Consider the following 43,706-nt stretch of genomic DNA (forward strand, 5'->3'; position numbering starts at 1 on the left):
TGCCGCTTGCGCGTCATCCGTGTTTACCCCGGTCCCGATGAAACTCCGTCAGAAAATCCTGTTATTGGCCGTCGCGCCGCTCGCCGTGGCCATGTTCGGCATCGCGCTGGCCGTGCGTTACCAGGCCACCCAGCTGGCAAGCCACGAGCGCGCCCTGGTCGAGGCGGCCTACCTGCAGAGCAAGGAAGTCGAGCTGCGTCACTACGTAGAACTGGCACAAAGCGCGATCGCGCCGATGGTGCGCTCGGGCCACAACGATGCGGCCACCCGTGACGCCGCCATGCAGGCCTTGGCGCGCCTGGACTACGGCCCCGACGGCTACTTCTTCCTCTATGACCTGCAAGGCCGCAATCTGATGCACCCGCGCCAGCCCGAGCTGGTCGGACAGGATTTGTGGAGCCTGCGGGACCCGCAGGGCGCGCTCACCATCCAGAAGCTGATCGCCGCGGCCCGTTCCGGCGGCGGGTCGGTGCGCTATATGTGGAAAAAGCCCTCCTCGCGGCAACTGGCCCCCAAGCTGGGTTACGTGGTCGCCGTGCCGGAGTGGAACTGGATGCTGGGCACCGGCATCTATCTCGACGACGTGGAGCGCACCCTGCGCCAGCTCGATGCGCGGGCGGAGACCGATATCCGCGAAACCATGGCGTGGATCGGCGTGATTGCCGCGATCAGCATCCTGCTGGTGGCCGCCAGCGGACTGGCGCTCAATGTGAGCGAGCACCGCGAGGCCGACGCCAAGCTGCGGCAGCTGGCCCAGCGCGTGGTGCAGTCGCAGGAAGAGGAGCGCGCGCGGCTGTCGCGCGAGCTGCACGATGGCATCAGCCAGCTGCTGGTGTCGGTCAAGCTGCTGCTGGAGACGGCCGCCAACCGCCTGCGCATGGCCCCGGACCAGGGCCAGTCGGTTGCGCCCGTGCTCGGCACGGCGCTGGTCCGCCTGGATACGGTCTTCAACGAGGTGCGCCGGGTGGCGCGCAACCTGCGCCCCGCTCTGCTTGACGACCTTGGCCTGTTCGCCGCGCTGGAGCACCTGGCACGCGAGATGCAGGAAGGCAGCGGGCTGCAGATTTCCGTGTCGCACACGGGCAAGCCGCGCGAACTTGCCGACGAGCAGGCCACAGCCCTCTATCGCATCGCCCAGGAGGCCCTGACCAATGTGGAGCGGCATGCGCATGCGCGCCATGTCACGCTGATGCTGGCGTTCGATGCCAACGCTACCCGGCTGACCGTGCAGGATGACGGCGCCGGCTTCGACGTAGCGCGCATGCAGCTCGATCCGAAGCGCGGCATCGGCCTGCGCAACCTGCGCGAGCGCATTGCCGCGCTGGGCGGCGAGTTCGATATCGTCTCCGGGCCGGGCTCGACCCGGCTGAGCGCAGCGGTGCCGGTGGTGCCGGCACCGTCGGCCGCACGCCACCACCCGGATTCGCCAGATTCGCCAGATTTACGAGGAAACCCCCACTCATGACCCCCGCCCCCGCCCGCGTCCTGTTGATCGACGACCATGCGCTGGTGCGCGACGGCATGCGCATGCGCCTTGCCCTGCAGCCCGAGCTTGCGGTGGTGGGCGAAGCCGACGACGGCGAGGCCGCGCTGGCTTGGCTGGCGCGGGCCAGCGCCGAGCACATGCCTGAGCTGGTCATCACCGATATCGGCATGCGAGGCATGGGCGGCATCGCGCTGGCCGCCGCGCTGCATGAGGACTATCCGGAGCTGGCCGTGCTGATCGTGTCGATGCACGACAACCTCGAATACGTGCGCCAGGCGATCCGCGCCGGCGCGCGCGGCTATGTGCTCAAGGATGCGCCCGCCGACGAGCTGATGGCTGCCATTGCCGCGGTGCTGGCCGGCCGCGTCTTCTACAGCGCCCGCATCGCCCGCAGCATGGCCGAGCAAACCCCGGCCGCCGGGCCGCTCGATGCGCTCACCCCGCGCGAGCGCGACATCTTCAACTGCATCGGCCGCGGCCAGGCCAACAAGGACATTGCCGCCGCGCTGGGCGTTTCGGTGCGCACCATCGAGACCCACCGGCTCAACCTGCGGCGCAAGCTGGGCATCGAAGGCCGCGCGGAGCTGGTGAAGTTCGCCGTGGAGCAAGGCAGCACGGAGGGCGGCCCGAGCGGGTCCCAATGAAAAAAGCCCACCCCTGTTAACGGAGTGGGCGTGTGGCTTTGGCCTGTTCGACGGCTTCGGCTGGTGTGCCTGTTATTTAGGCAGCAAGACGCTTGGCCAGCGCGGCCTTGGCATCCACCAGGGCTTGCGGCAGGTTGTGCTTGAGTTGCGTGAACAGCTCCTCATGCAGCGCCAGTTCCTGTTGCCAGGCGGCGTGGTCGATCGAGGTGACCTGCTCGAACTGCTGCTTGGTGAAGTCCAGGCCTTCCCAGTTCAGGTCCTCGAAGCTGGGCGAGGTGCCGAACACGTGGTCGGTGCCCTTGCCACGGCCTTCGACGCGGTCGATCATCCACGACAGCACGCGCATGTTCTCGCCAAAGCCCGGCCACACGAAGTTGCCGGCTTCATCCTTGCGGAACCAGTTGACACAGTAGATGCCCGGCAGCTTGGCGCCGGACGCTTCCAGCTTCTTGCCCAGCGCCAGCCAGTGGCCGAAGTAGTCGCTCATGTTGTAGCCGCAGAACGGCAGCATGGCGAACGGGTCGCGGCGCACCACGCCTTGCTGGCCAGCAGCGGCGGCGGTGGTTTCCGAGCCCATGGTGGCGGCCATGTAGACGCCTTCGGTCCAGTTGCGCGCCTCGGTCACCAGCGGCACGGTGGTGGAGCGGCGGCCGCCGAAGATGAACGCGTCGATGGCGACGCCAGCGGGGTTGTCCCAGTTATCGTCGATCGACGGGCACTGCACGGCCGGGGCGGTGAAGCGGGCGTTGGGGTGGGCAGCCTTGGCGCCGGTTTCCTTGGCGATGGCCGGGGTCCAGTCCTTGCCCTGCCAGTCGATCAGGTGCGCCGGGGCTTCCTTGCTCATGCCTTCCCACCACACGTCGCCGTCATCGGTCAGCGCCACGTTGGTGAAGATGACGTTTTCCTTCAGGGTAGCCATCGCGTTGAAGTTGGTCTTCTCGCTGGTGCCCGGGGCCACGCCGAAGTAGCCGGCTTCCGGGTTGATGGCGTACAGGCGGCCGTCCTGGCCCGGCTTGATCCAGGCGATGTCGTCGCCGATGGTGGTGACCTTCCAGCCTTCGAAGCCCTTGGGCGGGATCAGCATGGCGAAGTTGGTCTTGCCGCAGGCCGACGGGAACGCGGCGGCCACGTGGTACTTCTTGCCTTCCGGCGAGGTCACGCCCAGGATCAGCATGTGCTCGGCCAGCCAGCCCTCGTCGCGGCCCATGGTCGAGGCGATGCGCAGCGCGAAGCACTTCTTGCCCAGCAGGGCGTTGCCGCCGTAGCCCGAGCCGTACGACCAGATTTCGCGTGTTTCCGGGAAATGGACGATGTACTTGGTCGGGTTGCACGGCCAGGCCACGTCTTTCTCGCCGGCAGCCAGCGGCTTGCCCACGGTGTGCACGCACGGCACGAACTCGCCATCGGTGCCCAGCACGTCGAACACGGCGCGGCCCATGCGGGTCATGATGCGCATATTGACGGCAACGTACGGCGAATCCGACAGTTCCACGCCAATGTGGGCGATCGGCGAGCCCAGCGGGCCCATCGAGAACGGCACCACGTACAGCGTGCGGCCGCGCATGCAGCCGTCGAACAGGCCGGACAGCGTCTGGCGCATTTCAGCCGGGGCGGTCCAGTTGTTGGTGGCGCCGGCGTCTTCCTTCTTCTGCGAGCAGATGAAGGTGCGGTCTTCCACGCGCGCCACGTCGGATGGGTCGGACAGTGCCAGGAACGAGTTCTTGCGCTTGGCCGGGTTCAGGCGCTTCATGGTGCCGGCGGCGACCATCTGCTCGCACAGGCGGTCGTACTCTTCCTGCGAGCCGTCGCACCAGTAGATACTGTCGGGTTTGGCGAGGGCCGCGAACTCGGCCACCCAGGCGACCAGCTTCTGGTGCTTGACCCAGGCCGGTACGTTGAGTGCGGGCGTGCCCTGCATGGTGGGGTGGTTCATACTGCTACTCCAAAGCGTAAAGGAAATCTTGCAAAGCCAGGCCGGTTGCCGCGGCCGGGAGACGGCTGGCAGCGGCCCCACGACCTGGGCAGACCGCGGCAATTCGCCACTGGTTCCGCACCGGGCCGCGTAGGGCGGCTCTGACCAGGATCGTCACATCCCGTTACAACTGCACAGCGACCGGAACTGCGCAAAAGGTCGCGACAGGCCCCGCGGCTGCGCTACAGTTGCGCTTCGCCTTTGGCAGGGCCGGGCAGGCTTTGTCCGGCGCGGCTCGGGTGACGGGAGCACGGCTCGACCGACAATCTGGGGCGGCACCGGAACCGGCAAGGATACCACCGCCGCACGCCGCTGTTTTTTGCTCCGCAGCAATGTTTGTGCGCGATTCCGGGCCATGCCGTATTGTCTCGTCTGCCTGTCCGTCGGCTCACTTTCGTGTCGAGTGGGATTGTTCCCGCCGCGTGCGGCATTCGGTGCGGTGTCGGGCGGCAGATGCTAAAACTATAACGTTGATGGGTGCGCCTCAATGTGGGTGTGCGCACCTTGCGATAGCCAAAATAGAGTTTCCGATGAAGATTGCCGTACTCGACGACTATCAGGATGCCGTTCGCAAGCTGTCGTGCTTCAGCCTGCTCGATAGCCATGACGTCAAGGTGTTCAACAACACCGTCAAGGGCGTTGGCCAGCTGGCGGCACGCCTGTCCGACGTGGAAGCCGTGGTGCTTATCCGCGAACGGTCGCGCATCACCCGGCAACTGCTGGAAAAACTCCCCAAGCTCAAGATCATCAGCCAGACCGGGCGCGTTGGCGGCCATGTGGATGTCGAGGCCTGTACGGAGCGCGGCGTGGCGGTGCTGGAAGGCGCCGGCTCGCCCGTGGCCCCGGCCGAGCTCACCTGGGCCTTGATCATGGCGGCCCAGCGCCGCATTCCCCAGTACGTGGCCAGCCTCAAGCACGGCGCCTGGCAGCAGTCCGGGCTCAAGTCCACCACCATGCCGCCCAACTTCGGCCTGGGCCAGGTGCTGCGCGGGCAGACGCTCGGGATCTGGGGCTACGGCAAGATCGGCAAGCTGCTGGCGGGCTACGGCCGGGCCTTCGGCATGAATGTGCTGGTATGGGGACGCGAGAACTCGCAGAATGCCGCGCGCGAGGACGGCCTGGCCGTGGCCGAGTCGCAGGAGCAATTGTTTACCGACAGCGACGTGCTGTCGCTGCACCTGCGCCTGAATGACGAGACCCGCGGGCTGGTCAAGCTGGCCGACTTCTCCCGCATGAAGCCCACCGCGCTGTTCGTCAACACCAGCCGCGCCGAGCTGGTCGAGGAAAACGCCCTGCTGGCCGCGCTCAACCGCGGACGTCCCGGCATGGCGGCGGTCGATGTGTTCGAGTCCGAGCCCATCCTGCAGGGCCACGCCCTGCTGCGCATGGAAAACTGCATCTGCACGCCGCACTTGGGCTATGTCGAACGCGAAAGCTATGAGATGTACTTCCGCATCGCCTTCCAGAACATCCTCGATGTGCTGAGCGGCAAGCATGACAGCATCGCCAATCCCAAGGCGCTGACCCCGGCGCTGTCGCGCTAAGCGCTGGCCCGCAGGCGCCCACCCGCCGGCCCCCTCGCCGGCGAGTGCGCTACGCGCAACGCGAACCGGGCAAAACCGCTACACTCGGACTTCCCGCGCGGCCTCTGGCCGCGTTTTTCGTCCCCCCCTTCTCCGCCCCCGTCGCCATGGATCCCAGGCTCGTGATGCTGTGCCTTGGCAATTTTGTCATCGGTACCGGCGCGATGATCGTCACCGGCATGCTCAACGACATTGCCGGCGATTTCCAGCTCGGGGCCGGCACCGCAGGCCAGTTGATCTCCGTGTTCGCGCTGGCGACCTGCGTCGGCGCGCCCTTGTTCGCCACGCTCGGCTCGCGCATCGACCGCCGGCTGCTGCTGGCGGGCTCATTGCTGGTCTATGCCGCGATGCACCTGGCCGCGGCTTTTGCGCCGAGCTTTGCCAGCCTGATGGCGATCCGCTTCCTGAGCGCGATCGGCGCGGCCATCTTCACCCCGCAAGCCGCCGCCACCCTGCCGTTGCTGGTCAACGCGCAGACGCGCGGGCGCGCCATCAGCTTTGTCTTCCTGGGCTGGAGCGTGGCCAGCGTGGTGGGCGTGCCAATGGGGACGTGGATTGCCAGCACGCTGGGCTGGCGCTTCAGCATGGGGCTGGTGGGTTTGCTGGCGCTGGGCGCGTCGGTGGGCGTGTGGCGGGCCTTGCCGGCGCGGCTGTATGTGGAACCGGTGGGCCGCGCGGCCTGGGGCGCGGTGCTGCGGCACACGCCGATGGTGCTGGTGGTGGCCACCACCATGATCCAGTCGGCCGGAATGTTCACGCTGTTTACTTATATTGCCCCGCTACTGCGCGACGTGCATGGCATCAGCGGCGGCACGCTCAGCCTGATGTTCCTGGCTTACGGCGCCTGCGGCGTCAGCGGCAATGTGCTGGCGGCGTCGCGCATGGACCGTGCCACGCCCGCGCGCATCGTTCAGGCCGCCATGCTGACCTCGCTGGCGGCCATGCTGCTGTGGCCGCTGGCGACACTGGGGCCGGTGGCGCTGGTGCTGATCTTCATGCTGTGGGGTGTCGGCGGCTTTGCCACCAACAGTGCGCAGCAGGCGCGGCTGGTCGCGCTGGCGCCGGAGCGCGCGGCGGTATCGATCTCGCTCAACTCGTCTTCCATCTACCTCGGCCAGGCCCTGGGCGCGATGGGCGGTGCGGCGATCTACGCGACCGCTGGCGCCGACTCCCTGCACTGGGGGGCGGCGGCGCTGATGCTGCTGGCGCTGGTGGTGTCGCAGCGGGCGCGGGTGCTGGGGCAGCGCTGGTGCCTGCGCGAGACGGCGCGGCAGCAGGCCTGAGCCAACCGACTCATCGCCCCACTGGACCGAGCAGACAAAGCAGACAAAGCAGACAAAGCGGACAAAGCGGACAAAGCGGACAAAGCGGACAAAGCGGACAAAGCCGCCAGCCGTGCGGCGCCGCACACGCGGCAGCCGCTTGATACCTCTGTTTGGAAAATCCCGGCGCTAAGATAAAGGACACAGGATCAAGGAGACGGCATGAGCACATCCATCGGCATGCGCCTCATCGCCATCAGCGTCGGCAAGGCGGTCCCGCTCGTCGTGGCGGCGGTGGGCACCGAGGCGGTGGTGATGTCCGGCATCCGCAAGCATCCGCTCAGCACCTTGCTGCACCCGCTGTCGGTGGCGGTGAGCCCGCTGGGGCTGGCGGGCGACGAACAGGCCGACCTGAGCGTGCATGGCGGCCTGGACAAGGCGGTCTACGCCTACCCGGCCGAACACTACGCCTGGTGGAACGCGCGCCGCCGGGAAGCACGGCTGCCCGAGGCCGAGAAGCCGCTCGTGCCCGGCGCCATGGGCGAAAACCTGACCCTGGAGGGCGTGCTCGAGACCGATCTGTGGGTGGGGGATCTGCTGCGCATTGGCGACGTCGTGCTCCGGGTGGAGTCGCCGCGCCAGCCCTGCTACAAGTTCAACGCCGTGATGGGCTACCGCCATGCGATCAAGCATATGGTGCAAAGCGGCTATTCCGGCATTTACCTGAGCGTGGTCACCCCCGGCGAGCTCCAGGCCGGCGCCGCGGTGATCATCGCGCCGGGACCGCGCGATGTGTCGATAGAAAGCATCAACACCCGGCAACGCAATGGCCGCCTGAAGCCGCTTTTCTGATAATGTTTGACTCTCGATACAAGCAGGCATCTTTTCGCGCTGTAATAGTTTGTAATGGCGTGGATTGCGCGGGCACTGGCCTTCAACGCCCCTGATCCTGTACTACTAGCGGTTTTCCGCAGCGCGGCACCGGTTTCCCAGAAGGCCGGGCCACCGGGGAGCGGGCGCATTTTGCGCGCACTGTCAGAGAGTCCTCACATGAAAACGAACGGGATCGACCAGGCCAAGGGCTTCGTCGACGCTAAGTGGAGTCCTTCCACGGGTACCGGCGAGGGTGTGTCGCCCTGGTTGCTCGGTGTGGTCTTGATCGCGCTGGCTGCTGGCGGATGGTTCGGCTGGCGTGCCTGGACGGCGCCCAAGCCGGCGGCCAAGGCGCCGCCCGTGGTGGTAGTGACCACTGCGGTGGTGCAGCAGGGCGACGTGCCGCTGCGGGTGACGGCCAACGGCACGGTGAGCGCGCTCGCCACGGTGGAGATCCGCCCGCAAGTGTCCAGCACCGTGCGCACCGTCCATATCAAGGAAGGCCAGACCGTCAAGCCGGGCGACCTGCTCTTCACGCTCGACACCCGCATGGACGAGGCCAACCTCGCCAAGGCCCAGGCCCAGCTGATGCGCGACCAGGCCGACCTCTCCGATGCCCGCCGCACGCTGGTGCGCAGCAATGAGTTGCTGCAGCGCAACTTCATCTCCAAGAGCGCGGTGGATACGGCCCAGGCCAAGGTCGACGGCTTCGAGGCCACCCTGCGCGCCGACCAGGCCGCCATCGAAGCCAGCCGCGTGGCGGTCAGCTACGGCGCCATCCGCGCCACCATCGGCGGGCGCACCGGCGTGATCAATATGTTCCCCGGCTCGCTGGTGATGCCCAACAGCGCCCTGCCGATGGTCACCATCGCCCAGGTGCAGCCGATTGCCGTCACCTTCACCCTGCCCGAGCGCCAGCTCGCCGCGCTGCGCGAGGCACTGCACGCCGGCCCTGTTGCCGTGACCGCGCTGCCCAACGACGGCAGCAAGACCCCCGTGACCGGCAAGATCAGCTTTGTGGACAACACGGTGGACCCGCAGTACGGCAGCATCCGCATCAAGGCGCAGTTCGACAACGACGAGCAGCGCTTGTGGCCGGGGACGTATGCCAACGTGGACGCCGTGGTGCAGACCCTGAAGAACGCGCTGTCGGTGCCGCCGCAGGCGGTGGTGACGGGGCCGGAGGGCCGCTTTGTCTACGCTGTGCAGGCGGACAACCGCGTCAAGCCGATGCCGGTGAAGGTGCAGGTCTCTACCGCCAGCGCCGCCGTGATCGATGGCGTGCCGCCCGGCACGCGCGTCGTGGTGGAAGGCGCGCAGAACCTGCGCGCCGGCAGCATGGTGCGGGAAGCGACGCCCGCGGCCAAGGCCGGCGCGGCAAGCGCTGCCGCCGCCGATGCCAACGCCAATGCCAAGCATTGAGCCCAGGGCACTGACACCATGACCCTGTCCGAGCTTTGTATCCGCCGCCCGGTGATGACGATCCTGCTGTGCCTGGCAGTCATCGTCACCGGCATTGCGCTCTACCCCACCATCCCGATCGCGGCGCTGCCGTCGTTCAACTCGCCGGTGATCCAGGTCACGGCCACCTTGCCCGGGGCCAGCCCCGAGACCATGGCGGCCTCGGTGGCGACCCAGCTGGAAAAGCAGTTCGCCACCATTCCCGGCGTGTCGGTGATCAGCTCGTCGAACACGCTCGGCAACTCCAGCATCACCATCGAGTTCAACAACGACCGCGACATCGATGCCGCGGCCGTGGACGTGCAGGCGGCGTTGTTCCGCGCGCAACGCGCGCTGCCAATCGAAATGACGGTGCCGCCGTCGTACCGCAAGGTCAACCCGGCCGATGCGCCGGTGCTGCTGCTGGCGATCAACTCGCCGGCCATGAGCCTGGCCGAGCTCAACGCCTTCGGCGACAACCTGATCTCGCCCAGCCTGGCCACCTTGCCGGGCGTGGCGCAGGTGCAGGTGTTCGGGCAAAAGCGCTTTGCCGTGCGCGTGCGCGCCCACCCGGACGCGCTTGCCGCGCGCGGCCTCACGCTGGATGAGCTGGCCACGGCGCTCAACCGCGCCAACGCCAACACGCCGGTGGGCACGCTGGACGGCGCGCGCCAGACGCTCACCATCCAGGCCAACCGCCAGCTTGCCAGCGCCGACGCGTTCCGCAACATCATCGTGGCCAGCCAGCCCAGCGGCGCGCTGGTGCGGCTGTCTGACGTGGCCGATGTGGAAGACAGCGTCGAGACCATCAAGACCGGCAGCTGGCTTAACAACGAGCGCTCGATCGTGCTGGCCGTGCTGCGCCAGCCCGATGCCAATACGGTGGCGGTGGTGGACGCCATCAAGAACGCGCTGCCGCGCCTGATCCAGCAGATGCCGGATTCGGTCAACGTGGCCGTGGTCAACGACCGCTCGCAGTCGATCCGCGAATCCATCCACGACGTGCAGTTCACGCTGGCCCTGACCGTCGGGCTGGTGGTGATGGTGATTTTCCTGTTCCTGCGCCGCGCCGCCGCCACGCTGATTCCCACCGTGTCGCTGCCGATCTCGCTGATCGGCACGGTGGCGCTGATGAAGGCCTTCGGCTACAGCCTGGACAATGTGTCGCTGCTGGCCATCACGCTCGCCGTGGGTCTGGTGGTGGACGATGCCATCGTGATGCTGGAAAACATCGTGCGCCATATCGAGGAGGGTGTGCCGCCGCTCAAAGCCGCGCTGGTCGGCTCGCGCGAGATGGGTTTCACCATCCTCTCGATCTCGATCTCGCTGGTGGCGGTGTTCATCCCCATCTTCTTCATGCCGGGCGTGATCGGCTTGCTGTTCCACGAGTTCGCGGCGGTGGTATCGCTGGCCATCCTGGTGTCGGCGCTGGTGTCGCTCACGCTGATCCCGATGTTGTGCGCGCGTTTCCTGTCGGCCGAGAACGTACCGATCGACGAGTCGCAACATGCCTATGGCGACCACGCGGATGCCGGCCATGCACCGGCCATCGTGCAGAAGCAGACCATCGGGCTGCGCTCCACCCAGTGGTTCGAGAACCTGTTCGAATTCACGCTCCACCGCTATGCGCGCGGGCTTGACTGGTGCCTGGCGCACCGCAAGTCGGTGCTGGCGGTGGCCGGCCTGACCTTCGTGCTGACCGCGGTGCTGTTCGTGATGATCCCCAAGGGCTTCTTCCCGGAAGAAGACATCGGGCAGATCCAGGTCAATGCCGAAGGCCCGCAAGACATTTCCTTCGACGCCATGGCCGAGCGCCTGCGCGATGCGGCCGAGCGCATGCGCAAGAACCCGGCGGTGCGCAGCATCGTGATCTCGATCGGTGGCGGGCCGTCCCCCGCTATCAACACGGGCCGCATGTTCGTCGAGCTCAAGCCGCTGGGCGAGCGCCCCAAGATGGCCAAGGTGGTGGAGTCCCTGCGCAAGGACGTGTCGGGCATCGCCGGCCTGGCGGTCTACTTCTCGCCGGTGCAGAACCTGCGCCTGGGCGGGCGCCAGAGCAAGAGCCGCTACCAGTACACGCTGCAAAGCGTGAAGGCCGGCCAGCTGCAGGAGTACTCCGACAAGCTGATGGGCAAGATGCGCGCCGATCCGCTGTTCCGCGATGTCACCAGCGATTCGCAGCAGTCGGGCCTGGAAGCGCAGTTGTCGATTGACCGCGACAAGGCCAACGCGCTGGGCGTGCAGATCCAGGACGTGCGCCAGGCGCTGTACTCCGCCTTTGGCGAGCGCCAGGTCTCCACCATCTACACGCCGATCGACAACTACTACGTGATCCTGCAGGCGGCCGACATCGACCGCGCCGACGAGACCGCGTTCTCCAAGATCTACGTGCGCAGCAAGACCGGGCAGATGGTGCCGATCTCCGCTTTCGCCACCACCGAGCGCCGGGTCGGGCCGATCGCCGTGAACCACCAGGGCCAGCTGCCCTCGGTGACGGTGTCGTTCAACCTTGCGCCCGGCGCGGCGTTGGGCGCGGCCTCGGCCAAGATCGATGCCTACAAGCAAGAGATCGCCATGCCCACCTCGATCTTCACGAGCTGGGGCGGCGACGCGGCGGTGTTCCAGTCGTCCCAGGCGACGCAGGTGCTGCTGCTGGTGGCGGCGCTCGCGGTGATCTACACGCTGCTGGGCGTGCTGTACGAGAGCTACATCCATCCGCTGACCATCCTGGCCGGGCTGCCGTCGGCGGCCGTCGGCGCGCTGCTGACGCTCTTCCTCTTCAACGTGGAGCTGTCGCTGATCGCCACCATCGGCGTGCTGATGCTGATCGGGATCGTCAAGAAGAACGCCATCATGATGATCGACTTCGCGCTGGCCGCGCAGCGCGAGCAGGGCATGGCCCCGGCGCGCGCGATCCGGCAGGCCTGCCTGCTGCGCTTCCGCCCGATCATGATGACGACCTTCGCCGCCGTGATGGGCGCGCTGCCGCTGGCGCTCGGCCTGGGCGCGGGCGCCGAGCTGCGCCAGCCGCTGGGCCTGGCGGTGGTGGGCGGCCTGCTGTTCTCGCAGGTGATCACGCTGTTCATCACCCCGGTGATCTACCTGGCGCTCGATCGGTTCTCGGGCACCGGCCCGCTGCAGATCGACGAAGAAGGCAATCGTCTGCCGGCCCTGGTGGGCGGGGAGGCTGCGCACTGAGCGTGCTGCCGTAGCAAATTGCGACGCCTCGGGGCGGTGCCGGATCGGTCGGCACCGCCCTTTTTGTTTCGGCATCGTTTCGGCATTGTTGCGGCTTCGTTGCGGCGTTGCCACTAATTGCAGCGCTTCGTGCGCAGGGGCATGAATTGTGATGACTCATGCTTTACAAATAGTTATTTATTGATAATACTTCGCATTCTCAATAACGCGTGACCGGGTTCACCGAGCCACGCCTGACCACGCGAGCGAGCCACAGTTTTCGCACTAGCCAGCCAGCGTTTCGCTTTCTTTGGGGAAATTCCATGAAACGCCGCTGTCTGGCGCGCTTGCGCGCCTCCGTCCGAGTCACGCCTGTCGCTGCCGTGTGCGCCGCCCTTGGTGGTCCCGTCCTGGCTGCCGATCCAGCCGCCGATCTGGCCGCCGATCCGGCCCGCCACTTAAGCGAGGTGGTGGTCACCGCCACTCGCACCGAGGAGCGCGCCGACGCCGTTGCCTCCACCATCACCGCCATCGATGCCAGCCGGATCGAACGTGCCCAGCCCGTTGACGAGGCCGCCCTGTTCGCCGATGAGCCCGATATCGACGTGCCCCGCGACCGTCGCCGCTTTGGCGCCGGCAGCATCAATATCCGCGGCATCGAAGACAACCGGGTGCTGCTGATGGTCGACGGCGTGCGCCTGCCCGACTACTACAACGGCGGCGGGCCCTCCAACCTGTCCAGCGCCACGCGCGACGCGCCCGAGTTCTCCTTCCTCAAGCGGATCGAGGTGCTGCGCGGGCCGGCTTCCAGCCTGTACGGCTCGGACGCCATCGGCGGCGTGGTGTCGTACGTCACCAAGGATCCCGAGGACATCATGCGCGGGCGCGCGGTGGGCGGCGAAGCCGGCCTGTCGTGGAACGGCATCGACCGCAGCTTCGGCCAGACCGCGGGCGTGGCCGGTGGCAACGAGACCATCAAGGGCTTGTTCATGTACGCGCACCGCAAGGGGCACGAAGTGCAGAGCATGGGTGGCAACGACACCACCTCGACTGGCCGTACCAAGGCCAATCCGCAGCACAGCGAAACCAACGCGTGGCTCGGCAAGATCGTGCTCGACCCCGCCGCGGGCCATCGCCTCAAGCTGACTTACGAGCATCGCGACAACGACACTTTTACCGATATCCGCCGGCTGTCCACCGCGCTGCCGCGCGTGACCTCCGCCAGCGGCACCGAGGACCTGTCGCGCAACCGCGTCAGCCTGGACTACGAATGGAAGCCGGCCAGCCGTGTCATCGATCGCCTGAGCGCGGCGGTGTTCTACCAGGAGAGCGAGTCCAACACCGTGACCAACCAGGTGCGCAGCCGCACCAGCTCGGGTTGCTCGGGCTCCACGGCTGGCAGCAGCCTGTGCGACGTCAACCTGCTGTTTGGCTTCCGCCAGCAGCAGACCGGCTTCAACTTGCAGGCCGACAAGTCGTTCAACACCGGCGTTGTTGGCCACCGCCTGATCACCGGCGTGGATTTCTTGCGTACCCAGACCAGCGAGATGCGCGACGGCACCACCTACAACCGCACCACCGGCGTGGTGTCGAAATCGCTGGCCGGGGACAATTTCCCGATCCACGATTTCCCCAAGGGCGAAACGCGCCAGACCGGCATCTTCGTGCAGGATGAACTGCAGTTCGCCGGCGGCCGCTTCACGCTCACGCCCGGCCTGCGCTTTGACCACTACTCGCTCGGCCCGGATGACGACAAGCTGTACAACAGCGTGGCTTCCAGGCCGGCTATCAGCAAGAGCGATTCGGCACTGTCGCCCAAGCTTTCCGCGCTGTGGCAAGCCACCGACCGCATCAACCTGTGGGCCCAGTACGTATTCGGATACCGCGCGCCCAACTACCAGGAGATCAACGGCAGCTTCCGCAACACCATCCAGAGCTACGGCGCCGCGCCCAATGGCGACCTGAACCCGGAGAAGAGCCGCTCGTTCGAAATCGGCGCGCGCTATACGGATGAGCGCGTGCAGACCAGCGTCGCGGTGTTCGACAACCGCTACAAGGACTTCATCGAGCAAGTCGCGCTACGCTGCCCGTCGGACCCCGCCTGCCTTGCCGGCCTGCGCGCGACGTACCAGTACCGCAACCAGAGCAGCGTGCGCATCTACGGCGCCGAGTGGCGCGGCAGCTACCGTTTCCTGCCGCAATGGCGCGTGGACAGCGCCGTGGCCTACGCGCACGGCAACAACGAGCAGACCGGCCAGCCCCTCAACAGCGTCTCGCCGCTGCGCGCCAGCGCCGCGCTGACGTGGGAGCGCGGCAGCAGCAGCCAGGGCCAGGGCGCCAGCCTGCGCTGGCGCGGCGCGCGCGCCGTGACGCGCGCCGACGACACCTCCTTCGCCTACTTCAAGCCGGGCGGCTATGGCGTGGCCGACATCCAGGGCTGGTGGCGCTTTAACCGCTATGCCAGCCTGGTGCTGTCGGTGAATAACGTGTTCGACAAGAAGTACTGGCTGTGGGGCGATGTGCGCCAGGGCAGCGTGGCCGCCAGCGAGCCGGGCCTGGATTTCTATACGCAGCCAGGACGGACCTTTGCCGCCAGCGTGAAGCTGTCGTTCTGACCGGAGGCGAATCGACCCGACATGTCCCCACAAGATAAAACCCAGATGCGGTTTCTCCGCGCGCTGTGCCTGCTGTGGATAACCTGGCTGGTGCTCGGCATGCAGCCAGCGTCGGCCGCGCCGCGCATCGCGGTGCTGACCACCTCGCCGGTGCCCGCCGGCAAGTTCGAGCCGCTGCAGGCCATGGCGCGCGCGCACGGCATGACGCTGGACGCGCGCTACCTGGAGCGCATGAACGCGCAGGATATCGCGCCGTTCATCGACGGCGCCGGCCTGCTGATCGTGGATGCGCCGCGCGACCATATCGTCACCGAGATGCTGGCCAAGCTCGGCCCGCTTTGGACCAATGCGCGCGTGCCGCGCCTGCTGATTGCCACTGACCGCTTCGATGCGCATGGCATCGACAATGCGCTCGGCGCGCGGCTGCAGGCGTACTACGTCAACGGTGGCCGCGCCAACTTCGACGCGATGATGCGCACGCTGGCGGCGCAGCAGTTCAAGCTGCATGCGGACAACGCCATTCCCGCGCCGGTCGTTTTCCCCAAGGCCGCTTACTACCATCCGCGGCTTGCCAGCGTGGTCACCGCCTCGCCGGACGACGCGCTCAAGGTGTCTGGTCACGCCGGCCAACCGGTGATCGGCGTCGCCATCCACCAGGCCTACGTGTCGGGTCTGGACAGCGCCTTCATCGATGACCTGATCAAGCGCATCGAAGCGCGTGGCGCGCGTGCGCTGGTGTTCTACAGCGGCGTGATGGACGCGGACGGCGTGCTGCGCATGGCAGCACCCGGCGGCAGGCGCATCATCGACGTGCTCATCAACGGCCAGATCATGCTCAACGCGGCAGGCCGCAAGGCGGAGTTCGAAGCGCTCGGCATCCCGGTGCTGCAGGTCATGCCCTATCGCAAGGGCGACGCACAGGACTGGGAGCGCGACCCGCACGGCATCAGCCTCACCGACACGCCCTTCTACCTCGTGCAGCCCGAGCTGGCCGGTGTGAGCGATCCCATGCTGGCCGCCGCCACCTCGCGCGAGGACGGCAGCATCGTCAGCCTGCCGGCGCAGCTCGATGCCGTGGCCGACAAGGCGCTGGCGCTCACGCGCCTGCAGCGCACGCCGAATGCCGACAAGCGCGTGGCGATCCTGTTCTACAACTATCCGGCGGGCGAGAAGAATCTGTCGGCGTCGTTCCTCAACCTGCCGCGCAGCCTGTCGTCCACGCTGGCCGCGCTGCATGCCGCGGGCTACCGCACCGAGGCCGCCGGCGAACTCGCGCTGCAGCGCGATCTTGGCGCGCTGCTCGCGCCTTTCTACCGCGAAGGCCAGCTCGGCGCGCTGCTCGATGCAGACCGCGCCGCGTGGATGCCGATGGCGCAATACCGCCGCTGGTACGATGCGCAACCCGCCGCGTTCCGCGCCGAGGTCAGCGCGCGCTGGGGCGAACCCGAAGCCTCGTCGATGGCGATCAGGCGCGACGGCGTGGCCGGCTTCGCCATCCCGCGCCTGCAGCTCGGCAACGTGGCGCTGATGCCGGTACCGCCACGCGGCGAGCGCGCAGACGCCGCCGAGAAAGCGCTCTATCACTCCACCAAGACGCCGCTCAACCATTTCTACATGGCGGCCTACCTGTGGGCGCGCGAAGGGCGCGAGGCGCTGGTGCACTACGGCACCCACGGCACGCAGGAATGGACGCCGGGCAAGGAGCGCGGCCTGTCGGTGACCGACCAGCCCTACATGGTGCTCGGCAGCGTGCCGGTGATCTATCCCTACATCGTCGATGACGTGGGCGAGGCGCTGCAGGCCAAGCGCCGTGGCCGCGCCACCATCGTCAGCCACCAGACGCCGCCGTTCAAGCCGGCGGGCCTGCACACCGATCTGTCGGCGCTGCACGACCAGTTGCACAACTACCTGCAGCAGGACGACGGCGCAGTGAAGGACACGCTGCGCGAGGACATCCTCAAGCGCAGCGCGCGCATGCACCTGCTCGACGACATGGGCTGGCCGCAGGCCCGCGCGAGCGCGCAGTTTGCCCAATACCTCGATGCGCTGCACACGCATCTGCACGAGCTCGCTGGTGCATTGCAGCCCTACGGCCTGCACACGTTCGGCCAGTCGCAGGATCCCGAGCTGCGGCTGTACACGGTGATGGCCATGCTCGGGCAACCATGGCTCAAGCGCGTGTTTCCCGATGAGCCGGAAGAACTGTTCGCGCTCGACTACAAGCAGCTCGCGCAGTCGGCGCCGTACGCCATGCTGCGCAACTACGTGATCGACGGTGCGCCGCTGACCAGCCTTGCCGACGCCGTACAGCGCGAAGACATGCAGCGCGCCCGTACGCTGTACGCCAGCCTGGACGCCGCGCCGGAGAGCGAATCCATCCTCACCGCGCTGGCCGGGGGCTACGTGCTGGCCGGCACCGGCGGCGACCCGGTGCGCAATCCCGACGCTCTGCCGACCGGGCGCAACCTGTATGGCTTCGATCCCTCGAAGGTACCTAGCCGCGAAGCGTGGCAGGCCGGCCAGGCCGCGGCTGAGAGCATGATTGCCGACTGGCGCAAGCGCCACGGCAAATGGCCCGCCAAGCTGGCCTTCTCGCTGTGGAGCGTGGAGACCATGCGCCATCAGGGCATGCTCGAAGCGCAGGCGATGGCCGCCATGGGCATCCGCCCGAAGTGGGACAGCGGCGGCCGCGTGGCCGGGGTGGAAGCGATTCCCGCCGCCGAGCTCGGGCGGCCGCGCGTGGACGTGGTGCTGTCCGCCACCGGCCTCTATCGCGATCACTTCCCCAACCTGATCAAGTGGCTGGCCGAGGCGGTCAAGCTCGCCGCCGCGCAGCCCGAGCCCGACAACGCCGTTGCCGCCAGCACGCGCGCGGTCAGCGCGCGGCTGGCGCAGATCAAGGCCGCGGACATGACCCCGGAGCGCATCGCGTCGCTGGCGCTCACGCGCATCTTCGCCAGCGAGAGCGGCAACTATGGCACGGGACTGAACGACGCTACGCTGGCCAGCGACAGCTTTGGCAGCGGCAAGGAAGCGGACGCCAAGCTGGCCAACCTCTATCTCGCGCGCATGCAATACGGCTATGGGCCCGACGAGAGGACGTGGGGCGAGAAACTGCCACAACTGAATCTCTACGCGGAGAACCTCAAGGGCGTGGAAGGCGCGCTGCTGGCGCGCAGCTCCAACCTGTACGGCATGCTGACCACCGATGATCCCTTCCAGTATCTCGGTGGCATCGGCCTGGCCGTGCGCCACCTGACGGGCAAGGCGCCGGAGCTGCTGATCGCCAACCTGCGCGATGCCAACAACGCGCGCACGCAGACGGCGGCATCGTTTCTCGCCACCGAGCTGCGCACGCGCTACTTCCATCCCGGCTGGATCGAAGGCATGAAGGCCGAGGGCTATAGCGGCGCGCTCAATGTGCTCGATACCGTCAACAACTTCTGGGGCTGGACCGCAGTCGCGCCGGAGATCGTGCGCGACGACCAGTGGACCGAGTTCGCCGAGGTCTACGTCAAGGACAAGCACAAGCTCGGCCTGGACGCATGGTTCGAGAAGAACGCGCCACAGGCCCAGGCACAGGTGATCGAGCGCATGCTGGAAGCCGCGCGCAAGGGCTACTGGGGGGCCGATCCCGAGATGCTCAAGACGCTGGCTGACAGGTGGCAGGCGCTGTCGCAGCGGCACGATATCCGCAGCGACAACCGCAGCTTCAATCGCTACGTGCAGCAGCAGGCCACGGCGCCCGGCGCCGCAGGCTATGGCACGCAGGATCGCGCGGCACCGCCCGCCGGCGCACCGGCGGCACCGCGTCCCGCTCAGCAGCAAGCGCAGCCCAAACCCAAGCTGCAGCCCGAGCCGCAACCCCAGCCCAAGGCGCAGCCGCAAACGGTGCCGGTGCAAGGCATGCAACTGGTCGAGAAAACGCCGCCCGCGGCGGCTCTCGTGCCCGTGCTGTCGTGGCTTGCCGCCGGCATCGCACTGGCCGGCGCCATGCTGGGTGGCGGCCTCAGCGCGCGCCGCCGCGCTGGCGCTGCGCCCTTCGTCCAAAAACAATCCGAAACCCGCTAAGGCATCATGACCCCTACCCTGCTTGAAACCCTGATGTACGACGTCGGCCAGTTGTTCCTGTTTCCGACGCTGGCCCTGATCGGGCTGCTGTTCCTGTACGCCTTCTGGGCGCTCGGCGAGTTCATCACGCAAGGCTGGCAACGCCGCCGCCACGGCATCGAGACGGGACGCGGCTATGTGCTGGTAGCGTTCGCGCTGCGCCACCGCATCAAGGACCCGGACACGCTCGACGTGGCCGCGCACCGCCTGCTGGAGTGGCCGCGCATTGCCACGCGCGTCGCGCCGATGCTGGGACTGGTGGCCACCATGATCCCGATGGGTCCCGCGCTCAAGGGCCTGTCCGGCGGCAACCTCGCCAACGTGGGCGAGAACCTCACCATCGCGTTTTCCGCGGTGATTCTCGCGCTGATCGCTGCCAGCATCACCTTCTGGGTGGTCAACGTGCGCCGCCGCTGGCTCGCCGAGGAGCTGGTGTGGCTGGGCAAGCATCAACCGCAGTGGGAGGCCGGCGCATGAAGTTCCTGGAGGAAAGCGAGGCCGACGATCCCATCCTGTCGGTGGTCAACCTGATCGACGTGTTCCTGGTGGTGATCGCCGCGTTGCTGGTGGCCATCGCGCAGAACCCGATGAACCCGTTTACACACGCGGACGTCACCATCATCACCAATCCCGGCAAGCCCAACATGGAGATCGTCTCCAAGCAGGGCGAGAAGGTCGTGCGCTACCAGGCCAGCGGCCAGGTCGGCAGCGGCGACGGCACCAAGGCCGGTGTGGCGTACCGGTTGCAGGACGGCTCGATGGTGTATGTGCCGGAAGCCGCGGCTGCGCAGTAAAACTGCGCAATAATGAGCACGAGCGAGCCATCGCAACCAGGATTACCTAGCCATGCAGATTCGTCACAGCGTTGCCAGCCTAGCCAGCTTTGTCCCTACCCGCGCCGCCGGACTGGCGCTCGCGGCCGCCATGTTCGCCGCGCTCGCCGGTTGCGCGGGCACGCCGCCTGCCGCCGTGGCTGGCGATGTCGCGCATCAGTTCACCGGCAAGACCTACGTGCTGCTGGGCGAGGTCCACGACAACGCCGATGGGCAAAAGCGGCGCCTGCTGGCGTTGTCGGATGCACTGGCAGCCGGTTGGCGCCCGGCCATCGCGATGGAACAGTTCGACCGCGAGCGCCAGGCCGATATCGACCGCGCCCGCCGTGAGCGGCCCGGCGACGCGGCGTATGTCGTGGCGCAGGCGGGCGGCAAGAGCTGGCAGTGGGAGCTTTACACGCCGGTAGTGGCGCTGGCCTTGCGCTACGACCTGCCGCTGGTGGCGGCCAACCTGTCGCGCGCGGACGCGAGCAAGATCGTGCGCGGCGGGCTGGATGGCGTGTTCGATGCGACAGAGCGCAAGCGCCTCGGCCTTGCCGCGCCATTGCCCGCGGACGTGGTGACCGAGCAGACCGCCGTGCTCGACCGTGGCCACTGCGGCAATTTCCCCAAGGCCATGCTGCCCGGCATGCTGGACGCGCAGGCCGCGCGCGATGCGGTAATGGCTGCCTCCATGCGTGAGTACGCCGACCGCGGCGCCGTGCTGATCGCCGGCAACGGCCACGTGCGGCGCGATGTGGGCGCGCCGCGCTGGCTCGCCGCCGAGCCGGGCGCGATCTACAGCGTGGGTTACCTGGAGCAGGCCAGCGGCCGCGAGATCGGTGCCTATGATCGCGTGGTGCTGGTGCCGGCGCACAAGCGGCCCGATCCGTGCGAGGGCGCCAAGCCGGCGGCGATGGCCGAGCCGGCCTGACTCCGGCGGCGCGCCTAGCCGAACAGCTCCTCGGCCACGGTGGGATGCAGCTGCACCGTGGTCTGCAGGTGTGACAGCTTCACCCCGAGCCGCACCGCCACGGCAAACGCCTGCATGATCTCGGCGGCGGCATTGTCCATCATGTGCGCGCCCAGCACGCGCCCGCTGCGCGCATTCACCACCAGCTTGACCATCGAGGCCTGCTCGCTGCCGGCAAAGCGATTCTCCAGCGAGACGAAGCGGCGCACCACGGTGTGGATGCGCTCCGGCTTGCCAGCTTCCTCGATGGCGGCATGCTCCGTCAGTCCCACGCTGCCGATGGCCGGCTCGCAGAACACCGCCGTTGGCACCAGGTCGAAATCCGCGCGGTCGCCGCGGCGGCCGAACAGGCGGTCGGCCAGCCAGCGGCCCTGAGCGCCGGCGACCGGCGTGAGGTGCAGGCCGTCGATGACATCGCCAATGGCATGGACCGAGCGCACCTTGGTGCGGAACGAGCGATCCACCTGGATGCCGCCCTTCTGCGTTTTCGCGATGCCCAGCGCCTCCAGGCCGAGCCCATCCCAATGCGGGTCGCGCCCGATAGCCGCCAGCGCCGCCTGCGCGCGCACGGTCTGGATGCGGTCCCGCCCGTTGCCATTGTTGCCGCCGTTCGCGCCATTGCCATGCTGCCGGTAGCACACGTCAATGGCGCCATTGGCCTGGTTCAGCAGCGTCACCTCGGCATTGAAATGCAGGCGCACGCCCTTGGCGGTGAGCGCCTCGGCCAGCGCCTCGGCCACTTCGTGGTCAAAGCGCGCCAGCAGGCGCGCCTCGCGCACCAGCATCTCCACCTTGACGCCATAGCGCGACAGGATCGAGGCTTGCTCCACCGCCACATAGCCGCCGCCGATCACCACCAGCGAGGCTGGCAGGCTTTGCCAGGTGAAGATGTCGTCGGAGGTACAGGCCAACTCGCCACCCGGCACCGGCAACGCGCGCGGCCGTGCGCCGGTGGCAATCAGGATGCGTTTGGCGCGGATGGTCTCGGCGCCCACCTGTACCTGGTCTGCGGCGCTCACCGTGGCATCGCCGCGCAGCAGCTCCACGCCGGCTTGCTGCAGCCGGTGCGTGTAGGCCACGTGCAGCCGCGCCATCTCGGCGTTGACGCGCACAATGGCATCGCTCCAGTCTTCCTTGCCGCCGGTGTGCGAAAGGCAGCCAGACAGTACGGCCGCGAGGCTGGCGCCATACGAGAGCATTTTCTTGGGCACGCAGCCGCGGTTGATGCAGGTGCCGCCGATCTCGTCGCGCTCCACCAGCACCACGCGCGCGCCCAGCGTGGCCGCGCGCCGCGCAGCCGCCACGCCGCCCGAGCCGGCACCGATCACCACGAAATCCGCTTCGCGCTGCGCGCCGGGCTTGCGCTTGCCACGACGGGGGACTTGCTCGACAGCCTGCTCGGTGCTGGCCCTGCGGGCGCTCTGACGCTCGGTCGTGGATCTTGTCTGGCGTTTCGTCATCAATGCCTCCAGTAGCGGCGCGAAGGCCGCATTGCACATCGTGATGACGGAGCCGCGAGCATGGCCGGCGCGCTGGAGCGCTACCCGGCGGTGCCAAGCTCCGTCTTCATGACAGACGGCCACTCGCGCAAAAAGGTTTCCCCGTCGCGCCGGCCGAGTTCGTAGGCACCGATCATCGCGCCGGGCTGGGTGTAGTCCCAGCTCGAGATCGGAACCCGTTGCGAAGGTTGCAGGTAGAGCCGGCGCTGCGCGCCGTGTTGCAGGACAAAGCGGCGCGGGCGCGGGTAGAGCCGCGTCACCAGCACCAGCACATTGCCGGGCGTTGCGTCGAGCGCGTCGACCGGCACATTGTCGACCATGCCGCCATCCAGCACGGGCCGGCCGTCGCGCCGCAGCACCGGCGTGAAGGGCGGGGTCGAGGACGATTGCAGCAGCAGGTCCGCCAGCTGCTCGGGCGAGCCGCAATCCTGCGCGCGCACGAACTCCGGATGGAAGCCCAGCTTGCGGCCCAGGCGCGGGTGCAAGGTCTTGAGCCAGTGCTTCTCGATGTTGTAGGCGACCAGCCCGGCCATCACCGCTAGCCGCGGGCCGCTCCAGCGCGGGATATGGGCCACGCCGATGCGGATCTCCGGTGCCGTCTTCAGGTTTGCCAGGCGGCCCTCGCCGAAGATGTTCAGCAATGCGGTGCGGTAGATGCCGTAGTGCGGAAACACGCGCTGCTTGCTCAGCAGGTTGCCCCAGTACGCATTGCGCCGGTTGCCGGCAAGCACCTCGCCGTAGTACGCCATCACCTGGCGGGAGTCGTGCGCATAGATCATGCACGCCGTGGCGGCCCCGGCCGAGATCCCCGTGATGACGCGCGGGCGCAGCCCCAGCTCGGGCGCCACCGTATCCCACCAGCCTGCCTGCCACCAGCAGCGGTTGCCGCCGCCGGCAAACACCACCTGGTCGAACGGCGAGGCAGCGGCGGGCTGGTTGGGGGCAGGCGTCAGGCTGTGGGGCTCATGCATGGAGATAGCTTGGGGGATTGCGCGCAATGTAGCGTGCAATGTAGCGTGCAATTGGGTGATGCGCCGCTCACAGCAGCGCGTAAGTGGTGGTGGCCTGCACGGCCAGCTTGCCATCGGTGCCGGTCAGCTCGATCTCGCCGAACACCACGGTCTTGCCCAGGCGCAGCACATTGGCGCGCACCAGCACATCGCCCTCGATCACCGGGCGCATGAAGTTGGTGGTGAGCGTGACGGTGGTCATCGGCCTGAAGGCGCCGAGCGCATTGGCGACGGCCACGATCATGGCGGTATCGGCCGCGGACATCAGCACCTGGCCGCACACCACGCCACCCGCATGGCGAAATGATTCGTCAAAAGGCAGGCGCAGCGTTACGCCCTGTGCATCAACGTGCTCGGCACGCAGCCCGAGCTGGCGCACCCATGGCGCCAGTACCCGCTGCAGGGTGTGGTCGATATCGGCAAGCGTGAAGCCGGATTCCGGCGTTGGTTCTAGCGTTGGCTCTGGCATGGCACGCCCGTTTTGTCTGGGATGGGGCCGGGCCAGGTTGCTATTCCGTCTCCTGCGGCGCGGCACGATGTTTGAGCCAATGATACAGGGGGCCGGTGCACAGCACCACGAAGGCCATCCGGATCACGTGGAAGGCGGTGACCAGCGGCACGCCAAGCTCCAGCACCTTGGCCGTGATGCACATCTCGGCAATGCCGCCGGGCGTGGTGCCGAGGATGGCGGTGGCGGGATGCACGCCGGACAGCGCCGACAGGCCCCAGCCGAACAGCGCGGAGAGCACCAGCGCCGCCAGCGTGTACACCGCCACGCCGCCGAGAAAGCGCGGCGCGGTATGGAGGAAGTCGCGCGAGAAACGCGCGCCCAGCGACACGCCGATCATCAACTGGCCGGCGCGGCTCATCCACGTGGGGATGGCGGACAGCTCGAAGCCCGAGGCGGTCAGCACGGCGGCCGCCAGCAGCGTGCCGATCACGAAGGGATTGGGCAGGTTGAAGTGCTTGAGCACCAGCGCCACGCTGACCGTGATCGCGATCAGCACGGGCAGCCACAGGTAGTCCACTGTGCGTGGCCCGGGCACGTATGGGTCAAGCCCGTGGATGCCGCCGTACTGGAGCAGCGCGGGCACGGCTACCACTACCATCAGCACGCGCAGCGAATGCGCGGCCGCCACCTGGTCGATGCGCGCGCCGTTGCGCTCGGCCAGGTTCGCCATCTCCGACGCGCCGCCGATGGCGGTGGAGAAGTACGCCGTCTTGAACGCCACGCCGGTGGTCTTGCGCAGCAGCCAGGCGCCGCCGCAGCCGAGCAGCAGCGCAAACAGCGAGCCCGCGACGATATACGGCAGGAACTCGATCAGCCGCGCCACCACGTCGGACGTGAAGTAAAGCCCGAGCGAGGTGCCAATGGCCCACTGCCCGGCATTGCGCGCCTGCGTGGGCGCGCGCAGGTCGGCACCGCGCATGCGCGCGATGGCGACCGCCAGCAGCGGGCCGATCATCCATGGCAGCGGTGTGTGCAGCAGCGTGCAAACGAGCGCGGCGGCCAGGCCGAGCAGCAGCGTCAAGAGGACCGGACGCCAGCGGTGAAGGAGAGAGGGCATGTGGCAGCGGCCTGGCGCGCGGGCGCCGGCGCGATGTTCTTGTGATGGAGCGCAATGTAGAGACAACAGCGCCAATGCCATGGCGCCGCAAATGAAAAGGCCCGGCACCCTGGAGTGCCGGGCCTTGCCCGCATTTTGCGCTAATCAACCTGTGGCGTCAGCCACTTTGCCACGCGCCGAGCGCCGGGCCAGCCAGCCCAGGATGCGCGGGATCAGCACCACCGCCACCGTCATGGCCAGGATGGTGGCCGAGATCGGCTGGGTCACGAAGATCGACCAGTCGCCCTGGCTGATCGACAGCGCATTGCGCAGCTGCTTCTCAGCGATGGGGCCAAGGATCATGCCCACGATCACCGGCGCGGTGGGGAAGTCGAAGCGGCGCATGGCCATGCCCAGCACACCGATGATGAACAGCAGCAGCAGGTCGAACCACGACTGGCGGATGCCGTAGGCACCCAGGCCCGCGAAGATCAGGATGCCGCCGTACAGCAGCGGCGTGGGGATGCGCAGCATGCGCACCCACAGGCCGATCGCCGGCAGGTTCAGCACCAGCAGCATCACGTTGCCGATGTACAGCGAAGCCAGCAGGCCCCACACCAGGTCGCCCGAGGTCTGGAACAGCATCGGGCCCGGCTGCAGGTTGTAGTTTTGGAACGCCGCCAGCAGGATCGCGGTGGTGTTCGAGGTGGGGATGCCCAGCGTCAGCAGCGGAGCCAGCGTGGCCGTCACGGCTGCGTTGTTGGCGGCCTCGGGGCCAGCCACGCCTTCGATCGCGCCCACCGTGCCGAACTCATCCTTGTGCTTGGACAGCTTCTTCTCGGTGGCGTAGGACAGGAAGGTCGGGATCTCCGCGCCGCCGGCCGGGATCAGGCCGAAGGGAAAGCCGATGATGGTGCCGCGGATCCAAGCCGGCACCGAGCGCTTCCAGTCCGACTTGGTCATCATGACCGAGCTGAGCTTGTTGAAGCCGCCTGCGGGCTGCGGGAAGAAGGCGTTGAACAGCGCCTCGCCCACCGCGAACAGGCCGACCGCGACCACCACGATGTCGATGCCGTCGTACAGCTCCTGCACATTCATCGAGTAACGCGTCTGGCCCGACAGCGAGTCCATGCCGATCAGGCCGATGCCCAGGCCCAGGAACAAGCTGGTCATGCCGCGCAGCAGGGAAGAGCCCAGCACTGCCGACACCGTGGTGAAGGCCAGCAGCATGATCATGAAGTATTCGCCGGGCCCGAACTGCAGCGCCACGTCGGCCGCGACCGGCGCGAACATCGACAGCAGCACGGTGGCGATGGTGCCGGCGGCGAACGAGCCGATGGCCGCGGTGGCCAGCGCCGGGCCGGCGCGGCCGCTCTTGGCCATCAGGTTGCCTTCCATCGCCGTGACCATGGTCGACGACTCGCCCGGCGTGTTCATCAGGATGGAGGTCGTGGAGCCGCCGTACATGGCGCCGTAGTAGATGCCGGCGAACATGATCAGCGCGGCGGTGGGTTCCACCTTGGCGGTCAGCGGCAGCAGCATCGCTACCGTGAGCGCGGGGCCGATGCCCGGCAGCACGCCAATGGCGGTGCCCAGGAAGCAGCCCACCAGGGCCCACATCAGGTTGATTGGCGTGATGGCGATGGCAAAGCCATGCATCAGCAGGTTAAGCGTATCCATGGATCATCAGCTCCGTTCAGAACCCGGCGACGGGCAGCAACGGCAAATTGATGCCGAGCAGGAATTCAAACAGTGCCCACATCGGCAACGTAATGCACAGGCCGATCAGGGCATCGCGCAGGAAGCGCTTGCTGCCGTAGCCACGCGCCACGCAGACCATCAGCAGGGTCGACGCCAGCACAAAGCCCAGCGTGCCGATCAGCGCCATGTTGGCCACCAGGCCGGCAGCCACCCACAGGAAGCCGCGGAAATTGTGCGGGGCGTCGGGCAGTTCGGCGTCTTCTTCCGGCATATTGCGAAAGCCGCCGCGAATGCCTTGCCAGGTCAGCGCCGCGCCGCACGCGGCCAGGCCGATGGCGACCAGCGTGGGCATGAAGCGCGGCGACAGGCCGGCATAGCCTTCGTCGCCGGAGATGCCCGACAGGCCGACGAAGTAGAAGGCGGAGAGCAGCAATATGGCAATGCCGATCGCCAGGTGTGAGGGTTTCATGATTGGAAGTGGCTCCTTCAAGCGGTGCCTGCGGCCGTGTTGTCCGGCCCTTGGCGTCCCGCGGTTTGTCGTCCCCGCTTAAGGCGGGGGCCCGGCGATGTGTAGTTTGGTTTTTAGGTATCGCAGGTGGACACCGGACCCCCGCCTGCCGCATGCGCACCGAGCGTTACGGTGCGCCGCAGGCAGGGCCGACAGGTAAAACGCTGAAACGATAAGGCGGTGAAACGCTCAGGCAGCGTGGCTTACTTCGCCACACCCAGCTCGCGCAGCGAACCGCCCAGGCGGGCCGACTCGCTGTCCACGAACTTGCCGAACTCGTCGCCGGTCAGCAGGAACGGGGTCCAGTCATTCTTGGCCAGCGTTTCCTTCCACAGCGGGGTTTCGGTTGCCTTGACCACCGCATCCACCAGCGCCTTGCGTTGCTCGGCGGTGATGCCCGGCGCGCCGTACACGCCGCGCCAGTTGTAGATTTCCACGTTGATGCCCTGCTCCTTGAGCGTCGGGATATCTGCGGTGCGTTCCTTGGAGGTCACGGCCAGCGCGCGCATCTTGCCGCTCTTGATGAAGGGCAGGAACTCGGACACGCCGGCCAGGCCAACGGTCACGTGGCCGCCCAGGATCGAGGCCGACGCTTCACCACCGCCCTGGAAGGGCACGTAGTTGATCTTCTTCGGGTCCACGCCGCTTTCCTTGGCCACCAGGCCCGCCAGGATGTGGTCGATCGAACCCTTGGAGCCACCACCCCAGCTCACGCTGCCCGGGTTGGCCTTGAGCTGCGCGGTCAGGTCCTTCATGGACTTCAGCGGCGAGTTCGCCGGCACGGTGATCACCATGGTGTCGGCGAACAGGCGCGCGATCGGGGTGGCGTTCTTCAGCGTGACCGGGGGGTGGTTGGTTTCGATTGCGCCAACCATCACCGCGCCGGTGACGATCATCGCGTTGGGGTTGCCCTTGTCGGTATTGACGAACTGCGTCAGGCCGATGGTGCCGCCCGCGCCGCCCTTGTTGTCGTAAGAGGCCGTCTTGGCCACGCCGGCGGCAACCAGCGCCGCGCCCAGCGAGCGGCCGGTCTGGTCGAAGCCGCCGCCCGGGTTGGCGCCGATCATGAACTTCACGCTGTCGAGCGCGAACGCGGGCGCGGCAGCCACGGTGGCGGTGATCGCGGCCGAAGCCATGACGACGTGGGCAAAGCGATGAATCGAGCGACGCATTACGGTCTCCTGTTCTTTTTCAGAGGATTGCCGGTGAGCGGTTGCCGGCGTTGCTGGCGAGGACCGACCCCGGAGGTGTCCGGCTGGCGGTGAAGCTGGCTGTCGGGGGCGGGAGAGTCGTGCGGTGCGCCGGCGCTGCGTGCGTTGACCGGGTGGCTAGGCGTTGTCTCCAGTCCCTGGCAGCGCTTGCATGCCGGACTTGTTCTTTGGCTTTCTGACTTGGTCTGGCCGGTACAGCGACCATGGCGCGATTCTAGGGGGTAGAAACTGTCAAAAGGCTGTCAATTTGTCAGGCAATGGGGTGGGGTTTACGTGGGGTCGTATGTATGGACATTTGCTTTTTTTAGATTTTTTGGTCTCTTTAGCGCCCTCTCATTCCCCGATCGGCAGCGTCAGTACCGCCCGGACCCCTTTGCCCTGCAGCGCAATCCCCAGCGCTACCGTTCCCCCGAAGCGCGCCGCCATTTCGCGGGAGATCGCCAGTCCCAGGCCGGAGCCCGGCTCCACATTCCCGACCCGGCGGTAAAACCGCGCAAATACCTTCTCGCGTTCCTCGGCAGGAATGCCCGGCCCATCGTCCTCCACCACCAGGCAGGCGGCGTCCCCGATGCGCGTGGCGGAAAGCGTGATGCGGCTGCCGCGCGGCGAATACTGGATCGCGTTGTGGGCGAGATTGGCAAAGGCTTCGCGCAATAGCGCGGCATCGGCCCGTACTGGCAGCGCCAGCCCCTGCGGCCGCTCCCAGCCAAAATCCTGCTGCTTGCCGCGCGCCAGCGGCAAGTAGTCCAGCGCCACCTGCTCGGCCACGGCCACGGCGTCGATCAGCTCCAGCGGCTCGGCTTCGCCTGGCGCGTCGCTGCCCGGGTGCTGCCGTACCCGCGCCAGCGCCAGCAGCTGGTTGGTCAGGCGCGCGGCCTGCTCCAGCTGCGTGACGATGCCGCCTACCGCCTCCCCGGCGGCATCCCGCGCCCGCGCGGGATCGGCGCTGGCGCAAAGCTGGCGCTGGGCGAATTCGGCTTGCGTCTTGAGGATGGCCAGCGGCGTGCGCAGCTGGTGCGCGGCGTCGGCGATGAATTGCGCCTGGGCCTGCGTCATGGCGGCCGAGCGCGACACGTGCAGGTTGACCGCATCGACCAGCGGGCGGACTTCCATGGGCACATGGTCGAAGGCCAGCGGTGTGAGGTCGTCGGCGGAGCGCGCCTGCACGTCGTCGCGCACGCGCGCCAGCGGGCGCAGCACATAGGTGATGCCGGCCACCAGGATGCCCGCGCTGATCAGGATCAGCAGCACGTCGCGCGCCAGCGCGCCGCGCCACACGGTGGCGATCAGCGCAAAGCGCGGCTCCGCGGTTTCGGCCACCTGCACGATCACGCGCATGTGGGCATTCGGGCGATACACCGGGTGCGCCAGCACGGCGATGCGCACCGGGTCGCCGTGATAGTCGGCGTCGTAGAAGCGCGGCTGGTTGCTGGCGATCTCCCCCTTGGGCAACGGCAGGTCGTCGTAGCCGGTGACGGTTTCGATCTTGCCGTTGCGTTCCAGCGAGACGCGATAGAAGACATGGGTCTGCGCCGCGGTCTCGAACATCTCCATGGCGGCGTCCGGCAGCGCGATCTGCACGCTTTCGCCGGCCATGCCGATGGCGTTGTCGATGGCGCGCACCGAGCCGTACAGCGAGCGGTCGTACGCCGCGTTGGCGGCGTCGCGCAGCGTGCCATAGGTCAGCCACGTGTCGAGCGCCATCATGGCTGCCAGCGCGGGCACGAGCAGCAGCAGCAACTGGCGGCGCAGGCTGCCTTGCAGCCAGCGCCGCAACCAGTGCCGTGGCAGGCGGCGCAGCATCAGGGCTGTCCTTCCGGTTCCAGCAGGTAGCCGAAGCCGCGCAGCGTGACAATGGTCACGCCGTGGCCCGAGAGCTTCTTGCGCAGCCGGTAGACCAGCACTTCGATGGCATCGGGGCTGACGTCGGCATCGAGGGAGAAGACCTTGTCGAGCAGTTGTGCCTTGGTCAGCGGCTGGCCGCTCTTGGCCAGCAGCGCGCCCAGCAGGGTCGATTCACGCGGGGTCAGCGCGAGCGGCGCACCTTCGAGCGTAAAGCTGCGCGTTTCGCCGTCGAACACCAGCGTGCCGCACTGCAGGCGCGGATGGGCGCGGCCGCGGCTACGCCGGATCAGCGCCAGGATGCGGGCTTCGAGCTCGGCAATGGCAAAGGGCTTGGGCAGGTAATCGTCGGCGCCGAGGTTGAGGCCGCGCACGCGTTCGTCGAGCGTGTCTTGCGCGGTCAGGATCAGCACCGGGGTGCGGTCGTCGCGCCCGCGCATGGATTTGAGCACCGCCAGCCCGTCCTTGCCGGGCAGGCGCAGGTCCAGCACCACCACGTCGTATTCCTCGGCCATCAGCCGCGCCTCGGCCTGCAGGCCGTCGGCCACATGCTCGATGACAAAGCCGCCCTGCTCCAGGGCACGCGCAACCCAGCGCGCCAGTTCAATCTCGTCTTCCACCAGCAATAAGCGCACGGCGGTCCTCCCCTGCCAGGTAAGCGTCCGTTTGAAATCACGCGATGGCTTTGCCACCATGGCTGGCAAGGCCGCCGCCCCCCGCGAGGACACGCCGCGGGCGCTTATAATACCTCCGCCCCGGGCTGCGCGCGGCGAGTGCGCCATGGCCCCTTTTTGGCCACCGATGTCACCGCCGATGGTTCCCGCCTTGCGCAAGCTGCCCCCCTCCCCGTCCCCCTTGCCCTTCCCCTTGTCCTTGCCCTTCACGCCCCCCTCCATGGTTGCCGAACTACCAGAAAGCTGGCACCGGCGGCGCGTCCTGGCCGGCGCCGCCGCGGCCACGCTGGCGGGGCTGAGCCATGGCGTGCATGCCCAGGCCGTGCCGCCGGTGCCGGCGGGCTACCCGGCAAGCTATGCCGAGATCATCGCGCGGGGCGTGCAGGAAGGCTCGGTCAACGTGCATGCCTCCACCGACATGGAAATCGCGCGGCCGCTGCTGGCCGCGTTCGAGGCACGCTACCCCGGCATCAAGGTGCGCTATCAGGACCTCAACACGCTGGAGCTGAACGGCCGCTTCCTGGCCGATAGCGCCGCGCTGGGCGCGGGCCAGGTGGGCGGCCCCGACTACGCCGATGTGCTGTGGAGCACGGCAATGGACCTGCAGATCAAGCTCGTCAACGATGGCCATGCCCTGCGCTACCCCTCGCCCGAGCGGGCGGGCCTGCCGGCGTGGGCCGCCTGGCGCGACGAAGCGTGGGGCACCACCTTCGAGCCCGCCGTGATTGTCTACAACCGCCGCCATTTCGCCGGCATGCGCACGCCGCGCAGCCGCACCGGCCTGGCGCGCCTGCTGCAGGAAAACACGCCGCGCTGGCGCCAGCGGGTGGTGACCTACGATGTGGAAAAATCCGGGGTGGGTTACCTTCTGGCGCAGCAGGACGCGCGCATGGGCGATGAGTTCTGGTACCTGGCCCAGGCGCTGGGGCGCTGCGGCGTGCAGTTGTCGGCGTCCACCGCGAACATGATCGAGCGCATCGCCTCCGGTGAATTCGTGATGGGCTACAACCTGCTGGGTTCGTACGCGCTGTCGCTGATGGAGCGCGGGGCGGAGATCGATGTCATCGCGCCGCGCGACTACACGCTGGTGATGTCGCGCGTGGCCTTTATCGCGCGCCGCGCGCCGCATCCCAACGCGGCCCGGCTCTGGCTGGATTTCCTGCTCTCGCGTGCGGGCCAGACGCTGCTGGGGCAGAGCGCCTCGCAGCTCTACACGATCCGCACCGACACCGACAGCGAGCACACCGCCGCGGCGCTGTCGGAGCGGCTGGGCTACGCGCTCAAGCCGATCAGCGTCGGCCCCGGCCTGCTGGCGGCGCAGGACACCCTGCGCAAGCGCAATTTCCTGGCGCGCTGGCGCGAGGCCGTGCGAGGCTGAGCGGCGCACGGCGCCGCTGCGGCGATCAGCCGGGCAGCGCCTTGGCGGCGAGCGTTGGCGCAGCCCGCTTGGCCTCGGCCTCGGCCTCGGCCTTCTTCTTGGCCTCCTGGCACATCGAGGCAACTTCTTCCTCTAGCTTCGGCACGGGACGCGCCACATAACCCTGGCGCAAGGCTGGCGACAGCTTGAGGGTGTCGATGAAGGCGTCGGCCACCCGCTCGGCATTGCTCTCGAGATCGAAATCTTCAGGGGCGAACAGCCAGTGCGACAGCATGCCGCCAATCGAGGCGTGGAACACATTGACGGCAAGGTCCAGGTCGAGGTCGGCCGGCAACTGCCCGCGCTCCATCGCCATGCGCAGGTGCTCGCGCATCTTCACCGCGCCTTCCTGGTGCGACTGGCGCTGCCGCTCGAAGATGGCGCCGTTGTCCGCCACCATCTCGCACTTGTGGAAAACGATCTCGAACACGCGCCGCCACTGCGGGTTTTCCACGGTCTGGCGCAATACAAAGGCGCAGATGTCGCGGATGCTGGCAAGCGGGTCTTCCTGGCTCGCGACGCGTCCCGGCTCGCACAGTGCCTCAAGCGGCAGGTGGACGCGGTCGGACATCGCGGCGAAGACATCGCTCTTGTTCTTGAAATGCCAGTAGATGGCGCCGCGCGTCACGCCGGCCGCCTCCGCAATATCGGCTAGCGAAGGGCGGGCAACGCCGCGGGCGTGAAATACCGCCTCGGCCGCGTCGAGAATGCGATGGCGTGTTTCAAGCGCCTCTTCCTTGGTGCGTCTGACCATGATGTTCTCTGGTGCCGGCCACAAAAGACCGGTCTGGTTCTGTCTCCCTGAGTGCTGGCGGTGAAGCCCGCCTTGCACTGTGCGCGCCGCGCCGGCGCGTTAGGACGTGGATATATAGGGCGGCTATCGCCGCGTTGCAACAAGTTCTTACATACATGCTTGAATGTATATATAATACGCGTTCGCCTGACTTTCGGCCAGCCCATCGGCGTGATGGGCTGGCAGACGGCGGCGCACACCGCTCCACGGTTCGCGCTGCCATGTCGGCATGTCGTTACTAATTTGCAACCTTTCGTCGCATGTGCCACGTCAGCGTTGCAAATTGTGGCTAGCATTAATCTTTTTGCCCGCCTCTGTGCCATCTGCCAGCGGTGGGCCGCGCCGTATCCGGATACGACACCGGGAGCGCATGCGGCCGATCTCAAATTGCCATCATGGGGTTATCGATGAGGAAGTCCCAACGTATCACTTGCGTTGCCGCTGCCGTGTTGTCGGCGCTTGCGCTGTCCGCCTGCGGCGAAAAGAAGCCGCAGGGCGGCGCCATGCCGCCGCCGGAAGTGGGTGTCGTTACCGTCACACCTACGACCGTTTCTGTTATCAATGAACTGCCGGGCCGCCTCGAAGGCGTGCGCACCGCCGAAGTGCGTGCGCGGGTTGCCGGCATCGTGCTGTCCCGTAACTACACGGAAGGCGGCGAGGTCAAGGCAGGCCAGTTGCTGTTCAAGATCGACCCCGCGCCCTACCAGGCACAGCTCGAGTCGGCCAAGGCCAGCCTTGCCCGCGCCGAAGCCAACGCCGTGGCAGCCCGCCAGAAGGCCGAGCGCTACAAGCCGCTGGTCGCCGTCAATGCGGTGAGCAAGCAGGAATACGACGAAGCCGTGGCGGCCGCGGGCCAGGCCACCGCCGATATCGCCTCGGCCAAGGCTGCCGTTAGCACTGCCCAGATCAACCTCGGCTACACCGCCGTCACCGCGCCCATCAGCGGCCGCGTGGGCCGCGCGCTGGTGACCGAAGGCGCGCTGGTCGGCAGCAGCGAAGCCACCAAGCTGACCATGGTCGAGCAGGTCGACCCGATCTGGGTGACCTTCACCCAGCCCGCGAGCGAAGTGATGAAGCTGCGCCGCGCCATCGAGAGCGGCAAGGTCAAGGGCGTCGACGGCGGCGCCCGCGTCCATCTGTTCATCGAGGACGGCCGCGAATACGAGCAAACCGGCAAGCTGCTGTTCTCGGACATGACGGTTGACCCGACCACCGGCGCCATCACGCTGCGCGCGCAGTTCCCCAACGCCAAGCGCGATCTGCTGTCGGGCACCTTCGTGCGCGTCAAGATCGAGCAAGGCGTGGACGAAAACGCGCTGACCGTGCCGCAGCGCGCGCTGATCCGCAATGCGCAAGGCGCATCGGTGATGGTGGTGGGCGGCGACGGCAACGTCGCGGCGGTGCCGGTCAAGGCGCCCCAGGCCATCGGCGAGAGCTGGATCGTTACCGAGGGCCTGAAGGGTGGCGAGAAGGTGATCGTCGAGGGCTTGCAGAAGGTCAAGGTCGGCGCGCCCGCCAAGGCCGTGCCGTTTGTCTCGAAGACCGCCGCCGCCTCGGCTCCCGCCACGCAGCCGGCCGCCAGCGCAGCCTCGGCTCCTGCCGCGGTGACCGCTGAAAAGGCCGACGCCAAGCAGGGCTAATCACAGCGCAATTCGAAGGGAGCCAGTGTTATGGCCAAGTTTTTTATTGACCGGCCGGTGTTCGCGTGGGTGCTTGCGCTGATCATCGTGCTGGGGGGCTTGCTGTCGGTGGTGCAACTGCCGATCGCCCAGTACCCCAACATCGCCCCGCCGACGATCTCGGTCACGGCGACCTATCCGGGCGCATCCGCCAAGACGCTTGAAGACTCGGTCACCACGGTGATCGAGCAAGAGCTCAACGGCATTCCCGGGCTGCTTTACTACAACTCCACCAGCGAAGCCACCGGCCTGTCGACGATCACGATCGCCTTCCAGCCGGGCTCCAACATCGACCTGAACTCGGTCGAGGTGCAGAACCGCCTCAAGCGCGTCGAAGCGCGCCTGCCGGCGGAAGTGCGCCAGCAGGGCGTGCGCGTGGACAAGGCCGGGAACAACTACATGATGTTCCTGACGGTCACGTCCAAGTCCGGGCAGGCCGACGCCATCCAGCTGGGCAACTACATCTCGTCCAGCGTGATCGATTCGATCCGCCGCGTGCCGGGCGTGGGCCAGGCCGACCTGTTCGGCACCGAGTACGCCATGCGCATCTGGGTGGATCCGGCCAAGCTGACCGGCTTCAACCTGACGCCGCAGGACGTCACCGCCGCCATCTCGGAGCAGAACGTCCAGGTCGCCGTGGGCGAGCTGGGCGGCACGCCGTCGCCCAAGGGCACGGAGCTCAACGCCACCGTCACCACCGAGAGCCGCCTCACCACGCCGGAGCAGTTCGCCAACATCCTGCTGCGCACGAACCCGGACGGCTCCTCGGTACGCATCAAGGACATCGGCCGCGTCGAACTCGGCGGTGCCGACTACTCCACGCTGGCCCGTACCAACGGCAAGGCGTCGGCGGCCATCGCCATCAAGCTGGCCCCGAGCGGCAACGCCCTGGCCACCGCCACCGCGGTGCGCGCCAAGATGGAAGAGCTCTCCAAGTTCTTCCCGGCCGACTACCAGTACACCGTGCCTTACGACACCTCGGCCTTCGTCAAGATCTCGATCGAGGAAGTGATCAAGACCCTGGTCGAAGCCGTGGTGCTGGTGTTCCTGGTGATGTACCTGTTCCTGCAGAACATCCGCGCCACCATCATCCCGACGGTGGTGGTGCCGGTTGCCCTGCTGGGCACCACCGGCATGCTGCTGGCGTTCGGCTTCTCCATCAACGTGCTGACCATGTTCGGCATGGTGCTGGCGATCGGTATCCTGGTGGACGATGCGATCGTGGTGGTGGAAAACGTCGAGCGGATCATGAGCGAGGAAGGACTCTCGCCACGCGACGCCACGCGCAAGGCCATGGGCCAGATCACCGGCGCCATCGTCGGCATTACGCTGGTGCTGACCGCTGTGTTCATCCCGATGGCATTCTTCTCGGGCTCGGTGGGTAACATCTACCGTCAGTTCTCGCTGTCGCTGATCGCGTCGATCGCGTTCTCGGCGCTGCTGGCCTTGACGCTCACGCCGGCGCTGTGCGCCACGTTGCTCAAGCCGGTCGAGGCTGGCCACCACCACGAGAAGAAGGGCTTCTTCGGCTGGTTCAACCGCACCTTCGCACGCGCCGCCACCGGCTACCAGAGCATGGTGGGCCGCATCCTGGCGCGCGCCGGACGCTACCTGATCATCTACGCGGTCATCGTCGTCGGCATGGTGGTGCTGTTCAAGCGCCTGCCCTCTTCCTTCCTCCCCGAGGAAGACCAGGGCTACATGATCACGGTGGTGCAGCTGCCCAACGGCGCCACGCAGGAACGTACCATCGGCGTGCTCAAGCAGATCGAGGACTACTACCTGCAGAAGGAATCCAAGGTGGTGGACCAGATGATCACCGTGGCGGGCTTTTCCTTCTTCGGCCGCGGCCAGAATGGCGGTATCGCGTTCGTGCGCCTGAAGGACTGGAAGGAACGCACCGGCAAGGACGAGACCGCGCAGGCACTGGTTGGCCGGGCGTTTGGTGCGCTGTCCTTCATCAAGGACGCCATCATCTTCCCGCTTAACCCGCCGGCGATCTCCGAGCTGGGCAACTCCTCGGGCTTCGACTTCCGCCTGCAGGACCGCACCGGCCAGGGTCACGCCAAGCTGATGGAAGCGCGCAACATGATGCTCGGCATGGCGGCGAAGAATCCTGCGCTGGTGGGCGTTCGCCCCGAAGGCCAGGAAGACGCGCCGCAACTGCAGATCGACATTGACCGCGAGAAGGCACGCGCGCTGGGCGTCTCGGTGGCCAACATCAACGCCACGGTGGCCATCGCCTTCGGCTCCTCCTACGTCAACGACTTCATCTATGAAGGCCGTGTGCGCAAGGTGATCGCCCAGGCGGAAGGCGACGACCGCAAGCTGCCCGACGACCTGACCAAGCTGCGCGTGAAGAACAAGAACGGCGACATGGTTGCGTTCGCCGCCTTTGCCACTTCCAAGTGGATCATGGGCTCGCCGCGCCTGGAGCGCTACAACGGCTTGCCGGCGGTGAAGATCGCTGGCCAGGCCGCTCCGGGACGCAGCACCGGCGAAGCCATGAAGATCATGGAAGACAACTTCGCCAAGCTGCCGCCGGGCTTCGGCTTCGAGTGGTCGGGCCAGTCCTATGAAGAGCGCCTGGCCGGTTCGCAAGAGCCGATGCTGTACACGCTGTCGCTGATCATCGTGTTCCTGTGCCTGGCCGCGCTGTATGAGAGCTGGTCGATCCCGGTCGCGGTGCTGCTGGTGGTGCCGCTCGGCGTGCTGGGCGCGCTGCTCGGCGTGACCCTGCGCGGCATGCCCAACGACGTGTACTTCAAGGTGGGCCTGATCGCGACGATTGGCTTGTCGGCGAAGAACGCCATCCTGATCGTGGAATTCGCCAAGGATCTGCAGGCCCAGGGCCGTGGCGTCATCGACGCTACGCTCGAAGCCGTGCACCTGCGGTTCCGCCCGATCCTGATGACCTCGATGGCCTTTATCCTGGGCGTGCTGCCTCTGGCGATCGCCAGCGGCGCGGGCTCGGGTGGCCAGCGCGCCATCGGTACCAGCGTGATCGGCGGCATGATCACTGCCACGGTGCTGGCGATTTTCCTGGTGCCGGTGTTCTTCGTGGTGATCCGTAGCCGCTTCAAGGGCAGCAAGCGAGAGCAGATGCTGAACGAGCAAGGGCTCGAACCCAAGGAAGGAATCTGACATGACAAAGACACTGACCACGCTGTTGCTGGTGGCGGGCGTCCTCTCGGGTTGCACACTGGCACCCGTTTATGAACGCCCTGCCCCGCCGGTGGCCACCAGCTTCCCGGCTGCGCCGGAAGGCTACGCGGCCGCCGAAGTGAAGACCGGCGAAACCCGCCGGGCGAGCGAGATCGGCTGGCGCGAGTTCTTCCGCGACCCGCGCCTGCAAGGCCTCATCGCGACCTCGCTGGAGAACAACCGCGACCTGCGCACTGCCGCGCTGCGCATCGAGGAAGCGCGCGCGCTGTACCAGGTGCAGCGCGCCGACCTGCTGCCCACGGTGAACGCCACCGGCGGTTTCAACCGTTCGCGCACCCCGGCCCTGCAGTCGGCCACCGGCAAGCCGGTTGTTTCCGAGTACTTCCAGGCGGGTGCCGGAGTGACTTCGTTCGAGCTGGACTTCTTCGGCCGCGTGCGCAGCCTGTCCAACGCGGCGCTGTCGCAGTACTTCGCCACCGAGGAAGCACGCCGTTCCGCGCAGATCTCGCTGGTCTCCGAAGTCGCCAAGGCCTACCTGTCCGAGCGCTCCTTCGCCGAGCAGTACGAGCTCGCGCAGAACACGCTGAAGACGCGCGAGTACACGCTGAGCCTGGCCAAGCAACGCTTCGATGCGGGCGCCACGTCGGCGCTGGACCTGCGCGACAACGAATCGCTGGTGGCGCAGGCCCGCGTTTCCGCCGCACAGCTGGCACGGCAGCGCGCGCAGGCGCAGAACGCGCTTGAGGTGCTGGTGGGCAAGCCGCTTGGCACCATCGAGAACCTGCCCGCACCGATGCGCCTGTCGGACGAGCGCATCATCAGCGACATCCCGGCAGGGCTGCCGTCGGACCTGCTCGAGCAGCGTCCCGACATCCGCCAGGCCGAGCAGTTGCTGCGCTCCGCCAACGCCAATATCGGTGCGGCGCGCGCTGCGTTCTTCCCGCGCATTACGCTCACCGCCAACGCTGGTGCGATCAGCCCGACGTTCTCGAGCCTGTTCGACTCCGGTACCGGCGCGTGGTCGTTCGCACCGCAGCTGGTGCTGCCGATCTTCGACTACGGCCGGAACCTGTCCAACCTGGACCTGACCAACGTGCGCAAGAATATCCAGATCGCCAACTACGAGAAGACCATCCAGACGGCCTTCGCGGAAGTGGCGGATGCACTGGTGGCGCGCGGCACGCTGGAGGAGCAGGTTACCAGCCAGGAGCAGGTGCGCAACGCCGAGGCAGCGCGCTACGAGTTGTCGACGTTGCGCTTCACGAACGGCGTGGCCAGCCAGCTGGACCAGCTCGACTCGCAGCGTCAGCTGTTCGCTGCCGACCAGGCCCTGATCCAGGCGCGGCAGCTGCGCCTGAACAATGCCATCGACCTGTACCGGTCGCTTGGCGGCGGCCTGAGCGAGACCGGACCGGTGGCCTCGGCGGACGTCAAGCCGGCGGTGACCACGCAGTAAGGCAGACAGGTTCATCCTGCCATCCGGTGCGGTCTGCCGGATGGCCTCGAAGCGAAGCGCCAACAGCGCTTCGCTTTTTTTTGTTTCCCGGCTTCGGGCCATGGCGCCGGTGGGAAGTTCTCCAAATCGCAAGGCACTGCGTTAGGATGGCGGTGCGCGCCGCGCAAACTCTCTCTCCCACCACCCACGCAAATCCCCAAGGAAGCCTGTCATGGAAGTCCGCCCGCTTGATGCCGATGATGTCGAGTTGGTCTGCCGCCATCGCGAATCCATGTTCCGCGAGGCCGGGCGCGGCGATGAGGTGCTGCAGGCCATGACGCAGCAGTTCCGGCCGTGGCTTGTGCCGCGCCTGCGCGATGGCAGCTACTTCGGCTTCGTGCTGGTGGACCAGGGCCAGCCGGTGGGCGGCATCGGCCTGATGGCGATCGACTGGCCGCCGCATCCGGCCCATCCCATGCAGGACAAGCGTGGCTACGTGCTGAACGTGTATGTGGAGGCAACGCATCGCAAGCAGGGGCTGGGGCGCCGCCTCATGCAGCTGGCGGAAGATGAGTTCGCCAGGCGCGACCTCCAGTATGCGATCCTGCATGCCACCGAGATGGGGCGGTCGCTGTATGTCGCGCTGGGCTGGCACGCCACGAGCGAGATGGCGAAAGCCATGCGCGCGTAGCGCGCTAGCCGTCCCAGCGCAACGCCAGCGTATCGTCCGCCGCGCGGGTCGCGTGCGTGCCCTGCTTGCCGCTTTCCCGGTCCAGCGTGGCGCAGAGCCACGACACGCCTTGCGCCGGCGCGCGGCGCAGGCTGAAATGACGGATCTGCATCGGCACCGCGGACAACTGGCGCAATGCGCCGGTTGCGCCGTCGACAAGCGGGAAGTACATCAAGGCCAGGTCGGGCCGGTATCGCTCGTATCCGCCGATGCCTTCGTAGTCGTTGAGGAAGTCACCGCAGCCATAGAGAATCAGGCGGCCGCGATACACCTCGGCACCCCTGATGTGATGGGACGAGTGCCCGTACACGATATCGGCGCCGCCCGCATCGATCAGCCGGTGCGCGAAGGCCTGCTCCTGGCGCGAAATGTCGAAGCCCCAGTTGCCGCCCCAATGCAGCGACACCACCAGGATATCGCCCGCGCCCTTCGCCGCTGCCGTCAGGCGGGCAACCCCATCGGCCGCGCGCACTGAAATGTCGGGCAGGAAATGGATGCCGGCGCGCCCGGGGGCCGCGGCCCAGTCTGCCGGCACGCCGCTCGCCGCGGTGGCATAGGCAAAGACGAGCACCCTTGCCCCTTGCGCGAGCGCGATCGCCGCAGGCGCGCTGGCCTGCGCCTCGTCGCGTCCGGCGCCCGCGGTCCGCATGCCAGCGCCGTGCAAGGTTGCCAGGGTTTCGTCGAGCCCGGCGCGCCCCCAGTCCAGCACGTGGTTGTTCGCCAGCACGCAGCAATCGAGCCGCGCGCTGCTCAGGCACGCCACATTGGCGGGGTGCATCCGGTAGTGGATGCCCTTGCCTGGCTGTGCGTCCTCGCTCGCGGTGACGGCCGTTTCCAGGTTGACGATGCGCACATCCGGCTGGAAGCGATCCAGCTGCGCGAGCGCGTCGCCCCACGGATAAGCGGGATCAACCGGCCGCTGTATCGCGCCTGTGGCACGCTCGGCCAGCTCGACATAATCGACTGCCGAGCGTAGCCAGCCCTCGAACAGGTGCGGCTTGCCCGGATGCGGCAGGATCTGGTCGATGCCACGGCCGGTCATCACATCGCCGCACAGGAACAGACGCACGCTGTCGCGCGCTGTCCGAGTCACGTCATCCATCGCGCTTTTCCCTCCTCCCGGCTGGCGCGGCTGCCTGCTCGCCGGAGCGTCGGATCGTCGGATCCGTCGCCCCTATTTTGCGCCGTCGAGCGTCACATGTGCCGCCCGGCCAGGCAAAAGGTGGCATGCCTGTGGCGTTGCAGTGACTAGAATGAAGCAGGCCGGCGCCGACGGCCGGGCTCCCGCGCCCAGACGATTTCCAGGAGACAACGATGACCGTCACCAACGCCCGGTCGGGCACCAACGTCCACGAAATCGCGGACGGGATCTATCGGATCAATACCCCGGTCCACATCGACGGGGGCCCGGGCGGCTTCTCCTTCAACCAGTACCTGATCGTCGACGACGAGCCGCTGTTGTTCCATACGGGGCTGCGCAAGATGTTCCCGTTGGTGCATGAAGCCGTCGCCAGCGTGATCGCACCGGGCAGGCTGCGTCATATTGCCTTTTCGCACGTGGAAGCCGACGAGTGCGGCTCGCTCAATGAATGGCTTGCGGCGGCGCCCCACGCATCGCCGCTGTGCGGCACCGTTGCCGCGATGGTGTCCGTCAACGACCTGGCCGACCGGCCCGCGCAGGGCCTGGCGGACGGGCAAGCCGTGCCGCTTGGCCGCCATACCGTGCGCTGGTTCGATACGCCGCACTTGCCGCATGCCTGGGAGTGCGGGCTCATGATGGAGGAACACACCGGCACGCTGCTCTGCAGCGACTTGTTCAGCCAGGGCGGTGCCGAACTCCCGCCTCTGACCGAGGCCGACATCCTCGGGCCGAGCGAAGCGTTCCGGCGCGGCATGGATTATTTCTCCCACACGCCGAGCGCCGGCGCCATGCTGGAACGCATGGCGCTGCTGCAGCCGACCACCCTGGCCTGCATGCATGGCAGCGCCTGGCGCGGCGACGGCGCCGGCCTGCTGCGCGCGCTTGCCCAGGCCCTGCTGGCGCACTAAGCACGGCTGGCGCGCGGCAGTGGATCAGGTCTGCGGTGTGTCCTTGAACACGGCAAGGCGTTCGGCCGCCGCGCTGAACGCCGCCAGCGCAGGATATGCCGGCGCCTCGACGCATGCGGGCAGCATCAGCTGCGTGAAGCTCCACGCCACGGCGGCGCTCACCTCGGCCTGCGTAAGCAAGCGCTCGTCCGCGGGAAGCGCGGCCCCCGTCAGTTCCGTCTCCAGCGCCCCGTAGGCGGCATGCAACTGCCCCTGCACGCGCTCGATCCACGGCTCGTGCTGTTTTTCCGCCGGGCGCAGGTTGCGCTCATAGACGATCTGCACCGTTTTTTCGCAGGCGGCGAGCGCCAGGCCGATCACGCGCAAGGCGTGCTGGCGCTGCTCTTGCCGCGCGGGCATCAGGCTGCGCGCGGCCAGCGTCTCGGCGTAGTCGAGGATCAGGCCGGACTCCATCAGCACCACGCCGTTGTCGCAAACCAGGGTGGGCGCCTTCACCACGGGATTGATCGCGCGAAACTGCTCGAACGTGCTGAACACCGAGACGGCCTGATGCTCGAACGGCAGGTCCAGCAGCCGCAGCGAGATCGCCACGCGGCGCACATAGGGTGAGTCGAGCATGCCGATGAGTTGCATATTGCCTCCGGAAGGATATCGGGTTGCGCATTGAGCCGCGCGGAGTTCCAGCATAATCGCGGCACGCCATCGCCATGAATGGCAAGGCATCGGAAATCGGCACCGCGCACCGATGAATCATCGGTGGCGCACGACAGGTGCCATAGGAGGATGGGGTGGAACTGGACAAGAAAGACCGACTGATCCTGGAGGCGCTGCAGGCCGATGCCCGGCAGAGCCTGGCAGCGCTGGGCAAACGCATCGGCTTGTCGCAGCCGGCCATGAGCGAGCGCGTGCGCAAGCTCGAAGACGCGGGCGTGATCGAGGGCTACGGTGCGCGGGTGAACCTGCGCGCGCTGGGTGTCGGCCTGCAGGCGATCATCCATATCGAGACCACGCACGCCTATATCCAGAAGTATGTGAAGCTGTTCGAGAGCATGCCCGAAGTGCTGAGCGCCGATCGCGTGACCGGGGCGCATTGCTTTATCGTGCGTTGCGCCATCGCCGATCCGGCCGACCTGGAGCACGTGGTCGACACGCTCGCGGCCCACGGCTCGGTGACCACATCGCTGGTGCTCTCAAGCCCGGTGCGCAAGACCGTGACGGTACCGGCCGTGAGAGTTTGAACGGCTTGATCTAGCGCTGGTTTGCTCCCCTCTCCCCATGCTCAGGATTACCCACAAATCTGGGGGGCGAAGGTGGAAAAGCGGTTGTAAACCGCTGTAAACCTGTGTTAACTTGCTTGCCGTCATTCACCGCGATGTACGCCATTGCCTTCCACCTCCGACTCCGACGACTGGGCGATCGACGAATTTGGCGCAGCCGAATTGGGGGATGCCCGCCGCACGCAACGCTTGGTTGCGCTCGCGCGACGTCTTGCGCAAAGC

33 protein-coding genes are annotated in these 43,706 nt (G+C 67.2%); 20 read left to right on the forward strand and 13 right to left on the reverse strand.

What is annotated here, in order from left to right; genetic code table 11:
* Positions 1–37: 37 nt before the first annotated feature.
* A complete protein-coding gene (locus tag AC1DS3_RS05075) occupies positions 38–1,465 on the forward strand; it encodes a cache domain-containing protein (RefSeq protein ID WP_441640449.1) in 1,428 nt (475 codons plus the stop codon).
* Positions 1,462–2,130, forward strand: a complete 669-nt coding sequence (locus AC1DS3_RS05080; protein ID WP_441640450.1) for a response regulator — start codon at positions 1,462–1,464, stop codon at positions 2,128–2,130. The genes AC1DS3_RS05075 and AC1DS3_RS05080 overlap by 4 nt, the downstream gene beginning before the upstream one ends.
* Positions 2,131–2,206: 76 nt before the next feature.
* On the opposite strand, the gene AC1DS3_RS05085 is transcribed toward AC1DS3_RS05080, so the two are convergent.
* Positions 2,207–4,063: a phosphoenolpyruvate carboxykinase (GTP) gene (locus AC1DS3_RS05085; protein ID WP_477109316.1), complete on the reverse strand. Its 1,857-nt coding sequence runs from the start codon at positions 4,061–4,063 to the stop codon at positions 2,207–2,209.
* A gap of 569 nt (positions 4,064–4,632) precedes the next feature.
* On the opposite strand from AC1DS3_RS05085, the gene AC1DS3_RS05090 reads away from it, so the two are divergent.
* From AC1DS3_RS05090 to AC1DS3_RS05135, 10 genes are all read left to right on the forward strand, one after another.
* Complete coding sequence (locus AC1DS3_RS05090; RefSeq protein WP_441640452.1) at positions 4,633–5,646, forward strand: D-2-hydroxyacid dehydrogenase family protein; 1,014 nt, start codon at positions 4,633–4,635, stop codon at positions 5,644–5,646.
* 146 nt (positions 5,647–5,792) lie between these two features.
* Complete coding sequence (locus AC1DS3_RS05095; RefSeq protein ID WP_441640453.1) at positions 5,793–6,968, forward strand: MFS transporter; 1,176 nt, start codon at positions 5,793–5,795, stop codon at positions 6,966–6,968.
* Positions 6,969–7,169: 201 nt separating this feature from the next.
* On the forward strand, positions 7,170–7,799 hold the full coding sequence (locus AC1DS3_RS05100; protein WP_441640454.1) for an MOSC domain-containing protein: 630 nt from the start codon (positions 7,170–7,172) through the stop codon (positions 7,797–7,799).
* 198 nt (positions 7,800–7,997) lie between these two features.
* Positions 7,998–9,242, forward strand: a complete 1,245-nt coding sequence (locus tag AC1DS3_RS05105) for an efflux RND transporter periplasmic adaptor subunit (protein WP_441640455.1) — start codon at positions 7,998–8,000, stop codon at positions 9,240–9,242.
* Positions 9,243–9,260: 18 nt separating this feature from the next.
* Entirely contained in the window at positions 9,261–12,458 is a 3,198-nt protein-coding gene (locus AC1DS3_RS05110) for an efflux RND transporter permease subunit (RefSeq protein WP_441640456.1), read from the forward strand.
* A 302-nt stretch (positions 12,459–12,760) separates the two neighbouring features.
* Positions 12,761–15,052, forward strand: a complete 2,292-nt coding sequence (locus AC1DS3_RS05115; RefSeq protein WP_477109318.1) for a TonB-dependent hemoglobin/transferrin/lactoferrin family receptor — start codon at positions 12,761–12,763, stop codon at positions 15,050–15,052.
* A 45-nt stretch (positions 15,053–15,097) separates the two neighbouring features.
* Positions 15,098–19,123: a cobaltochelatase subunit CobN gene (gene cobN / locus AC1DS3_RS05120; RefSeq protein ID WP_441640458.1), complete on the forward strand. Its 4,026-nt coding sequence runs from the start codon at positions 15,098–15,100 to the stop codon at positions 19,121–19,123.
* A gap of 6 nt (positions 19,124–19,129) precedes the next feature.
* Positions 19,130–19,639, forward strand: a complete 510-nt coding sequence (locus tag AC1DS3_RS05125) for a MotA/TolQ/ExbB proton channel family protein (protein WP_441640459.1) — start codon at positions 19,130–19,132, stop codon at positions 19,637–19,639.
* Positions 19,636–19,956, forward strand: a complete 321-nt coding sequence (locus AC1DS3_RS05130) for a DUF2149 domain-containing protein (RefSeq protein WP_441640460.1) — start codon at positions 19,636–19,638, stop codon at positions 19,954–19,956. The genes AC1DS3_RS05125 and AC1DS3_RS05130 overlap by 4 nt, the downstream gene beginning before the upstream one ends.
* A 52-nt stretch (positions 19,957–20,008) precedes the next feature.
* On the forward strand, positions 20,009–20,908 hold the full coding sequence (locus AC1DS3_RS05135; protein WP_441640461.1) for a ChaN family lipoprotein: 900 nt from the start codon (positions 20,009–20,011) through the stop codon (positions 20,906–20,908).
* Between the two features lie 14 nt (positions 20,909–20,922).
* On the opposite strand, the gene AC1DS3_RS05140 is transcribed toward AC1DS3_RS05135, so the two are convergent.
* From AC1DS3_RS05140 to AC1DS3_RS05180, 9 genes are all read right to left on the reverse strand, one after another.
* A complete protein-coding gene (locus AC1DS3_RS05140) occupies positions 20,923–22,407 on the reverse strand; it encodes a dihydrolipoyl dehydrogenase family protein (RefSeq protein ID WP_441640462.1) in 1,485 nt (494 codons plus the stop codon).
* 80 nt (positions 22,408–22,487) lie between these two features.
* On the reverse strand, positions 22,488–23,417 hold the full coding sequence (locus AC1DS3_RS05145; RefSeq protein ID WP_441640463.1) for a patatin-like phospholipase family protein: 930 nt from the start codon (positions 23,415–23,417) through the stop codon (positions 22,488–22,490).
* A 67-nt stretch (positions 23,418–23,484) separates the two neighbouring features.
* Entirely contained in the window at positions 23,485–23,925 is a 441-nt protein-coding gene (locus AC1DS3_RS05150) for a PaaI family thioesterase (RefSeq protein WP_416050031.1), read from the reverse strand.
* Between the two features lie 40 nt (positions 23,926–23,965).
* Positions 23,966–25,024: an AbrB family transcriptional regulator gene (locus tag AC1DS3_RS05155; RefSeq protein WP_441640464.1), complete on the reverse strand. Its 1,059-nt coding sequence runs from the start codon at positions 25,022–25,024 to the stop codon at positions 23,966–23,968.
* Positions 25,025–25,168: 144 nt separating this feature from the next.
* The gene (locus AC1DS3_RS05160; protein ID WP_006162311.1) at positions 25,169–26,683 is read right to left on the reverse strand and encodes a tripartite tricarboxylate transporter permease; all 1,515 of its coding nucleotides are present in this window, start codon (positions 26,681–26,683) and stop codon (positions 25,169–25,171) included.
* 16 nt (positions 26,684–26,699) lie between these two features.
* Entirely contained in the window at positions 26,700–27,173 is a 474-nt protein-coding gene (locus tag AC1DS3_RS05165) for a tripartite tricarboxylate transporter TctB family protein (protein WP_441640465.1), read from the reverse strand.
* 242 nt (positions 27,174–27,415) lie between these two features.
* Positions 27,416–28,384 carry a Bug family tripartite tricarboxylate transporter substrate binding protein gene (locus tag AC1DS3_RS05170; protein ID WP_477109319.1) on the reverse strand — a complete coding sequence of 323 codons (969 nt, stop codon included), beginning with the start codon at positions 28,382–28,384 and terminating at the stop codon, positions 27,416–27,418.
* Between the two features lie 372 nt (positions 28,385–28,756).
* The gene (locus tag AC1DS3_RS05175) at positions 28,757–30,226 is read right to left on the reverse strand and encodes a sensor histidine kinase (RefSeq protein WP_441640467.1); all 1,470 of its coding nucleotides are present in this window, start codon (positions 30,224–30,226) and stop codon (positions 28,757–28,759) included.
* Entirely contained in the window at positions 30,226–30,900 is a 675-nt protein-coding gene (locus tag AC1DS3_RS05180; protein ID WP_043352486.1) for a response regulator, read from the reverse strand. Before AC1DS3_RS05180 ends, AC1DS3_RS05175 begins: the two co-directional genes overlap by 1 nt.
* 259 nt (positions 30,901–31,159) lie before the next feature.
* Here AC1DS3_RS05180 and AC1DS3_RS05185 point away from each other — a divergent pair, with 259 nt between their 5' ends.
* Entirely contained in the window at positions 31,160–32,317 is a 1,158-nt protein-coding gene (locus AC1DS3_RS05185; protein ID WP_441640468.1) for an ABC transporter substrate-binding protein, read from the forward strand.
* Between the two features lie 25 nt (positions 32,318–32,342).
* Here AC1DS3_RS05185 and AC1DS3_RS05190 read toward each other — a convergent pair whose 3' ends face one another.
* A complete protein-coding gene (locus AC1DS3_RS05190; RefSeq protein ID WP_441640469.1) occupies positions 32,343–33,110 on the reverse strand; it encodes a TetR family transcriptional regulator in 768 nt (255 codons plus the stop codon).
* Between the two features lie 446 nt (positions 33,111–33,556).
* On the opposite strand from AC1DS3_RS05190, the gene AC1DS3_RS05195 reads away from it, so the two are divergent.
* From AC1DS3_RS05195 to AC1DS3_RS05210, 4 genes are all read left to right on the forward strand, one after another.
* The gene (locus AC1DS3_RS05195) at positions 33,557–34,789 is read left to right on the forward strand and encodes an efflux RND transporter periplasmic adaptor subunit (RefSeq protein ID WP_441640470.1); all 1,233 of its coding nucleotides are present in this window, start codon (positions 33,557–33,559) and stop codon (positions 34,787–34,789) included.
* A gap of 30 nt (positions 34,790–34,819) precedes the next feature.
* Positions 34,820–37,972 carry an efflux RND transporter permease subunit gene (locus AC1DS3_RS05200; RefSeq protein ID WP_441640471.1) on the forward strand — a complete coding sequence of 1,051 codons (3,153 nt, stop codon included), beginning with the start codon at positions 34,820–34,822 and terminating at the stop codon, positions 37,970–37,972.
* Position 37,973: 1 nt separating this feature from the next.
* Positions 37,974–39,449 carry an efflux transporter outer membrane subunit gene (locus tag AC1DS3_RS05205; protein WP_441640472.1) on the forward strand — a complete coding sequence of 492 codons (1,476 nt, stop codon included), beginning with the start codon at positions 37,974–37,976 and terminating at the stop codon, positions 39,447–39,449.
* A gap of 211 nt (positions 39,450–39,660) precedes the next feature.
* Positions 39,661–40,119, forward strand: coding sequence for a GNAT family N-acetyltransferase (locus AC1DS3_RS05210; protein WP_441640473.1), 459 nt, complete (start codon positions 39,661–39,663; stop codon positions 40,117–40,119).
* A 4-nt stretch (positions 40,120–40,123) separates the two neighbouring features.
* On the opposite strand, the gene AC1DS3_RS05215 is transcribed toward AC1DS3_RS05210, so the two are convergent.
* Positions 40,124–41,260 (reverse strand): CapA family protein, encoded by a 1,137-nt coding sequence (locus AC1DS3_RS05215; protein ID WP_441640474.1) that lies wholly within the window; start codon positions 41,258–41,260, stop codon positions 40,124–40,126.
* A 212-nt stretch (positions 41,261–41,472) separates the two neighbouring features.
* On the opposite strand from AC1DS3_RS05215, the gene AC1DS3_RS05220 reads away from it, so the two are divergent.
* Positions 41,473–42,207 (forward strand): oxygen-binding di-iron domain-containing protein, encoded by a 735-nt coding sequence (locus AC1DS3_RS05220; RefSeq protein ID WP_441640475.1) that lies wholly within the window; start codon positions 41,473–41,475, stop codon positions 42,205–42,207.
* A 24-nt stretch (positions 42,208–42,231) separates the two neighbouring features.
* On the opposite strand, the gene AC1DS3_RS05225 is transcribed toward AC1DS3_RS05220, so the two are convergent.
* Positions 42,232–42,840: a glutathione S-transferase family protein gene (locus tag AC1DS3_RS05225; protein ID WP_441640476.1), complete on the reverse strand. Its 609-nt coding sequence runs from the start codon at positions 42,838–42,840 to the stop codon at positions 42,232–42,234.
* A gap of 155 nt (positions 42,841–42,995) precedes the next feature.
* On the opposite strand from AC1DS3_RS05225, the gene AC1DS3_RS05230 reads away from it, so the two are divergent.
* Together AC1DS3_RS05230 and AC1DS3_RS05235 are read left to right on the forward strand one after the other, a co-directional pair.
* Positions 42,996–43,445 carry an Lrp/AsnC family transcriptional regulator gene (locus AC1DS3_RS05230; protein WP_477109321.1) on the forward strand — a complete coding sequence of 150 codons (450 nt, stop codon included), beginning with the start codon at positions 42,996–42,998 and terminating at the stop codon, positions 43,443–43,445.
* Between the two features lie 144 nt (positions 43,446–43,589).
* Positions 43,590–43,706, forward strand: a 117-nt coding sequence (locus tag AC1DS3_RS05235) for an IS4/Tn5 family transposase DNA-binding protein (protein ID WP_477126786.1), incomplete at its 3' end; no start/stop codon positions are given.

Source organism: Cupriavidus sp. 01L46, assembly GCF_056399905.1.

Bases quoted from the DNA above. Each gene is read 5' to 3' on its own strand.
- AC1DS3_RS05075 (WP_441640449.1), top strand. From the start codon at position 38: ATGAAACTCCGTCAGAAAATCCTGTTATTGGCCGTCGCGCCGCTCGCC.
- AC1DS3_RS05080 (WP_441640450.1), top strand. From the start codon at position 1,462: ATGACCCCCGCCCCCGCCCGCGTCCTGTTGATCGACGACCATGCGCTG.
- AC1DS3_RS05085 (WP_477109316.1), bottom strand. From the start codon at position 4,063: ATGAACCACCCCACCATGCAGGGCACGCCCGCACTCAACGTACCGGCC.
- AC1DS3_RS05090 (WP_441640452.1), top strand. From the start codon at position 4,633: ATGAAGATTGCCGTACTCGACGACTATCAGGATGCCGTTCGCAAGCTG.
- AC1DS3_RS05095 (WP_441640453.1), top strand. From the start codon at position 5,793: ATGGATCCCAGGCTCGTGATGCTGTGCCTTGGCAATTTTGTCATCGGT.
- AC1DS3_RS05100 (WP_441640454.1), top strand. From the start codon at position 7,170: ATGAGCACATCCATCGGCATGCGCCTCATCGCCATCAGCGTCGGCAAG.
- AC1DS3_RS05105 (WP_441640455.1), top strand. From the start codon at position 7,998: ATGAAAACGAACGGGATCGACCAGGCCAAGGGCTTCGTCGACGCTAAG.
- AC1DS3_RS05110 (WP_441640456.1), top strand. From the start codon at position 9,261: ATGACCCTGTCCGAGCTTTGTATCCGCCGCCCGGTGATGACGATCCTG.
- AC1DS3_RS05115 (WP_477109318.1), top strand. From the start codon at position 12,761: ATGAAACGCCGCTGTCTGGCGCGCTTGCGCGCCTCCGTCCGAGTCACG.
- cobN (WP_441640458.1), top strand. From the start codon at position 15,098: ATGCGGTTTCTCCGCGCGCTGTGCCTGCTGTGGATAACCTGGCTGGTG.
- AC1DS3_RS05125 (WP_441640459.1), top strand. From the start codon at position 19,130: ATGACCCCTACCCTGCTTGAAACCCTGATGTACGACGTCGGCCAGTTG.
- AC1DS3_RS05130 (WP_441640460.1), top strand. From the start codon at position 19,636: ATGAAGTTCCTGGAGGAAAGCGAGGCCGACGATCCCATCCTGTCGGTG.
- AC1DS3_RS05135 (WP_441640461.1), top strand. From the start codon at position 20,009: ATGCAGATTCGTCACAGCGTTGCCAGCCTAGCCAGCTTTGTCCCTACC.
- AC1DS3_RS05140 (WP_441640462.1), bottom strand. From the start codon at position 22,407: ATGACGAAACGCCAGACAAGATCCACGACCGAGCGTCAGAGCGCCCGC.
- AC1DS3_RS05145 (WP_441640463.1), bottom strand. From the start codon at position 23,417: ATGCATGAGCCCCACAGCCTGACGCCTGCCCCCAACCAGCCCGCCGCT.
- AC1DS3_RS05150 (WP_416050031.1), bottom strand. From the start codon at position 23,925: ATGCCAGAGCCAACGCTAGAACCAACGCCGGAATCCGGCTTCACGCTT.
- AC1DS3_RS05155 (WP_441640464.1), bottom strand. From the start codon at position 25,024: ATGCCCTCTCTCCTTCACCGCTGGCGTCCGGTCCTCTTGACGCTGCTG.
- AC1DS3_RS05160 (WP_006162311.1), bottom strand. From the start codon at position 26,683: ATGGATACGCTTAACCTGCTGATGCATGGCTTTGCCATCGCCATCACG.
- AC1DS3_RS05165 (WP_441640465.1), bottom strand. From the start codon at position 27,173: ATGAAACCCTCACACCTGGCGATCGGCATTGCCATATTGCTGCTCTCC.
- AC1DS3_RS05170 (WP_477109319.1), bottom strand. From the start codon at position 28,384: ATGCGTCGCTCGATTCATCGCTTTGCCCACGTCGTCATGGCTTCGGCC.
- AC1DS3_RS05175 (WP_441640467.1), bottom strand. From the start codon at position 30,226: ATGCTGCGCCGCCTGCCACGGCACTGGTTGCGGCGCTGGCTGCAAGGC.
- AC1DS3_RS05185 (WP_441640468.1), top strand. From the start codon at position 31,160: ATGGTTGCCGAACTACCAGAAAGCTGGCACCGGCGGCGCGTCCTGGCC.
- AC1DS3_RS05190 (WP_441640469.1), bottom strand. From the start codon at position 33,110: ATGGTCAGACGCACCAAGGAAGAGGCGCTTGAAACACGCCATCGCATT.
- AC1DS3_RS05195 (WP_441640470.1), top strand. From the start codon at position 33,557: ATGAGGAAGTCCCAACGTATCACTTGCGTTGCCGCTGCCGTGTTGTCG.
- AC1DS3_RS05200 (WP_441640471.1), top strand. From the start codon at position 34,820: ATGGCCAAGTTTTTTATTGACCGGCCGGTGTTCGCGTGGGTGCTTGCG.
- AC1DS3_RS05205 (WP_441640472.1), top strand. From the start codon at position 37,974: ATGACAAAGACACTGACCACGCTGTTGCTGGTGGCGGGCGTCCTCTCG.
- AC1DS3_RS05210 (WP_441640473.1), top strand. From the start codon at position 39,661: ATGGAAGTCCGCCCGCTTGATGCCGATGATGTCGAGTTGGTCTGCCGC.
- AC1DS3_RS05215 (WP_441640474.1), bottom strand. From the start codon at position 41,260: ATGGATGACGTGACTCGGACAGCGCGCGACAGCGTGCGTCTGTTCCTG.
- AC1DS3_RS05220 (WP_441640475.1), top strand. From the start codon at position 41,473: ATGACCGTCACCAACGCCCGGTCGGGCACCAACGTCCACGAAATCGCG.
- AC1DS3_RS05225 (WP_441640476.1), bottom strand. From the start codon at position 42,840: ATGCAACTCATCGGCATGCTCGACTCACCCTATGTGCGCCGCGTGGCG.